The following is a 57,671-nucleotide window of genomic DNA, read 5'->3' on the forward strand; positions in this document are numbered from 1 at the left end:
CAAAGATGGATAACGCATGGCTGGCCAGTGCACGAGCAGAAACATTAAATACGCCCGGGAGCTGCTCACCTGCAATTTTGTATAAGTTCGGGATCATCAGAAGCAGACCCTGGGAAGCGGTGTACGTGGTTGTCAGCGCACCTGCTGCCAGAGATCCGTGTACTGCACCTGCTGCACCTGCCTCAGACTGCATCTCTGTAATCTGAACTGTGTGGCCGAAAATATTGGTTCTTCCGTCTGTTGCCCATTCATCGGTAGCCTCAGCCATCGGAGAAGAAGGGGTAATCGGATAGATAGCTGCCACGTCGGTGTATGCGTAAGAAGCATGCGCTGCTGCGTGGTTTCCATCCATGGTTTTCATCTTTCTTGCCATAATGAATATTCCTCCTATTGATAGTGAATGTATTCAGTAATAAATCTCCCCAAATAGATTGTCCTGGAAATTTACCTGATAATATTATAACAAATTCTCGTCAAAATGCAAATAAATTTGATTTATATCCGGTATTATTTTTCGAACAATTACAAAAAAGCTGTCTACTGTTTTTTCAGATAGTCGATAAAACCATAAAATATGAAAAAAAGCGCCGCCAGATGAAGAAAGACTCTCCATCCAGCGGTGCTTTTCATTCAAATGCCGCTTGAATGCCCTTTTATCATTCATTTTTGCAATCTATCTTACAGCACTTTCTATATTTCACCTTAGTTTTGCCTTGATTTTAATTGCTTCCAGGTCCATTTGCTTCCACAACCGGGTTCGTTTCCTCTGGCTCTGGAGTTGTCTCCTGTGGTCCTTCGTTGGATGCCGCCGCTGTCGTGGTCGGAGCTTTTGTCTCGCCGTCAGGGCTGGACGGTGCCGCTGTGGTTGTCTCATGTGCCGCTGTGCTCTCATTAGCTGCATTTGTCTCAGCTGCGGTGCTCTCTGCTGCCGCCGTTGTCTCCGTTGCGTTGGTCGCTACAGTAGCGGAACTGTTACGTTTGATTTGCGCTGCCTTTCCACGATAGCTACTATTGTGAAAAAATTCACGACTCACTTCTTTATCATTCTCATAGGTAACCAGATCCGTGGACCAGCGGCTGCCCGGAGTCGCTGCCTTTGTCTGCACTTCCTGACCCGGCTGCAGGGAACCATCCTCGGTATAAACCGCAGACGGCGGATCAATCTCGCCTGTCTTCTCAGAAGACATACGAATCTTGACACCCTCTTTCAGAATCGGAACTCCATACAGTGCGATCGTCAGTTTTCGATCAGATGCGCTGAAGCTTGCCTTGATAGCCAGCGGATATTCCGAGTTGTTGACGAACTTGAAGTCCGGTCCGCCGTAGCTGACTGCCGCATCCTCGCCCGGTGTAACGTAGGACGGCTCGTAGCTGTGTGCGTGGCGCTCCGTACTCTTAAGCCCCGCAAATACAACCGCGTTGTATAAGGTCGAAGATACCTGGCAGACGCCGCCGCCTGGCTCCTGGACAACCTCGCCATTTAAGTATGCGGTTGCCGGCTTGTAGCCTTTTTCTTCGGTTCTCGCACCGGTCGTATTGTTAAAGGAAAATTCCTGTCCTGGTTTGACAATCGTTCCGTTTAACGCTGCGACCGCCAGACGGATATTCTCGTTTCGGTTGCTGTTGGAGGTCGTCGTGGTTGTGTAGGTGGACATTGTCTTGTACTTATCCTGTACCGACGAATCCGCTGCGACTTCCTTCGTCTCTGCGGTCAGGACGGCATCAAACTCTTTCTTGTCAATCGCATCGACCATCGCCTGTGCCAGCTTATCCTGATCGATGACAAGTCCCTTGGTGCCCTCGCTGAACTCAAACTTGCCCGTTTCCTTATTGTAACCGGAGATACCGCCGCTCTTGGCTGCCATGTTCCAGTTTCCGGCAATCAGTGCTGCCTCTGCCTTGGCATCCTCGATCATATTTTCCGTGTTGACTTCATATGTCTCACCCGGTTTCAGATCACTTGCATAGATCTCCTCGAGAAGCTGATCAACTTTATCCGCCATCAGATTGGTGACGTCGGTCTCTTTGTCCTCGTATTTGGCCTTCATCTTCCAGTCAAATGAATCAAGGATCGCCTTGCGCGCCTCCTCCTGCGTCATTCCGTAAATATTGACGCCGTTGACGGTCACCGCTCCATCTGCCACGGTACTCTCCTGTACGGCATCCGATTCGGTCGCCCCGCCTGCCGCGCTGCCCCCACCGCACCCGCGGGAGGCAATCGCCGCTATCAGGATAACCGCCAGGACACCGATCACGATCAAAAGGATCTGTGTAATATCCAGACGGTTTCTTCTCTTCTTTTTATAACGCCCGGAAGTATGCCCACTCCGACCGGCTGCCGCCCGGTTCATCGCAGTATCCCGGCGTCCCGTGCTTGTGTGCGCGGCTGTACTTTTTGTATGGCTGGATGTTTCGGACGACGAACGATGCCCGGTACTACTATGTCCGGCACGGCTGTACGAACTCAGCGTTCCACCCTCCAATCCTCTATGTTCAAAATTCCTTCCTCCTGAAGAATTTCTGTTGTACTCACTCATTTTCCATCACCTGTCCGTCTTTTCCATGAAATTTTATTATATGTGTTTATTTGAAAATATCCCTGCTACAGTATAGCACAATTCCAGGAAAATAAAATAACATAATTCTTAAAATAACTTATAAATTTTTTTGATCCCCACAACCGTTTCCTGGTACAAATTTCCACAGCCGCTCTGTTTTTTGTATAACGCTTCTTCTTTCAAATATATCTGATGTAAACAATCATTTTTGTTCCCATTTACACACTGGCAAACTGCAGCGGGTATCTGCCGCATACTTGACTTTTCCATCTAATGCGGGTAGTCTTACAGCAGAAGGAGGTCTGCATCTATGCAGTTAATTGATTTACACGTTCATTCTACTGCTTCGGACGGCACACTCACGCCCACCGAAGTGACAAAGCTGGCGCTCCAATGCGGTCTGACCGCCTATGCGCTGACGGATCATGATACAGTTGACGGCGTTGCGGAAGCCATGCAGGCAGCCGAGAACACCTCCCTGACTGTCATTCCCGGTGCCGAATTTTCCAGTCCTTATGAAGGAAAAGAAATCCATATTCTGGGGCTCTATCTGAACCCGCACTGCCCGGAACTTTTATCTGCACTGCGGCAGGTCCGCGAGATCCGCAACCGGCGCAATGAAGAGCTTCTCGCTTTATTTCAGGCAGATGGATTTCCCATTAAATATGAAGATTTAATTCACGGAAATGAACACACTGTCATCACCCGTGCCCATTTTGCACGCGCACTGCTTGAAAAAGGCTGTGTCACTTCGGTCAGCCAGGCATTTGATAAATACCTCGGGGACGGCAAAAAATATTACCGCCCGAAGCAGATGATTGAGCCGGAGGAAGCGATCCGCCTGATCCGTGTAGCTGGCGGTTTACCAGCGCTCGCACATCCTCTCCAGTATAAACTTGGCTGGAAAAAGACCGAGCAGCTTCTCTCCTATTTAAAAGAAGCCGGAATGATGGGCATCGAGGTTTATTATTCCTCACACTCTCAATCCGACAGTCTTCATTTACGTGAAATAGCTTCCCGTCTCGGTCTGGTCTCCACCGGCGGTTCCGATTTTCACGGTGCCAACAAACCAGATATCCATCTCGGAAGCGGCTACGGCGGTCTGCGGGTTTCTGCACTGCTGCTGGACAACATAAAAGCCCGGTTACAGCAGAAAAACAGCTAAAATGCTGATTTACCCGCTCACGCTTCTATCGGTTCCGTATGTTCAGGCATTTACAATCTATATAAAAACTTCTTCATGAACCTGCTGAACAGATGTCTGTTTATATGTTTACATATGATAGAGCGCCTGCTCAATCCCTTCTTCCGAGACGGACTCCGCCAGTACAGCTTTCATTCCCGCCGCGCTGGCGGTTTTTTCTGTCTTTTCTCCGATACAGACGGCTGTAAATCCGTTCAATGTCTCCTTATCCGGCTGTAAAATATCCAGGAATCCCTGTACCGTCGATCCGCTCGTAAACGTGGCCGCATCGATCGCGCCCTCTTTTAGGAGTTCACGGATGCGCTCTGCAAGCGGCGATTCCTCCGGCGTGATCGTATCGTAAAGTGTCACATCCATATAGGATATTCCGACAGCTTCAAATGCCTGCGTCAGTTCCGGCGAACCATGTCTGGCACGCAGGATGCATACGCGTTCGTTCTGCTTCACCTGTTTTGCCAGCCCTTTTCCGAGATCTGCCGCATAAAAACGCTCCGGAATATAATCTGGGTAAATGCCGTGTTCCCGGCAGACGGACGCGGTACCCTCACCGATCACAGCAAAACGCAGATGGGAGAGGCTCCTGAAATCTTTCTGCATCCGGTTCAAAAGCTCAAAGAAATATTGCGCCCCTGCCGGACTCGTGAGCACCAGCCAGTGATACGATTCCAGATTCCGAACCAGTTCATACAGTTTTTCTTTATCCGCTGTGCCAGCATCCGCTTTTTCTGATTTTTTCCAGACCGGTTTTAACTCAATCGTTGGAAATTCCAGCACCTCCGCTCCGGCATCGCGCAGATGTTCCGCCAGCTTCTGGCTGCGCTCCTTCGGGCGGGTAATCACGATCCGTTTTCCTGCCAACGGCTTTTCTTCTCTCCATGCACACGTATCAGCAAGCGCACAGACCTCCCCGATCACAAGGATGGCAGGCGCCTTGACGCCCTGACGCACACCCTCTTCCGGAAGTGTCTGCAGGGTTGCGCGGATCATTCTCTGGAACGCAAGGGTTCCGTTCATCAGAAATGCCGCCGGCGTCTCCGGTTTCATTCCCGCATTCAGAAGCCCCTCACAGATCCTCGGCGCATTCGCAACACTCATCAGAAAAATTAAGGTGCCGCCGACCCGAGCAAGTGCCTCAAAATCCAGAGCCGGCATGCCCTCCATACGATGTCCGGTAATCACATGAAACGATCCCGCCAATCCTCGGTGCGTCACCGGGATGCCAAAATATGCTGGAACTGCCAGGCTGGAGCTGATACCCGGAACCACCTCAAACGGGATCTGATGTTTCTTTAAAAATTCAGCTTCTTCGCCGCCGCGTCCAAAGACGAACGGATCCCCGCCCTTGAGGCGCACGATCGTTCCGCCCTTTTTCGCTTCCTCTAATAAAATTTCTAAGATTTCTTCCTGCTTCTTCGAATGGCGTCCACTCCGTTTACCAACGTCAATTTTCCGCGTGTGCTCCGGAATCCAGCCCAGTACCGCGTCGCCTGCCAAAGCGTCGTAGACGACGGCATCCGCCTGCTCCAGAAGTTCTCTGCCGCGCAGGGTAAAAAGCCCTGCATCGCCAGGGCCCGAGCCGATAAGGTAGACTTTCCCCAGCGGAGACAGTGCAGGCTTTCCCGATAACTGTTCCGCCAATTTTCTTCCAAGCTCCGCTGCTTTCTCTGCCTCCCCCTCAATGGAGCCAATACGGACTTCTCCCGTTTCTTCCTTATAATAAAGACCTCTCAGCTTGATTTTTCCATTTTCAAGCACCGCCGAAGCTGCCGTCGGCGACGAACATCCGCCTCCAAGCGTGGCGACAAAGCCCTGTTCTGCCCTGGTTAAAACCGCAGACTCCTCAGAGTGAACCATTTTCACAAAAGGGATCTCCCGGTCACGCCGTCCCTGGATTGCCAGAATACCCTGTCCTGCTGACGGGATCATTTCCTCCACAGAAAAATAACGGCTGATGCGATCTGCAAATCCCAGACGAATCAGCCCAGCCGCTGCCAGAATCAGCGCATCATATTCGCCAGAATCGAGCTTTCGCAAACGCGTGTTCAGGTTGCCTCGGATCCCCTTAAATTCTGCATCCGGGAATAATCTCTGCCCCTGTAGGACGCGGCGGCGGCTGGAAGTTCCGATTACCGGGTGTGCCGGAAGCTCGGATAAGCCTTCACGCAGAACCAGCACATCGCGGCAATCTTCGCGCTCTAAAAGCGCCAGCACCGGCAGCTCCTCCGGCGGACAGAGCGGCATATCTTTTAAGGAATGAACTGTCAGCTCGCACCGCCCTTCATAAAGCGCCTGATCCAGCTCTTTTACAAACAATCCCCTGCCGCCAACCGCATCAAGTGGACGGTCAAGCACCTTGTCTCCCGTCGTTTTCATCGTGATCAATTCAAATCCTGTCTCCGGACAGACATTCTGCATCGCTGCGATCGCCATCTTTGACTGAACAACTGCCAGCGCACTGTCGCGGCTGCCTACGCGGATCCTATTTTTATCTGTCAATTTTTAATCTCCTCTATAAAATATATTAAGTATCTTCTACCTCTGCTTCCGCCAGCACGCGGCGTACTTCTTTTGCCACACGATGCGTTAATCCCGGATCCGCTCCGCCAGAAATCAATCCGGCTGTCAGTTCTCTGCCCTGGGCGATCGCCGGGAAATAAAACTCTGACTGACTTTTATCGGAAGCCATATTAAACCAGACGGAATGGCTCGACGCATCCTCCTTGATCCGTGCATCCGTCCCCGTCTGCCCGGTCGCTGCCAGCGCCATAAAAAAGTTTTTTTCCTGCCAGATCGTATCTCGAACTTCCTCATAGGTTTGTTCAATCAGACGGATTTTCCGTGAATCCGCCAGCTTCCGTATCTCTTCCGAAGTATTCGGTGCAATCACCGTGATCGCTGCGCCAAATTTTTCCAGCACACCGACCCGCCTCGATGCCACACTTCCAGCTCCCACAACCAGCACCTGCCGATCTGTCATATCTATAAAAATCGGAAAATAGGACATTTCTCTTCTCCCACTATTTTCGTTTGGTAACTGTTCAGTGCCTTCACAGTCACGCGCAATAAATCCGCAGACCTACTGAACAGTTACTTCGTTTGTTTCTATACCGCCGGAATTGAGTTCATCTCTTCAAAACCGTATTTCCGTATTATTATAAGGTTTCACGTTTTATAAATCAAGCATGAGGCAGACCTATTTTTCATTTTAGAACCTCTTTTGTTTCTGTTCACGAGTAGGCACTTTTGGAACCGAAAGTGCCGTAAGAAAACGTGGTGGCAGCAGGAATTTGCCGTATTTAAATGCGAAGCCACGGCAAATTCCGTTACTTTTTACGTATGCGTGTACAGTAACCCTCTTTTATTAATACCCGCATACGTAAAAAGTAATCCTTGTTTTGTCTTGCCAGAACGGTGCAGATTTTGTATACTTATAACACATTTAAATTCAATACAATGAGTATAAAAAGATTGACTAATACCAATAAAGGAGTTACAACGATGGAAGAATTTTACAAAGCAATCGAAGACAAGATCAAAGCTTCCGGCTATCCGGGCGAGGTAAACGGCGAGGATATCTACAACGACATCTGCGATCAGATGGAGGAAAAAGAAAATGGAACCTATCTGTTTCTCTCCAAAAAAGACAATGGCGTCGTATTTGAATACAAGGTAGACATTCTGGATGAGTCTTTCAATCTCTCCTATGTTCATATTACCGCAAATAACGACACGTTTCATATTGATTTTGACAATTAATAGACAATCTTTTCTTGGACATCCCTGTATTTTTGACATACAGGGATATTTTTTTAAGGATTTTTTTGGAAAATGTGAGCATTGCGCCCTTTATAGAGGTCTGTTATAATTATCATTGTTAAAAGATTGACGAAATTATAAACTGCACACAGGGTTGTGTGCCAATCCATGAAGGAGGGCTAAATATGAAAATCCAGAATATTTCCGATGTAAACACATTTTTTAAAGTAATTGATTCCTGCAAAGGAACCGTCGAGCTGGTTTCCCCGGAGGGCGACCGCATTAACCTGAAATCCAAGCTGTCCCAGTATCTGTCGATGGCAAATATTTTTTCCAATGGCTATATCAAAGAGCTGGAGCTGGTTGCTTATGAGAAAGAGGACTTAGACCGACTGATTAAATTTATGTATCAGGGGGAGTAAGCTCTCTTCTAAGGTGTACACGGTATGTACCTTGCCGTTGTATAAAAAAATGTTTGAATGATACGATAGAAACTGTATAAAAAAGCTTCCTGGCTGCATGGCAGATTGGCTCTGCTGCACAGGAAGCTTTTTTCCGTTTTATGAATCTAAGTCAAACCGTTTCTCATACTTCACGCAGTAAACACGCAAACCTTCTAAACAGCTACGCTTCTATCCGCGCCAGCTCTTGAAAGACTTTTTCAATTTCTTCCCGCGACGCCCGGAATGTTCCCTGCACCATCTGGGTGCTCCCGCCGCCGCGTCCCTGCAGACGGGCGTTTAATTCTTTTCCGAATGCACGCATATCACGGCCGAGGCTTCCGGCTGTGTAGTTATAACCTGACGCATCATCGCCAGAGCACACCAGCACGGTCTCTCCTTTTTCCTGTTCCAATAGCAGATTTGCAAACTGACGCACCAGAACTGGCGTCATGCCCTGCTCAAATACAGTCAGCGCTTTCTGCCCCTGCGGATAGACGTCTGCCTGCATGGTGAGAATGCGCTGCCAGAGGCGGTTGATCTCACCGTCCTTGCGCCCGCTCTCCTCTTTCAGATGGCTGACCGCCTCCGCCGCCTTCTCCGGTTTTGCAGAAAGCAGGTTAGAGATCGTCTGCATCTGCTCCGTCTTCGCCTCAAAATTCTCCAGCGCACGGTCACCACAGAGCATGGAGAAACGCACGCCGCCCTTGTAATTCATCAGGGAAAGCACCTTGATCACGCCGATCTCTCCCGTGTAATCCACGTGTGTGCCGCAGCAGGCACAGATATCCGCCCCCGGAATCTCTACGATGCGGACCTGACCGGCCAGCTCTTTCTTGCTGCGGTAATCGATCGTTTTCAATTCCTCCTCACCCGGATATGTCACCTGTACCGGAAGATTTGCCCAGACAACCGCATTTGCCTTCTTCTCGATTTCCTTTAACTGTTCCCAGTTAAGCGGACCATTCAGATCGACCGTCACTTCATCGTGTCCCATATGAAATCCGACATTATCATATCCGTATGCGGCATGAATCAGCCCCGATATGATATGTTCTCCCGTATGTTGCTGCATGTTGGAAAAACGCTGTTCCCAGTCGATGGCCGCGTGAACGGTGCTTCCCACCTCCAGCGGCGCGTCCGTCTCATGAACAACCACGCCATGTTTCTCCTCCACATGTGTCACGTGCACTTCCCCGATCCGTCCGGTGTCCGACGGCTGTCCGCCGCCCTCCGGGTAAAATCCGGTCTGGGAAAGTTCCACCTCAAATCCGTGCTTTGCCGGACGGCAGGCGGTGACGATGGCATCAAATTCTTTTACATACGGTGTCTGATAATATAACGGTTCCATTTTCATTCCTCTTTTCATTTCGTTGTACAATGTTCTGTGACAAATCGTTATGGATAAACATCCATGTCGATCCGCCCGGTCATCTCGGTTATCTCGATTATTTCAACAAAAAATTTATAGTAAAATATTTCCGTCCTAATTTTCCTGATTTATGGAAACTGTGGCAAGCTGCCCCTCATATGATGAAGTGTATAGAAAATCTCGGAGGACATAACCATGAGTGATTTAGCGGCTACCAACTGCGGTTGCGGATGTGATAACAACGGAGGAAGCTGCGGCTGTAATTGTGGCTGTGGATGCGGCGGTTTCGGCAACAACAACTGTCTCTTCCTGATTCTGATTCTGCTGTGCTGCGGCGGATGTGGCGGCGGATGCTTTGACCACGGATGCGGCGGCAACAACTGCGACTGCCTGATCTGGATCCTGCTTCTGTGCTGCTGCTGTGGCGGCGGTGGCTTTGGCTGCTGATAAACATCCGACCATATCCAGCATATCTTTTGAGAATGCATCCATGTACATTTTAATACCGCAGATTTAACACCATCACATCTTATTTGCGCGTCAACTGATAAATCAATGCATTGCAGATCGCGGCGGCTACATTGCTGCCGCCTTTTCTGCCTCTTGCCACAATATAAGGAGTGTCCGGCAGGGATATAATCAATTCCTTGGACGGCACGACATTGACAAAGCCGACCGGCACGCCGATGATGAGCTTCGGGTGGATTTTTCCCTCCTGAATCAACTCGTACAGACGCACCAGCGCGGTCGGTGCATTCCCAACTGCAAAAATACAGTCTTTTCCCATTTCTGCCGCCTTGTCCATGCTGGCAACCGCACGGGTGGTCCCGGACGCTGCCGCTTTCTTCGCGACATCCTCGTCCGCCATAAAACAGTAGACCTCGCCGCCCAGCGACGCAAGCGCGCGCTTGTTGATACCGGATTTTCCCATATTCGTATCAGTCACGATGCAGGCCCCATTTTTCAGGGCTTCCAACGCCTTATCGACTGCGCCCGGTGAAAATACAAGCGAATCTGCGTACTCAAAGTCGGCTGTCGTGTGAATCACGCGTTTCACAATTGGTGCTTCTTTCTCCGGAAATGTCCGTTCCCCCAGCTCCTCGGTGATAATCTCAAAACTTCTCGCCTCGATCTCCGACGGCAATACCTGACTGAGTTCTTTCATTTTTTCATCCATCTATCTACACTCCCTCTTCCAGAATCCGGTAAATTGCTTCCATATCCAAGTACTTCCGCATCGTGTCTGCCAGCCGGTTGTACTGCTCTTCCCGGTATTTCTCATAATCAAACGATAATCCGCCGACTTCCGGCTCCATTCCTTTCTCTTTCATCAGCGCACAGACAATCGTCTCCGCCACCTCTGCCTTGTCAAAAATGCCGTGGACGTAAGTGCCGTAGAGGTTGTCCCGGCAGCAGCCATCCTGTTTTTCAGCGTGGTTTCCCGCCTGTTCTTCCCTGAGTTTCAATAAACTATGATTTACGGCTTTTTCCTGCTCCTTGATCACGTTCTTAACAATATCACCGCCGACAGATGATGTCTCTCCCATATGTATTTCATATCCTTCCGCCTCCATCCCCGAAAGCCCGGAAAAGATACCGCTGACCGTCCCGAAACATCCCTTGACCTGCGTCCTGGTCTTTTCTTCCTGAAACTGTGTTTGTAACGGCAGAAGTCCCATACCGGAGATCGTACGCCCAGGCACACCCGCCTCGGTTCCTTCCTGATCTGACAGCGTCTGTCCCATCATCTGATAGCCGCCGCAGATGCCCCAGATCGGCGTTCCTCCGGCTGCTTTCTTTAAAACTGCCGCTTCCAGACCATTCTGACGCATCCAGAGCAGATCCTCGATCGTATTCTTCGTTCCCGGAAGAACAATCAGATCCGGTCGTCTCAGCTCAGACAGGCGGCTCACATAACGCACCGAAACGCCGGGGATCGGGTCAAAGACGTTCAGGTCAGTGAAATTGGATAAACGCGGAAAGCGGATGGCTGCAATGTCGATCCATGCCTCTACATGTTTTTCAGATGACTCGTTTTCCTGTTTAAGGGTATTATTCCGCCCTGTGGATGAAAGGCGGCTGCTTAAGCTATCCTCGTCCTCGATATCCACGTCCATGTACGGAACGACGCCGACCACCGGAATCTTGCATAATTTCTCGATCATCTCAACACCTGGATCCAGGATCGTCTTATCGCCGCGGAATTTGTTGATGATAAGCCCCTTTACCATCGCCTGTTCATCCGGTTCCAGAAGCGCTACCGTTCCATAGAGCTGTGCAAACACGCCGCCCCGGTCGATGTCCCCGGCAAGCAGCACCGGCGCACCCGCCATGCGCGCCATTCCCATGTTCACGATATCATCCGATTTTAAGTTGATCTCCGCCGGGCTGCCGGCGCCCTCGATCACGATGATATCATACTGTTCGGACAAGTGCTGAAACGCTTTCTTGATTTCCGGGATTAGCTGCTTTTTATACTTGAAATATTCCTTCGCGGGCATTGTGCCGATCGGGACACCGCGCACGATCACCTGAGAACCGACATCGCTGGATGGCTTTAAGAGAATCGGATTCATGTCCACCGATGGCTCACAGCCCGCCGCCTGCGCCTGCACTACCTGTGCGCGTCCCATTTCCAATCCCTCGCTGGTAATATAGGAGTTCAGCGCCATATTCTGCGATTTAAACGGCGCCACGCGGTAGCCGTCCTGCTTGAAAATCCGGCAGAGTCCCGCCGCCAGCAGGCTTTTTCCCGCATTGGACATCGTTCCCTGTATCATGATTGCTTTTGCCACGGTGAAATCCTCCTTATTTTTGAGTGTCTTACTAAATAATGGTTGCTCAGAGCTACTTAATTCGAAGCTATTTTGTGCTTAACCGAAACTATTTTTCTGCCATTTGTCCTTTCAAATGACAGAGGCTATTTTATGGGTTCGTGTAACTGTTCAGTACCTTCACAGTCACGCGCAAAAATCCATTAAAAATTGCCTACGGCAATGGGATTTTTGCCTGCTGGCCCATGTTTTCGTACGGTCAGCGCAGTAAATGCGCAGACCTACTGAACAGTTACGGGTTCGTTTTATATTACAAATTCACATTGTGTTTTTCTTCAGATTGTACCTCTTTCAAAATATTTATCAACCTTTCATTTTCTCCCCGGTTCCGCACCGCCACCCGGTAATAATGACGGTTCAGCCCCTCAAAATTCTCACAGGCGCGAATCAAAATGCCATGCTCTAAACATCCCTGTTTGTAATCGCGCGAATCTTCATCCGGCGAACGGAACAACAGATAATTTGTCTGGGACGGATAAACGATAAATCCCAGTTCTTCCAGTTTTTCCGCCAGCCGCGGACGTTCCGTCTGCAAAGATTTAACCGTCCATTCCAGCAGATTTCCTTCTGAATGATCCGCCAGTACCGCAAATGCCGCCACCCCGCCCGCCTGTGCCGGAGCCGAGACACTCCACGGCTGGCGGAACTTCTCGAGGCGTTCCCGGAGTCCGGCATTGGGGATGATGCCATAGCCCAGGCGAAGGCCTGCCATTGAGCAGATTTTGGTCAAGGCATTTAAGAGGATAACGTGATCTCCAACACCATTTAACAAATTTCCAACAAACGAACATTCTCTCCGTGTATCCAAAAACCACTGAAAACACTCGTCCAGCATAAGCCAGGTATGTGTTTCCCGGCAGACCTCCGCCAACCTTTCCAGCTCGGTGGCTGAAATGGCGCGCCCTGTCGGGTTATTGGGATTTCCGAGAATCAATATTTTTTCCCAGACGTTTTCATGTTTAGAGGATAAAGTTGGGACCGAATCTATCTTCGATGCATCCCCAGAGCCATCGCAAAGCATGGCATACAATTCTTCCCTCGTACTCTCCAGGGAAAATCCATTTTCTTCCCTTAAATGAAGCCACCGGATCTTGCAGCCGCACATCCGAAGCGCCTGCTCATACTCCGAAAATCCCGGTGCCAGCAAAATCGCCTGTTTGGGCCGAATCGCTGAGACAACTGCATATAAAATATCCGAAGCACCGTTTCCAAACACGAGCCAGTCCTTCGGAATCGGCGTGCCGTCTGCCTCATAAAAAGCAGCCGCTGCACGCCGCAGCTTCCGGCATAAAGCATCCGGATATTGTTCCCAAGCAGCCGACGATGCTATCACAGCATCACGGACAGCCTGCGGCATTCCAAGACGATTTGTATTGACTGAAAAATCTAACTCTACGGCTGCATCACCGTAAATATCGCCGCCGTGCGTGTATGGCATAGATGCTTCCTCCCTGTTGTTCCCTCTTTTTATATATTCTTTATCTGTTTACTGTTCTCTTATTTCGTTCTGTTTTGTAATTGTTCAGTAGGTCTGCGCATTTACTGCGCTGACCGTACGAAAACATGGGCCAGCAGGCAAAAATCTCATTGCCGCAGGCAATTTTTAATGGATTTTTGCGCGTGACTGTGAAGGTACTGAACAGTTACTCTGTTTTTAATATTTTTATCATTCCGGAATTCTTCCAATTCTATAAAAACAGAATCACACCGCGCACCACCAACGCAATAATCCCCATGATTCCCGCCGCTCCATACATCAGGCGGTTGACCCGGCGGATGTCCTGCGGTTCAATCGGGTGTATCTCATCACCGATATATGGCTTCGGAACTAACTTGCCGAAATACCAGGCATCGCCCGCCAGTCGCAAGCCCAGCGCGCCGGCGCATGCCGACTCGGTCTGCGCGGAATTGGGGCTTTTGTGGTTCCGGCGATCACGCCGCCAGATACGGTAAGCATTCTTTCCGTCATATCGTAAAAGGTATGCAGAGACTATCAATAAAAGCGCTGCCAGACGCGACGGAATCAGGTTTACCAGATCGTCCAGTTTTGCTGCCGCGCGTCCAAAATGCAGATATCTGTCATTTTTATATCCGACCATCGAATCCATCGTGTTGACTGCCTTGTACAGCCAGCCAAGAAGCGGACCTCCGATCGCCAGATAAAACAAAGGCGCAATCACTCCATCCGACGCATTTTCCGCTACCGTCTCAACTGCCGCCCGTGCGATCCCCGCCTCTGAAAGAGGTTTCGTATCGCGCCCGACAATCATCGACACTGCATAGCGGGCTCCCTCGGTCTCTCCCGCCTCCAGCTTCCGGCAGACCGCCATGCTCTCATCCCGCAGGGAGCGCGCCGCCAGCAGATAGTAAGTCATGACCGCCTCGACTACTGTCTGAATCCAGCTGCCGCCCAGATGGGAAATCCAGAGGATTCCGCCTGCCACACTGCCTGTCACAAGCAGCACCAAACACACAAAAAGAACGCCCGCGCGGCGTTCCCCCCGTTCCGTTGCATGCTTTTTTCCAGCTGGACGCAAATATTTTTCCAGCCACACAATCAGATTTCCGATCGCTCGAACCGGATGCGGCATCGAATGCGGATCACCCAGGCACAGATCCAGAAGATAACCTGCCAGAATCGCAGCTAAGTGATATCCGACCATTCTACCTTCTATCATTCCTGTCAATACTTTACTGATTGCTGTCATTTTGTCTACTCCCAACTATTCTTTTATTTGATCCGCATTCCCAGACCGCAGATAACCCGGTGCACTTCCTCCGAATACGCGGCGATCCGCTGGCAAATGCGCCCGTCTGTCTCCCGGTAATCGCGCTCAAATGCTTCCATCGGCACAATGCCGCAGCCGATTTCATCCGCCGTCACGAATGCATCCGGATTTTCCTGCATCAGGCGTTCTGCAAACACGTATGGATCGCGCCCGGCTTCCATCTCACGCCTCACAAACAGTTCAAAATGCGTGATCAGATCCGCCTGCATGATCGTCTGTTCGTCCGTTTCTAATCTCCCATCCGCGATGCGTGCCGTAACTCTACACGCTTCTGGATTTTTCGATCGATTCAGAACGGTGGATAAGTCTTTTGTTTTCTTCCGTTCCAAAGTACGTTTTTCCCACAATTTCATCGCATACGCTGTCTTTCCTTGTTCCCTGCCGCCAATTATAAAAATCATTCTGCTTTTCCTCGCTTAAAAATTCAAAAACCGCAGGCACGTACCTGCCAGCCGCATCGCCGCCAGCACCAGCACCACATTCCGCTCGCAGCTCTGCAGAAAATGCCCTGCCAGATCGCCGTTGATGCCGCCAAATTCCCGCATGGAAAAACGATAATAGCAAACGAAAGTCGCAAGTGCTGTTAAGGCTGCCAGAGCGCCGCGCAGATGTCCCCAGTAAATCATCCAGCTGATCGCCAACACTGTTAAAACTGCCATACTCACGCGAACAACCTTTGTCTTTGCACTTCTGGAAAATTCAGCGGCAAGCCCGTCCTTTTTCGCCTTTGGAAATGCCACCACCGAATAGCCGCTGCAGGCGCGTTCCAGCATAAGCGCCCCCGGCAGCAGCCACACATCTGCTCCCACAAGCTCAGAAACTGCCCCCGCATAGAGAAGCAGGTACAGCCCCAGACCGATGATCGCAAACGCCCCTGTATGGGGATCTTTTAAAATCGCCAGCTTTTTTTCCCGCTCGCCGTAGGAATGGCGCGCATCCGTCACATCGAGATACCCGTCCATATGGATTCCACCGGTAATCAATAGTGGAACCGCCGTCAACAGGCAGGTCCGGAACAGAACTCCAGCACCCAAAATTTCACAGAGCGCAAACGTGGCTATCTCTACCGCCCCGATCACCGCCCCGATCAGCGGGAAAAAACAGAGCGCATAGCGCATCCGCTCTTCCGTCCAGTCCATGCGCGGCATCGGAATGCGTGAATACATGGAAAATGCAATGACAAAACTTCCTATCAGATTCAATCTTCGATCCCCCTGACTCTATTCTGGCAACCATAACTTTAGCAGGCATTCCGCTCTGTTCCACTCACTGACTACCCTACATCTTTTGTCCTTTCATCGGCTGAAAAAACAGGTATTGACACCGCAAGCGGAATTCCATACACCACTTCCGTCACTGAATCCGCCATCTGTCCCAGTTCCCGGTTGATCCGTCCCAGAAGCTCTATGTACCGCTCCGATTCCGGATCATACGTCACACCGTCCGAAAAGATCTCATTCGTTACAATGATAAGGTCATGACACTGTTTTTGCAAGCGTTTTATTCCTTGAAGAATCCGCTCTTGCGCACCATTTTCCTGAGCATAAAATTCATTGAGGACAAGGTTGGACATACATTCAAGGAGAAGCACTGGTTTTTGTGCCACTCGGCAGGACTCCCAGCGCTTCAAACTATCGTTTTCCTGTTCATCGTCCAAACCAGCCGAATTGGACTCTTCGAATCTCTCCTCTAATTCTAATGTTTCTAACCCCGTATACCGCTCAATCGTCTCAAACCCTTTTGCCGCGCGCATCCGCCGATGGCGCTCCACCCGTTTTCTGCCTTCATCATCCCAAATCCGCATCGTCGCCAGATACCAGAGTGTCCCACCGTTCCCGTTCCGGCACTGCACGGCAATCTGTTCGGCATATTCGGACTTACCGCTGCCACTGCCGCCTGTAACTATATATAACATCGTTCATTTATCCTCTTTTTCACCGAATTGCAGCAGTTTCCATGCTTTAAAAACATACGCAAAAAATGTTTTAATCCGTATATCTCATCACACCAGCGGCTTATATTCCTCTATTTCCATCTCCGCAAACGTATCCATATCCCGGTAAATGGACAGCGCCATATCCAGCAGTGGAAACAGCGCCAGCGCCCCTGTACCTTCTCCGAGTCGAAGTCCCGCCTGGATAGCCGGAGTTACTCCTATCAAATCAAGCAGCCAGATAGACGCCGGTTCCGCCGATACATGGGCTGCCAGCATATAGTCCGTCGCTGCCGGTGCAATTCTTCCAGCAGCTGCCGCCGCAGCAGCCGCGATAACCCCGTCAATCACAACCGGAACATGATAGATGGCACCGCCCAAAAAAGCACCTGCCATCGCCGCCAGATCGAATCCACCTACCTTTTGCAATACCTCCATGCCATCCATGGGATCCGGGTGATGCAGTCCGATTCCACGCCGGATTACCTCCGTTTTCCGTTTCAATCCAGCCGAATCTAAACCCGCCCCAGCTCCAGTGACAAGTTCTGGATCCTTTTGCAGCAGAACCGATGCGACCGCACTGCTGGTCGTCGTATTGCCGATCCCCATTTCACCCACTGCAGACAAGCGGTACCCCTGCTCCTTCAGCACACGCACTGCATCGATTCCCGTCAAAATGGCTGTCAACACCTCCTGGCGCGTCATCGCTGCTGCTTTTGTAAAATTGGAAGTCCCGCGCCGGATTTTCCGTTCTGTCAGGGGATGAAGTTTCCCCTGATGTTCCACCTCACAGGCGATTCCTATATCGATCGGAAACACGTCCGTTTCTGCCTTTTCTGCCATCAGGCAGGAGCAGCTCCTCCCGCGTGTCATATTCGAAACAACTGCCGCTGTAACCTCCTGCCCGGTCTGTGATACCCCTTCTTCAACCACCCCATTATCCGCGCAAAAAATCAAAAGCGCACGCTTGGAGAAGTCTGGCACTTTCTCCCCCTGCGCTGCCGCCGCCCGCACAATATCTTCCTCCAGGACTCCCAGACTGCCAAGCGGTTTTGCCACATGCCCCCAATGCTTTTCTGCCTGCTCCCGGATTGTCTTGTCCGCTGGTACAATCTGTTTCTTAAGCTGGTCAAACCGTATTTCCAGCTCTTTTTCCGAAAAATGCCGAAAATCTTCCAGGGATTCCAATGTCTTCATATTCTCCTGCTGCATCTATATGTTCCTCCCGTTTTCGTTTCCGCCCTTTTCCATGGGGCCGTGAACGGGCGTACCCTTTCAGTCTATCGTTTACCGGTTCAAAATTCCGCCTATGATTGTACCATTGACCGGAACAATACGCAAATACAAATTTGTTCTCACACCGAAAACGACACCACCCACCCGGGCAGTGCCGTCTTTTTTAAACCCATCTTATAAAATTCTATTTCACATATCCATACAAAACATATAATCTCAGGAAGCGCAATCACTTGATCCTCACGCAACTCCTTTCAACATCCACTCATACGCATCATACGCCGTCCGCAGGGAAATCTCGGCAGTCTCTAGTTCTGCTTTTTTCTGCAGATAAGACGCCTCACCCTGTAAATACGTTGCTTTATTAATCGCACCGGACTGATACTTAATCTGGGTGGCGCCGTATGTTTTTTCGGCAGACTGGTAGGCTGCCTGCGCCGCGTCACGTTCTAGGCTTAATGCCGCTATCTCAGCGTACTGCTCATCCGCTGAGGCGCTTGCGGCGCTCTCGGCTTCCTCGATCTGCTGGTGGCGCAGCTTGCGCGCCGCATCTCCGGTTGCGGAGGATCGTCTGGCTGATTTGACACTGGAACTTGCAACGACAGCTGCCGCGCGGTCCGCATCCAGATTCATAGAAGCCAGTTCCGTTGCCGATACGGCTGGAATTTCCCCCAGCGTAATAGAAGTTCCGCTCTTTCCAAGTAAAATGGCAAGCTGGCGCAGCGCCTTATTTGCCTGATCGGTCGTGGATTGTAATGCTGTCTGGGCGCTTAGCAGGTTTTTCTGCGCCTGCAATAAGTCTGTCTCCGTGCAAAGCCCCGCTGCCAGCTCCCGCTCTTTGCGATCTGCCTGCGCCTGATAGTTCTCTGCCGTCTTGGCAGCCGCCTCCACCTCGTCCTGAAGCTGCCGGCAGGTGCCCCACTGGATCTGTGCGGTCTTTACGACCTGCCAGACCGTCCGGTTTCTGGACGCACGGCTTGACGCCGAATTTAAGGAAGTGAGCGACTTTTTATACTGCTTCGCTGCCATCGACAGCGTTTGTGCATTTCGCTCATAGGTGCCGATCAGTGCCTCATCTCCGCCCGCATCTTCGAGCTCATCTGCTTTATAGTTCATATCCCGGGCACCGGAAATCATCGCATCGTAGGCTTCCTGGTAGACGGCAAGGCTGTCCTGATAACTGTAATCGGCGCTGACAGCCGTTCCATTGCCGCGCCGCACCAGCGCCTCCAGTTCCCCGTACTCTATCACAGAATCCGCTAGCTGTTCCTCCGTATAGGAGCCGGACTGGCTGGCGATCGTGTTGTCTGCGCTGTTTTCGGTTATGGTGCCATCTTCCAGCGCCGGACCATCTGCCTCGCTGTCTGAATCACTTTCTGTGCCGGAAATCAAAGGCGTTTTCGCCGCCTGCGCCGGGCTCGATACAAGAATACAAGCCGCCAGGGCAATTCCGATCGAACGACTCAATCTGCTTTTTCCGATTCGTTTCACATTATGACCGTCCAGATGCACATCCAAAGCACTTGCACCGCTTCGGTCTCTTTCTTGCCCCTTGCGCATCTTTTGCTCTGTCCCAGCTTCCGCGTTCATCCATTTTCCTTTCAGATTTCGCCTCATCCGCCCACCCCTTTCTACTGCGTGGATGCCAGGCCGCCCACCGCCCACTGGTAGGCGAGCTGCGCCTGAAGAAGCGACATGGCTGCTGTCTCTCTTGCCACGGATGCCGATTCATAGGAATAGGTCGCGCTCTGGTATGCATTCTGGCTGATAAGTCCGGCTGCCAGCTTGCGGTCGTTGGTCTGTTTCGTCTTTTCTTCTAATTCAAGGCTGCGTTTTGCCTGTTCATACTGTGCCTCAGACAGCTTCAGATTCTGATAAGCCGACTGGACATTCGACTTGACTGCCTCCTTTCCGCTGGTCAGAGTTGTCTGGTACTGCTCTTTAAGGGTGCTTGTCATCGCATTGTTGACCTGACGTGCCAGAATCTTTAACTGATAATTATTTTCCTGTGCTTTCGCAATGTCCTCTTCGAGGTTGACCGATGCACTCATCTGTTCCTGCGGGTCCGGTAATGCACCGATTTCTACTGATGCGCCATATTTCCATCCAAGCATCTGGCACAGGGATTCCTTCGTCGATGCAATATTGCTCTCCGCCGTCGTGATGGACGCCTGCGCCTTTAAAAGAGTCTCCTTGGCATCCAGCACATCCGTCTGGGTCGCGCTTCCGGATGAAAGCTTTAAATTTGCCGTCTCATAGTCTTTTTCTGCCTTGGACACCTGGTTCTGCACACTCTTTAAGTTTTCCTGGGCATTCCAGTACTGGATCATCAGGTTCTGCGCCTGCTGTACCAACGATTTCTCGGTCTGCGTATACCCCCACGCCTTAACATTCGCATCATCGACGTTATTATCGCCCTGCTCGCGCATCTGGGTCGCGGAAGCCTCGCTTCTCTGTGCTGCTGCCAGTGCGGAACCATAGTTCGCATCGTCTGAATCCGGGTACTCGATGCTGCTCTCGATCTCATCTGCCGCGTCATAATATTCCTGCGCGATCTCATTGCTGTCTTTGCCCTGATAATCCTTGTACTCGATCCGGTTCTTCTCCACCGTGCTGTTGTACTCATGGATCCGATCAGCAATCTCGTCAAATTCGAGCTTATCATCCTGCAGCGAAGCCCATTTTTCTGTGGAATATGCAAATTGCGGGCTGGCTGCCAATACCTGGACCGGCGCACCTGCCGCCAGAAAAAGCCCCAGTGAGCAGGCTACTGCACCGGCCGCCATCCGATGCTTCAGACATATTTTTTTATTTCGATTCATGTATGTCACTCCATTCCGATATATCTGATTTTAACAATTATCCTATTCTGTTTCCAATTAATCTATGTCCGGTATCTCTTCCTTCGGTTTCCGGCTCAGCAGTGCGTAATATACTGGAACCATGAAGAGCGCGACAATCACACCTGCGCTCAGACCGCCGATATCTACGATCGCCAGACCCTGTGTCGTGGAACCGCTGCTTCCGATTGCCAGTGCCATCGGAAGCATCGAGAGGATGGTTGTCATACTTGTCATCAGAATCGGTCGGATACGGGTCGCGCCTGCCTCGATGAGCGCTGTCCGCAGATCCATCGTGGAGCGATACTGGTTGACCGTATCCACGTAGAGAATACCGTTATTTACAACAGTTCCGACCAGAATCAGGAAGCCAAGCAGGGACGTCATACTGATGCTGACGCCGGTCAGCTTCAGTAATCCGAAGGAACCAACCAAACTGAACGGGATGGTCGTCATAACCATGATGGAAAACTTCACAGACTCAAACTGTGCCGCCATGACAACGAACACCAGGAATACTGCAATCGCAATCGCGCGGTACAGGGAGCTGAACTCACTCTTCATCATACGGTCACGGCTGTTCTGCCCAATGCTGATTGTACCGCTTAAGTTCGGAGTAATTACCTCACTGTTGATTTGCTGCTGTACATTATCACCGGTGTAATCGGCAGAGATTGTGATCTCATATGCACCGTCGGTTCTGGAAATCGAAGCCGGACTGTCCTCAAATACGACATTTGCCACATCGGTCAGTGCCACCTTCTGTCCGTTTGTTCCCGTCAAAATAATATCTTTTATGTTATCAACTGTCTCGTACTCGCCCTCCGGATACTCAACCGTTACCGTAATGTCCTCGCCGTCAATTTTAAGTGTCGTCGCGTCGATACCACTCAACATCTGGTTAATCGTCGTTCCGATACTGGAAGCCGTGAGTCCATACGCCTTTGCCATGACTGGATCAATCTTCAGGGTAATGATCGGTGCATTATTCTCAATACTGGAATGGATGTTGATGACATCCGTTCTTGCTGTCATTTCCTTGACAATCTTATCACTAACTTCTTTTAATTCATCATACTGCGTGCCGTGAAGAATCACTTCATAGCCGCGCTGTCTTCCCATGAAGCTCATGGAAGTCGATGCCGATACGTCGATCGTACAGTTTGCAATGTTATCCATCTCTTTCTGCCACTGATCGGCTACATCGTCTGTTTTCATGGTACGGTCATCTTTCAGATAGGCACTGATCTCGCCGCTGTCTCCGTTGTAACGCAGCATGTACGAATCAACCTGGTTGCTCGCGGAAACAATCGCCTCCGCTTCTGCCAGCGCCTCCTCGATCTTTTCCTGTTTCAGACCCGGACGCGTCTCAATGCTGACACTGACCGTACCGGTATCATCCGATGTCATCAGCTCCGTCTGCATTCCGCTCGCCAGAATTACCGTCAGTACAAGTACCAGAACCGAAAATCCCATAACCATCGCTTTGTGGTTTAACAGACGGTCCATGATGCCGCGGTACCATTTCTGTAAACGTTCAATCGGACGTCCCATCAGGGCGCGCTTCGCCTCGCTCGGTTTATAGAACAGATAGCACAATGGAACCACCGTCATCGCAGAAAGCAGGGACGCCGACATACAGAACACGATCGTGAATCCCAGCGGCTTGAACATCTGTCCGGTCATACCGTTTAAGAATGCCAGCGGCAGGAATACGACACAGGTCGTGATCGTCGAACCGATGATCGAGTTGATGACAATGCCGGTTCCGTGAAGCGCTGCTGAAAAATAGCCAAGCGCCCCCTTGTCTTCCTGCTCCGCCGTTGCACGGAAACAGCTCTCCAGTACAACGATCGAGTTATCGACCATCATGCCGACGCCGAGTACCAGCGCACTCATCGTGATAACGTTCAACGAAAATCCTGCCATCGTGATCGCAATCAAGGACATCAAAATCGAAGTCGGAATCGAGCTTCCGACGATCAGGGACGCCTTATAATCGCCAAAGAACAGAAAAATGATGAACATGGAGATGATAACCGCCAGAACCATTGTCTTTGCTACGTCTTTTAAGGAATCAAGAATCGTGTCAGATGTATCATTTGCAACCGTGATCGTCAGTTCCGAATCATCTGCCATCAATTCTTCAACTTTCTCTTTTACAGCCGAGGACACTTCCATATCTGTGCTGTCCTGCTGCTTCTGAATCGAAACGGAGATCGTCTCCTGACCGTTGTAACGGGAAATGCCGCCCCGGTCTTTCGTTGCCTCATACACATTTGCCACATCCGACAGAGAAATAATCTGTCCTGCCGGCGTCTTGATTGGAATATCCTGCAGCTCATTTACCTGTTCTGTTTTTAAGGAGGTAGTAACGGAAAGCTCCAGATTTCCGGCATCTGCCTCACCAGACGGGGATGCCACGTTCGCATCGTTAATCGCACTCGCAACATCCTGCATGGTCAGATTGTACTGATCCATTTTTTCAGACTGTAATTCAATGCTGACGTACTTAGAAGAACCGCCTCGCGTCTCAATTTTTGCAATTGAAGAAATTCGCTCTAATTCAGGTACTATCTTCTGATCCACATAATCGTAGAGGTTTGTCTGCGTCTTATGTGAAATCGAAAGCATCATGCTGTCTCCCTGATTGGAGTTCATCGACATAACGCTCGGTTCCACATCATCTGGAAGCGCCCGCTGGATATTGTCCAGTTTCTGCTTTAAGTTGTCATACGCCTCATCCATATCGGTGCCGTAATCGTACTGAAGCATGATCATCGAACGTCCATCGCTCGATGTGGAGGAAATCGTGTCCACGCCTTCCATCGTGCCGATCGCCTCCTCGATCGGTTCGGTTACCAGCTCGCTGATATCCTCCGGTCCTGCGCCTGAATAATTTGCCATAATAATCAGCATCGGCGTCTCCATATCCGGCATCTGCTCCAGCTTTGCCGAAAAGACCGATGAAATACCGAATACAACCAGACACAAAAGAGCCATGACAGTAGTAACCGGATGTTTCAGGATATATTTCGTTACTCCCATGTCTTACATTCCTCCTGTCCTACTGTTTCTGTCCATTTTTTGCATCGTTCGGAGCACCTGCACCACCCGCAGGCTGATCGTTTCCGCCATCTGCCGGAGCGCCCGCTTTCTGTCCATTTTCAGAGCCTGCCGGGGCATCGGCTTTCTGGTTTCCAGCTTCATCCGCTGCTGCCGCATCTGTTTCTTCACCCTTTAAGTTAACAGTTGAACCCTCATAAAGCTGGGAACTCCATGTACTGATGACGAGATCATCTGCCGTCAGCCCCGACTTGATCTCCGCCAGCTCTGTATTATAAAGCCCCACTTCGACTTCCACTTTATGTACCGTTCCGTCCTGGTAAACATAGACATTTCCAACGCCGTTATCATAGTAGATCGCATCTACCGGCACGGTCATGACATTCTCTGCACGCTCAGAAGTTACTGTTACCTTGACAGTACTTCCCGTTGAAAGGCTGTTCGCCTCCGGCAGCTCTGCCTTTATCTTAAACAGACCGTTGCTCTCGTCCGCCATGCTGCTGACATCGGTAATCACACCATCATAAGTCGTTCCATCTTTTACAATCGTCATCGCGTCGCCCTGGTTTAAGTTGCTCATAACACGCTCGGATACGAAGAACGATACCCTTTTATCTCCCTCACCGGAGATAACGCAGAGCTGCGCCTGCTGGTTGACATGATCATATACATCAATATCCATCGTCTCAATCTTGCCGGAGATCGGTGCGGTCACGGAACTGTATTCCACCTGACGATCGTAGTTTAATTTTGCCGATTCATAATTTAACTGTGCCGTCTTCGCCTGGTTCTGATACTGCTCCCATTCCTGATCAGAAATATCTCCTCCCTGATAAAGAAGCTGCATACGGCTTAAATTGCTCTGTGCCTCGGTCAGGTTAACAGAGGCGGAGTCCATCGCATTTTTCGCCGTCTCAACCTGTTCGGTATTGATCGTACAGAGAAGCTGACCCGCTGTCACCATATCACCGACGCTGACGTTGACGCCCGTCACATCGCCGGATGCCTTCGCATAGACATAGACAACGTCCGATGCCTCGACAGTACCGGATGTGCTGGTTGTCCGCTCGATTGTTCCGCTCTTTGGATTCTCAGCCGCAACCGTCGCCACATTGTCCATCTGCGTGTCCTGCATACCGCCCGGACCGCCCGGACCGCCGCCTGAACTTCCTTTGCTGCCACCCTTGAAACGTATAAAAAGCGCCGCAAGTACGAGCACCACCACCACCGCGATGATGGCTGTTTTCTTTTTATTCTGCTTTGCCGCTTCCATCAGAGAAGATAGTTTACTCATTTCGCATATTCCTTTCTGTTTTTTCCTAATTGTCCCTAGTATAACATCCCATTTTTAAACGAGTTTCAACTACATATAAACTGAATGTAAACGAACCGTGAAAAAAATGTGTTGCACCGTTCACAATCAGTTTAAACTTATGTGGTATACTATGAGTACTTATGATATTACATCTTTTTAATTGAATTATAGGGAGGTTTTACGGATATGTTTCACATTCTTGTGGTAGAAGATGATGCGAAACTGCGTTCCCTGTTCTGCACGGTACTCACCAACAATGGTTATCTGGCGCTTCCGGCAGAAAGCGGCGAAAAAGCATTATCTCTTTTAGATTCTGAATATGTAGATCTCATTATTTCGGATATTATGATGTCCGGAATGGACGGATATGAACTGATTGATCACCTGCGGACGAGTGGATTTACGATGCCGATCCTGATTATCACCGCCAAAGAGCGCTTCGAAGACAAGCAGCGCGGCTTTCAGGCAGGCACGGATGACTACATGGTGAAGCCGATCGATGTCAATGAGATGGTTCTGCGGGTTGGCGCCCTGCTCAAACGCGCCAAGATCGCGACGGAGCATCGGATTGTCTGCCAAAATACGATTCTCGACTACGATGCACTGACGGTCACGGTCAACGGGCAGGAGACGCTTCTGCCGCAGAAAGAATTTTATCTTCTATATAAATTACTTTCTTATCCAAATAAGATTTTCACGAGGCAGCAGCTCATGGACGAAATCTGGGGGCTTGACTCGACAACCGACGAACGGACGGTCGATGTGCATGTCAACCGGCTGCGCGAACGGTTTAAAAACTGCGATGATTTTATCATCATGACCGTGCGGGGTCTCGGCTATAAGGCGGTGAAAACAGAAGCATGATCAGCAAGAACTTTACCAAATATTTCCAGATTCCACTCTACTGGCTGACCCTCCTGGTCTTTTTCTTCCTGGTGTCCTCGTTGATACCGATGCTGACCGGATATTTTGTCTCGCTGCTCACAAGCGGAACAGATAAACACGAAGTTTTTCGGATTTTCGGTCCGAATTTTCCGCGCCTGATGTCATTTTTGAGCAGCCTTGCGTTCAGTATCGCGCTGTCGCTGTTCCTCTGGTCGAAAATCCTCTGCCCGATCGGTTCCATAAGCCTTGCCGCTAAGCAGGTAGCAGACGGAGACTTTTCTGTTCATGTGCCAAATTCGAAGTCTTTGCAGGCGATCTGTGAACTAACCGACAATTTTAACCGTATGGTGCAGGAGTTAAACAGCATCGAATCGCTGCGAAATGATTTCGTGACCACGGTTTCCCATGAGTTCAAGACACCGCTCGCCGCCATCGAGGGCTATGCGACATTGCTGCAGGATCCATCTCTCTCAGAGGCGGACCGGAATGAATACACGCGCATCATCATCGACAGCACGCGCCAGCTCACCACGATGACCGGCAACATTCTTCTGCTTTCCCGCCTGGAAAAGCAGGAGATCGTGACTGGCCGCACGACGTTCAGCCTCGACGAACAAATCCGGCAGGCGATTCTTCTGCTGGAACCGCTCTGGGAGAAAAAGCATCTGAATCTCGACATTGATCTGACGGCGTGCAAATTTTACGGCAACTGTGAGATGCTGCAGCAGGTCTGGATCAATCTCCTGCAAAATGCCATCAAATTCACTCCGGCTGGCGGTATGCTTTCTGCCAAACTCGTCATCACAGGAGATAAGGTGCGTGTCTCCATCCGCGATACCGGCGTCGGCATGGATGACGCCACGATGAAACGGATCTTTGAAAAATTTTACAGCAGGAACTCTGATCCCAATGAAAAGGGCAACGGGCTGGGACTTTCCATCACGAAACGGATCATCGACCTGATGCACGGTACCATCGAGGTATCCAGCCAGGTGGACGAGGGTAGCTGCTTTACAGTGATTCTGCCGCTTGAAAAAGCATAGAATCTCATCGGCAAAACATATTGTACCCGACAATCATCAGAGAAATGGCGATGCTGACCCATAGAAAATTCTTTGGGAAAATGAGCACCAGGGTCATGCCAAATCCCATTGAAAAAAGGACTAAACCAAATAAACGCTTCATAGAATGATACCTCTCTGAAATGTCTGTTTTCAAAAGAAGTTAAATAGCAGGCGATTATTGCCAGAGACATCTGACATTCGGTCGTGTGCTATGATCATTCTATGAAGCGTTTTGATTTTAATTTCTTTATTTCTTCTCTTCCATCTCGCCCGCCATCTTCTCAGCTGTCTGCATCGTCTCCGCATCGATCGGTCCGGTGCTTCCGCCGACAAATTTATTGACGAGATCCGGTGCCATGTCGAGAACCTTGGTCAATGCATCCTGATGCTTGATATTGACCACTTTCGTCATGCCATTCTGAATGACCAGCACCGCGCTCGGCGTCATCTTGGCGCTCATGCCGCCCGCATTCTTCTCTTTCGCCGACTGACCAAACGCGCCCGCCGCCATGCCGCAGGTTACATCCACGAGTGGAAGTATAATCGCATCGCCAACTGTCACCGGCTCTCCCACGACTGTCTTCGTCGTGACGAACTCATCCATACCCTGAAATAATGCACCGATTGTCGATGCAAACTGATTGTCTGCCATATTATCTTCCTCCTCGGTTTCTATATTTATAAACCTGTGTCCGTACATTCTTATCCATCCAGATCCGAAGCGCCATCAATGCCAGCACGCCAATCTGGACTCTGCCCCGGAACGAAAGCTCCCCGTCCAGCGCATTTGCATCCATGACCGGAGTCAAATCAATCTTCTTTCCGTAAACTGGATACAAAAAAGCCGCCACACTCAAAATTTGTCCCATCAAATAAGGATCCTCCACGCCAAACGTAACCTGCCCGGACAGCTTTCTGGGAAATATATGCCGCAGAACTCGCATGAGCTGGCGTTTGATCAGGCGAAATGACTTCTGATTTTCTTCATTTTCTATAAATGCAAGGACGGATTGGCGTTTGTGCTCTAGGTTGTTGATTCGGGTAAGCAGCTTTGAGAGGGATTGCCGCAGGGCGCTCCATTTTTGTTTGAACCAGCTAATGATTCTATGAAGGAACGATTCACGCTTTTCCTGGCTGGGATTTGATTTTAATTCATTCTTTGCCCGATGCGTTTTTCCTTCTGCCTCGGACACTCCCGCCTCCTTCACATCTGGAAATGCATCTGCATTCTTCACAGCTTGAGACATTTCCGCCTCCCTCTGCGCACTCCGTCTCTTCACCGCCTCCTCCAGCAGCCTGGCAGTTTCCTCCGCTTTCTCGATCGCGGCGTCTGTCTTCTCCGATGCTGCTTCCGCCCGCAAAATCAGTTCACCGGTGTCTAAATCAGCATCCTCTGTTTTCTCCTGCGCATTTACAAATTCCAGCTCATCCGAATCCGCTGCCTGCGTGCCTTCCCACACACGCCCAGATTCCGTATCTTTCTCTTCACTCTCACTCCCGAAAATCCGGAATCCAAACAACTTAACCGCATATCGAAGCCCATTTTCATAAGCAATCCGCAGCGACACCGCATGAAGCAGCCAATGGATATGCAGATGCACGCCAAAATCCTTGATACTGTGGTAGCTTCCGTTCCCCCGGTATCGAATCGGGACAAATAAAACCGCCAGCAGGCACAGAAACAACAGTCCCAGAATGACAAGAAGCAGGATTCCGAGTATTTTCAAGATTATGAACAAAATATGCAGCAATCCATCCCCTCCCACTTCTTATTCTTTCATTGACAAATTCATGTATCAGCTCTGTATCATATGATGTTGGGGTCAAAAGACATTTTCAGTCCAAAAAAACTTCATCAAAGGCTGCAAAATACTTACCTCTTTTTCCTCAGCCTGTCTTCCTTCTCTCTCAGATACGTCTTCACATCAAATCCACCCGTCTCGCGGTACGTCTCATCCACAATCCGCCCCACCGTCTCCACGGCATCCTGGTAGCTCGCGCCGACCCCTACGATCAGCAGATCCGCCTGCTCCCGGTAATAATTCTGCCGGAGCACATAGGCAGGCAGGATGTCAAGCAGGTTGTGTCCGCCTGAGGCAGGCGTGATCACGTGAACGCCCGGCTGTACCTTTCCGAGGCGGAGTTTCTGTAGAATCGAAAAACGATGCTTTTTAGCAGTTTCTCCCAGATACAGATATTTATACCAAATCATCGTCCCCGCCTCCTAAAAAAGGAGAGCCTGATCCATGGCGCTCTAAAAACAGCTCGTTTCCGGCTATTTTTCCCCGCCTGTCAGCTCTCCCTCCTTTACATGATCAATCTTTTTTATAATTCTTAATAATCGACCGTCTCAGCAGATCCAGTGCCTGAATCACCGTCTGCTCACGCACCTTCTCGCGGTTTCCGCGGAAATGGTATTCCTCTACTTTGACTTTATCCTTCATATAACATGCGATATAGACGAGTCCCACCGGCTTCTCCTCGGTTCCGCCGTCCGGTCCGGCGATGCCGGTCACAGCGATACAGGCATCCGCATCCGTCGTAAATACACCGCCTGCAGCCATCTCACGCGCCGTCTGTTCGCTGACCGCGCCGTATTTTTTCAGGGTCGCCTTGCTGACGCCCAGGATCTTTTTCTTTGCCTTGTTGGAATACGTCACGTATCCCTCGTTAAAGACCTCTGAAGCCCCCGGCACGTTGACGATGCGTCCGGCGATCAGACCGCCTGTGCAGGACTCTGCGGTTGTCACAGTCAGGTCGTATTTCTTTAAGAGGCGGACAACGACATCCTCCAGATTCTCATGCTCATCCGTCGTGTAAACCGCATTACCGAACCGTTTCTTGATCTCTTTGATAACCGGTTTTAACAGCTGTTTTGCTGCGTCTTCGCTCTCGGCTCTCGCGGTCACGCGCAGATGTACTTCTTTCGTCTTTGCATAGGTCGCAATCGTCGGGTTCGTCTGCTGGTCGATGAGGTCGAGAAGCATCTCCTCCACCTTGCTCTCCCCGTATCCGCAGATTTTGAGCATCTGGGAATAGATCACACAGTCAGATCGTTTCTGAATATAAGCACAAACCTGATCTTCCACCATCGGATACAGTTCGTTCGGCGGTCCCGGAAGAAGAATCGCGGTCTTACCGTTTTTCTCCAGAGCAAGTCCCGGAGCAGTGCCGTTTGTGTTGGAAAATACCACCGCGCCTTCCGGCACCAGCGCCTGACGCCAGTTGCTATCCGGAATATCGGTGCGCTTGCGCTGCCGGTACCACTCCTCCAGATGTGCCCGCACCTCCGGATCCTCGACTAACGGCATTCCCATCAGTTCCGCGCAGACATCCTTCGTGATATCATCCTCCGTCGGTCCCAGGCCGCCGCCGATGATAACGAGATCGGCTCTCGAAAGCGCCGTCCGGAAGACTTCTGTCATGCGCTCCCGATTGTCCCCTACCGTCGTCTGGTAATAGACGTTAAGCCCCAGCTTTGCACACGTTTCCGATAAATACTGCGCGTTGGTATTGACAATATTGCCAAGCAGCAGCTCTGTTCCTACCGAGATCAGTTCGACTATCATATCAGATACTCCCTTCTGTCAGTATTTTATGATTCTTGTAAATATAATCAACAAGTGACACAATCGTCAGCACCAGCGCGATCCAGACACAGATCGTCGTGACAAACGCAAGCGCCGGAATATCCAGAATCAACAACACCACCGATACCATCTGAAACGTCGTCTTAAATTTGCCCCAATAGCTGGCGGCGATGACAACTCCGTTGTCCGAGGCGATCAGACGGAATCCGCTGATGATAAACTCCCGGCTGATGATGATGATAACCATCCAGGCTGGAAGCGCGTTCAGCTCAATCAGGCAGATGAGCGCCGAGCACACTAGAAGCTTGTCCGCGAGCGGATCCATAAATTTTCCAAAGTTCGTAACCAGATTGTACTTTCTGGCAATCTTTCCATCCAGAAGATCGGTCAGGCTGGCTATGATAAACAGTGCCAGTGCAATCATACGGAAGGTATAGTTTTCACCATTCTGCCAGAGAAGGAAAAACACAAAAAACGGAATCATGATGACGCGAAGCGTCGTAAGCTTATTCGGTAAATTCATCAGCCAACTCTCCTATCAAATCATATTCGAGTGCTCCCGTTACGCGGACACGGCAGAAATCGCCGGACATCAGCGGAACATCCGCATTGACAAAAATCAAACCATCTACGTTCGGCGCGTCCTTATAGGTACGTCCCACGAAAGCATTCTCGTCTGCCACTTTTCCCTCGATCATAACCTCAAGCACACGGTCTTTCATATCCTCGGCTTTCTCAAAGGCAATCTCCTGCTGCAGCTCCATGATCTCGTCGCGGCGGTCTTCCTTGACCTCCTGCGGTACCTGATCCGGATATCCGGCTGCCGGTGTGTCCTCTTCTGCAGAGTATGCAAACACGCCCAAGCGGTCAAATTCCATCTCATCGACGAACCGCATCAGTTCCTCATGATCCTCCTGTGTCTCACCCGGGAAACCGGAAATTAAGGTCGTGCGGAGTGCAATATCTGGGATCTCTTCCCGCAGATGCGCGATCCGCTCCCGAAGCTCCGCCTGATTCGTGCGGCGTCCCATCCGCTTGAGAACGGCATCGCTCGCGTGCTGGATCGGAATATCCAGGTAATGACAGACTTTTTCTTCCGTCTTGATCGCCTGAATCAACTCCTCGGTGATCTCCTCCGGATAACAGTACTGGATACGGATCCATTCGATTCCATCGATCTGTGCCAGTTCATGTAAAAGTTTCGGCAGGGTCTTCTCTCCATACAAATCCACGCCGTAAAGCGTCGTCTCCTGTGCGACAAGAATCAGTTCCTTCACACCCTGATCCGCGAGCTCCTTTGCCTCTGCGAGAAGCTGCTCCATCGGCACACTGCGGTACGGTCCACGCAGGGACGGGATAATACAATAGGTACACCGTTTGTTACAGCCTTCGGAAATCTTTAAAAAAGCATAATGTCCGCCGGTCGTCACCAGACGTTTGCTCCGCATCTTCGTCTCCGGAAGTTCGGACAAATCGTGGAAATCAGATACCCTCTCGCCCTTCAGCGCCTCCGCCAGCACCTTGCTGACCTCATCATAGCTGGTCGTACCGAGAATACCGTCCACCTCCGGCACCTCCTGCAGGATCTCTTCCTTGTAACGCTGTGCCATACAGCCGCTGACTAAGAGCGCCTTGCAGGTTCCGCTCTTTTTGTACTCTGCCATCTCTAAGATGGTGTTGACACTCTCCTCCTTGGCATCGTTGATAAAGCAGCAGGTATTGACCAGAATGACATCTGCCTCCTGCTCGTCATCGGTAAACGTGTACCCGTCCTGGCTCAGCGAACCCAGCATACGCTCTGCATCGACCAGGTTTTTATCGCAGCCAAGGGATATACAAAGTAATTTCATTCAATTCTCTCCTAATACCATATTTAAAAAATTTCTGTAACCATAATCGATTTGAACCGTCACAAAAATTCTATATCGTAACTGTTCAGTACCTTCACAGTCACGCGCAAAAATCCATTAAAAATTGCCTACGGCAATGGGATTTTTACCTGCTGGCCCATGTTTTCGTACGGTCAGCGCAGTAAATGCGCAGACCTACTGAACAGTTACTCTATATCTAAGAAAAGACCATCTCCATGTACATAATGAACACGGGACGGTCTTCTGTCACCTTTTAGACCTCTTCCTCCGGGGAATCGTTCTCTGCTACAATTTTAACCTTAGAATGGTACAGCTCGTCGATCGCGATCGAAAGCGGTTTTCTTCCATTCTCAATGACCAGTGCCTCATCACCGGCGATCAGCTGTCTTGCACGCTTTGCAGTCGCAATTACGATGGAGTAACGGCTCTGAATCAGCGGTTCTTTCCCCGGCTCAGCCTCTTTGTTTACAACATTAATTAAGTCAAGATATGACGGACGCAGCATCATAATACATCTTTCTCCTTTCAGAATTGCTTCATCTCTTCTTTTATTTTTTCAATCAAAGTCTTGTGATTTTCTGTTCTGGCATGCATCGCCTGAATCAGTGCGTGCATTTCTTCTACACAGCGGTCTACCTCATCATTCACCAGAATGAAATCGTAGTCATCCATCTGCTTGGACTCCTCCGCTGCTCTCGAAAGCCGTGCGGCAATCTTCTCAGGTGTCTCGGTTCCACGACCTGCCAGCCGGTTTCTAAGCTCCCCGGCACTAGGCGGCGTGACAAAAATGAGAACTGCCTCCGGGAATTTCTTCTTGATTTTCAGGGCACCCTGAATCTCAATCTCCAAAAGGACATCCTTGCCCGCTTTCAGGTTGGAAAACACATACTCCTTCGGTGTGCCGTAATAGTTTCCGACATACTGGGCGTATTCGACCAGCTCATCGTGTTCGATCATCTGTTCGAACTCTTCCCGGGTCTTAAAGAAATACTCTCTTCCATCAACCTCGCCCTCGCGCGGTGCACGGGTGGTCGCGGAGATGGAAAGGGCATAATTGTCATACCGCTCCAGCAATGCACGCATCAATGTTCCCTTGCCTGCCCCTGAAAATCCGGATATAACTGCCAGTACTCCCTGATTATCCATATATTTCGCCTGCTTTCTAAATTCTATCTATTATTACAATATTTCATATTCTCCGTATTTTCACCGCCAACGGCAGCTTTCCGTGAATACCTCTTCCAGCATGATCGGCTATTCAATATTCTGAATCTGCTCTCTGACTTTCTCGATCTCTGTCTTGAGTGCAATCGCACAATCGGAAACCTCCAGATCGTTTGCCTTGGAAAGGATCGTATTCGCCTCGCGGTTCATCTCCTGTGCAATGAAATCCAGCTTACGTCCGACGCTTCCGCCCGCCGTCAGCTCCTTGCGGGTCGCCTCGATATGGCTTCTCAGGCGGACCGTCTCCTCATCGGTGCAGATCTTATCTGCAAAAATCACAACCTCTGCCGCAATCCGGCCTTCATCGACGCTGCTTCCTTCCAGAAGCTCTTTCACCTTATCTTCCAGTTTCGCCCGGTATTCTTCCACGATCTTCGGGGAACGTTCTTCAATCTGATCGACCAGCGTTACCATATAGTCCAGCTTGCCAAGCAGATCCTGCTTCAGATTCTCACCCTCGCGTGTGCGTGTCTCGACAAATTTCTCTGCCGCCTCACCAATCGCTTTTTCAAGAATCTGCCACATATGCTCCTCGTCCTCCGGCACCTGTTCCATCGTAAAGACCTCCGGACACCGTGCAAGACGCATCACCGTCGCGTCATTCGGAATCCCAAGCTCGTCCGCCATCTGACGGAAATAATCCATATACTCGCCGGCCAGGGAACGATTGTACTTTAAGGACATCTTCTCATCCGTATAATCTTCATAGGAAATAAAGACATCTACCTTTCCCCGCTGAATGTATTTCTTAAGCTGCGCGCGAATCGCCGCCTCAAAGTAATTAAATTTCTTCGGCATCTTAATGCTGAGATCCAGATAACGGTGGTTTACCGCCTTCATCTCCACAGAAATCTTATATTCATCCGTTGCCATCTCGCATCGGCCAAATCCAGTCATACTTTTAAGCATAGTGACGCCTCTCTCTTTCATCCATAGATAATGGTATTATAATGCAAATCGCCGCAAGCGTCAACCGAATTTAAAAGTGATTGTTTTTCGTGTCTTCTTTCATTATAATAGTAGATACTACACAAATAAAGGAGCACCAAAACCATGGCATTTGACGGAATTGTAATCGCAAACCTGGTTAAGGAGTTTAGTGACGCGCTTACCGGCGGCAAGATCGCAAAGATCACGCAGACCGAGCGCGATGAACTTCTTTTTACCATAAAGAACTTCCGGGAGACGAAACGGCTTCTTCTCTCGGTCAACGCAAGTCTTCCGCTGGCATATCTGACGGATACCAACAAGCAGGGACCCATGACTGCCCCGAATTTCTGCATGCTGCTTCGCAAGCACATCGGAAGCGGACGCATCGTGTCGGTCAGCCAGCCGGGTCTGGAACGCTGTATTCATTTTGAGATCGAACATCTGGACGAGATGGGTGACCTCTGCCGCAAGCTGCTTATCGTCGAACTGATGGGAAAATACAGCAATATCATTTTCTGCAGCCCTGACGGCACGATCCTCGACAGTATCAAACATATCTCCGTGCAGGTCAGCTCCGTGCGCGAGGTTCTGCCGGGACGGCAATATTTCCTCCCGCAGACGGTCGCGAAGCAGGATCCGCTGACTGCATCTGCCGATGATTTCGCCGCCATTCTGGCACAGTCACCGGCACCGGCAGGAAAAGCCATTTACACGAATTTCACCGGTATCAGCCCGGTCATGGCAGAAGAATTCTGCTATGAGGCATCGATCGATGCCGACCGCCCCGCATCGGAACTGAATGAGCTGGAGCGCACGCACCTCGGTCACACGCTGGAACTGGCAATGGAATCCATCAAAAATGGACAGTTCTCGCCTTGCATCGTATACCGTGAAGATGAGCCAATGGAATTTGCCGCTCTCCCATTGACCTCGTTCCCGCCGGAATATCAGGTCGAACACTTTGATTCGATCAGTAAAGTGCTGGAGACCTACTATGCGTCCAAGAACGTCATCACACGAATCCGCCAGAAATCCTCGGATCTGCGCCGGATCGTCCAGACTGCCCTGGAGCGCAATTATAAAAAATACGATTTGCAGCAGAAACAGTTAAAGGACACCGAAAAACGAGATAAATACAAGCTCTACGGCGAGCTGTTAAACACCTACGGTTATGAGCTGACCGGCGGCGAAAAAGAACTTGTCTGCACGAACTACTACACAGGAAAAGAGGTCAAGATCCCACTTGACCCGCAGCTGACCGCCCGCGAAAATTCGCAGAAGTATTTTGACAAATATGGAAAGCTCAAACGTACTTTCGAGGCTCAGAGCCAGCTCATTGAGGAGACGAAGCAGGAGATCGAGCACCTCGAATCCATCAGTACCTCCCTCGATATTGCCTTAAAGGAGGAAGATCTGACCCAGATCAAGCAGGAGCTGACGGAATATGGCTTCATCAAAAAGCACGGTCCGGCTGGAAAGAAAGTGAAAATCACAAGCCGCCCATTCCACTACCTTTCCTCCGACGGATTCCATATCTACGTCGGCAAAAACAACTACCAGAATGAGGAGCTGACCTTCAAGATCGCGACTGGAAATGACTGGTGGTTCCACGCAAAAGGAATTCCGGGTTCCCATGTCATTGTGAAATCCGAAGGAAAAGAGCTTCCGGACCGCACCTTCGAGGAAGCCGCCGGGCTGGCTGCCTACTATTCCAAGGGACGGGAAAATGAAAAAGTTGAGATCGATTATGTACAGAAAAAGCAGGTCAAAAAAGTAGCGGGCGCTGCTCCGGGATTTGTGATTTATCATACGAATTATTCGATGATGGCGACGCCGTCGAATCAGCTGGAAGAACTGCCATCATAATGCCGCCTGAAAAAAGACAATGTCTATATTTCTGCAATTCACAATGAGTCCAGTAAAAAACGCCACAGGCACACAACCCATGGCGTTTTTTTACTGGACTCAAATGAACTTAGCGAATCTCGCTCTTACCACCCATATACGGACGCAGAACCTCCGGAATGCGGACAGAACCGTCTGCCTGCAGGTTGTTCTCTAAGAATGCGATCAGCATACGCGGCGGAGCTACTACAGTGTTGTTCAGGGTGTGTGCAAAGTATTTGCCGTCTTTGCCGTTGACACGGATCTTCAGACGTCTTGCCTGTGCATCACCTAAGTTGGAGCAGCTTCCAACCTCGAAATATTTCTTCTGACGCGGGGACCATGCCTCTACATCAACGGATTTTACTTTCAGATCAGCCAGGTCTCCGGAGCAGCACTCCAGAGTACGAACCGGAATATCCATGGAACGGAACAGGTCCACGGTGTTCTTCCACAGTTTGTCATACCACATCTTGCTGTCTTCCGGTTTGCAGACTACGATCATTTCCTGTTTCTCAAACTGGTGGATGCGGTATACGCCTCTCTCCTCGATGCCGTGAGCGCCCTTCTCTTTACGGAAACACGGAGAATAGCTGGTCAGTGTCTTCGGAAGCTCTTCCTCCGGAACTACGGTATCAATGAATTTACCGATCATAGAGTGCTCGCTGGTACCGATCAGGTAAAGATCCTCGCCCTCGATCTTGTACATCATCGCATCCATCTCATCGAAACTCATAACGCCGGTTACAACATTGCTGCGGATCATGAACGGCGGGATACAGTAGGTAAATCCACGGTCAATCATGAAATCTCTTGCATATGCGATAACAGCAGAATGAAGTCTTGCGATATCGCCCATCAGGTAATAGAAACCATTTCCAGCTACCTTTCTGGCACTGTCCAGATCGATGCCGTTAAATTTCTCCATAATCTCGGTGTGGTACGGGATCTCGAAATCCGGTACAACCGGCTCGCCGAAGCGCTCGATCTCTACGTTCTCGCTGTCGTCTTTACCGATCGGAACACTCGGATCAATGATGTTCGGGATGGTCATCATAATCTTTAAGATGCGCTCGCCAAGATCCTTCTCCTGCTCTTCCAGCTCAGACAGGCGGGCAGACTGCTCTGCTACCTGTTTCTTCAGCTCTTCTGCTTCCTCTTTCTTTCCCTGACCCATCAGAGCGCCGATCTGTTTTGCAATCTTGTTCTTGTTCGCACGCAGATCATCTGCTTCCTTCTTCGCTGCACGGTTCTTGGCATCCAGCTCAATTACCTCATCTACCAGCGGAATTTTCTTGTCCTGGAACTTATTTTTAATATTCTGCTTTACAATGTCAGGATTTTCTCTGACGAATTTAAGATCTAACATATCTTCCTCCTACTGTTATGCAATTAACTGCACGAAAACTAGTTATAATTATACTACAACTTTGTACGAATGAAAAGCCCTGTTTCAAGAGTTCCTCTGTTCGTTACTGTTCACGCATACGTGAACAGTAGCGGAATTTGCCGTGGCTTCGCATTTAAATACGGCAAATTCCTGCTGCCACCACGTTTTCTTACGGCACTTTCGGTTCCAAAAGTGCCTACCCGTGAACTGTAACCTCTGTTCTTCTTGATACAAAACAGGATAGACTGCCCCATTATATTTAACTCAACTTCGTCAAATAGGACAGACACGCCTCCAGGCACAGTCCGTCCTGCTCCGGGGCACCAAGTTCTTCTGTCTTTTCCACACATTTTTTTGTAAAAGCTGCCGCCCGTCTGACGGCTTCCTCCATCGGCACACCTCGCACCATGCTGGCACCGATGACTGCTGCAAAGACATCCCCGGTTCCGTGGTAATTGCCCGCCACAAATTTAGTTGCATGAAAGACCGGCTCCTTGCCGCGCTCATGGATCACGTTGAGGATCTGTTTGCCCTTGACCACGCCCGTCAAAATGACTGACCGCGCGCCCAAAAGGTGAAGCTTCCAGGTCAGATCTGAGAGCTTGCGCTTACTCCATCCATTTTCCTGATACAGCGTGTCCGTCAGGGCACAGGCTTCAGTCAGATTTGGCGTGACAACGTCCGCATACTGCATCAGCTCCCGCATCGCCTCGATCAGATCCTCGTCACAGACGCTGTAGAGATGTCCGTGGTCGCCCATCGTCGGATCTACCAAAACCTGCGTATTTTCCCGTTTGAAATCCCGGATAAAATCTGCCACGATCGACGCCTGTCTGGCAGAACCTAAGAATCCAGTCATGATTCCGTCCATCTCAAATCCCATCTTCCGCCACGGCTCCAGGTATGCCTCCATCCGATCGGTATAATCATCCATATAGCATTCCGGATATCCCGCGTGATTGGACAGCACCGCCGTCACCACCGGACAGCACTGTACCTTGAGGGCGCTGATAACCGGCATCGCCGCCGTCAGCGAACAGCGCCCGTAGCCTGACAGGTCATTTAAAACCGCTATTTTCTTCTGAATTCCTTCCATGTATAATTTTTCCTCATTTTCTTAATTTTAAGATACCAGGGTCAAAAGGTCAGAAGTTCGACGCAAGCTTGCTTGCAGGAGAATTTTTGACCTTGGAACCCGCCAAAAACATGAGTAGGTAGCCATTTTTCAAAGAAAAATGAGCGAATTACGAATGTTTTTGAAGATTGCGGGAGCATATAGTGCGGAGCAATCTGGTATCAGAGGGGTCAAAACGTCTTTTGACCCCAACATCAATTTTAAGCAACTTTATAATCTAACATATTCTCGCGGCAGATACGACTGCCTGCGGCATGATTCTGGTTTCTACAAGCGTGTATCTATGTATTTGTGTTTTATAAGCCGCACACTCCAATGACGCAACAAGGAGACTGCGCCCGGACAGATGTTTTTCCCATTCTGCCCAACCACAGTCTCCTGTATGTATTTCATTTTAATTCTTCTCGACTGAGATAAATTGCCTTATGCTCTCGCTTCTACAGACAATGCATCCAGAAAACCTGCCTTGCGGAGTGCCGGACGAACTGCCATATATATAACAACAGACGCAATCGTAGATGTCACCGCATTGATCGAAGTCGCTGCGATATTCCATGCAAGTGTGAGCTCTGCCGCCGGTTTACCAATGATCCAGAGTTTATAATAATATCCGATCAGCGGATCTGCAATGACGTTGAATAAAAGACCTGCCACCGCTGCTGCAATCGTAAAACCAAGGATGTGGTTCTTATCGGTGCTCCGGTCAATCTTGCCCAGACGATGTGCTACGAATCCGGCGATCAGTCCGATGCAAAGTTTGCAGATAAATGTCTTCGGTGCATATACAATATAAACCGGATCGAGAAGGTCACCTATCGTCATGCCGATAGCACCTCCCAAACCGCCGTAAAAGCCGCCGACTAAGAGTGCCCCGATGACACAGACTGCATTTCCCAGATGAATGGAAGTTGCATCGCCGCCCGGAAGTGTGATCTTCACCTGTCCGTATGTAAATACGACATAGGAGAGAGCTGCCAGCAGACCGACCATCGCGATCTTGTAAGCCTGATTTGATTTGTTTGCCATGATGTTTCATCCTCCCTTGTTATTGGACTCATCATAGCACAATCTTGTCCCCTGAAAAACATACAGTTTTTATCATTTTAAGCAGGTCAGTTATAACTTGCCACTTTTTTATCCTGATTAATCATGTGCCTCCACGCACAAAAGGACGCCTCTCTCCAGCTCCAGAATGCCCTCTTCCCGTTTGAGTTCATTGCTGATGCAGAGAGTCGTCCCCAGCCCGATCGTCCGCCGCTGGAGCGGGTATTTAAATCCCCGCAGCGTCAGTCCCTCGACAGTCTCGGTCATCGGCAGGAACGAAATGTATTTTCCATACACCTTTTCCCGGTGAAATACCTTATGCCCGCCCAGAAGATACAGGCGGTTGCGGGCATCATAAATATTCACTTCCATTCCCTGGCAGAAAAACTGATACATCAGCTGGATATTGCCGATGGCGTGATCCATACGGCCGCCCAGCGCCCCCAGGATATCAACTGCCTCACAGCCCTGGCGCGCCGCCGTCAAAAGCGCCAGCTCCGTATCCGTCTCATCCTTCTCCGGTTTATGGATCTCAAATTCGATGTCCGGCTGGTTCTGATATTCTTCCAGAACCTTTTTATCCACCGTGTCCAGATCGCCGACCACCGCATTCGGAGAAATACGCAGCGGGCGCAGAACCTCCAGCCCCGCATCTGCCGCAATTACATAGTCATACGAGCGCTGTGAGAGAAAATCTTTCGCAAACGCAATATCAATCGTTCCGCCTGTCACAATCAAACAACGCTTCATCTTCATCATCCCTGTTCAAATTCCTGAAAAATATTTAAAAATGTTTTTACATTCCCAGCCGGGTTTCCCTTAAATACGGCGCTTCCCGCCACGATCACATCGGCTCCTGCCTCTAATACCGTCCGCACATTGTCCGGCGTGATTCCTCCGTCCACCTCAATGCGGGTGGAAAGTCCCCTCTCGCTGCACATTGCGCGCAGCTTCTTGATTTTTTCTACCGTATATGGAATAAATTTCTGACCGCCAAATCCCGGGTTGACCGTCATCAGAAGAACCATGTCCACCTCCGGCAAAATAACATCCAGTGTCTCGACCGGGGTCGCCGGATTTAACGCTACACCTGTTTGCAGCCCTGCCTCACGGATCTGCGCGATCGTGCGGTCCAGATGAAGACAGGCTTCCTGATGCACACAGATCAGATCCGCCCCCGCTTTTTTGATATCCTCTACGTAACGTCCCGGTTCTTCCACCATCATGTGTACGTCAAACACACGATCCGTCACCGGGCGCAGGCTCTTAATTACCGGCATTCCAAAGGAGATACTCGGCACAAACGCGCCATCCATCACATCCAGATGGATGTACTGTGCACCTGCCTTGTCCACCTCAGCGACCTGCTCTCCCAGCTTCGTAAAATCTGCCCCCAGAATCGAAGGTGATAATATAATCATGGTTCTTTCCTCCCATTTTTTGTATAATATCCTCAACGGCTGCTTCTGCCGTATTTCTTTTTCTCTTTTAATTCCTGATACATCAAACGGTAATTGTCATACCGGCTCTGCCCGATCTTATGCTCCTGCACCGCCGTCTTGACGCCGCATTCGCGCTCGCCAATGTGGACACAGCCTAAGAAACGGCATTCATCCTCATATGCCTCAAATTCCGGGAAAAAGTCCTTGAGCGCCTCCGGCTCCAAATCCTCGATATAGAGAGAACTGAATCCCGGCGTATCCATCATATAGGTGCTCTCTTCCACGAAAAACAGTTCTGAATGGCGCGTCGTATGTTTGCCCCGGCGGATCTTCTCACTGATACCGCCCGTTTCCATCTGTGCCTCCGGCTGGATAAAGTTCGTGATCGACGATTTTCCGACACCCGAAGGTCCTGCTAAGACCGTTGTTTTCCCAATGATCAACCGATGAAACTCCTCCAGCCCTGATTTTTCGTAGGTGCTGATAAAATGCACCGGATAGCCCGCCGGTTCATAGATCGCACGCAGCTTCTCCTGCTCGGCTGCATCGACCAGATCGATCTTGTTGAAACAGATGCTGACCGGAACTTCCTGCCGTTCCATCATGACGAGGAAGCGGTCGAGAAGGTTTAAATTTGGCATCGGATCGGTGATGGCAAAAACCACCACCGCCTGATCAACATTTGAAACCGCCGGGCGGATCAGACGGTTTTTACGAGGAAGGATCTCATCGAGATTGCCTGTCGCCTTCTCCTCATCGAGAACACTGATCTCCACGTCATCGCCTACCAGCGGCTTGATGCCGCGATTTCGGAAAATTCCCTTTGCACGGCATTCATATACCTTTCCAATACCGTCGTGTACATAATAGAAACCGCCGATCCCTTTAATTATCTTTCCCTGCATATCTGTACCTTACAACTACCTCTTATTAATTATCTGAAACTTCCACAAATTCAAGCTGATACGTTTTTAGAACCCGATCGTTCGTCAGATCGAGGATCTGCAGCTCACCTGTCTGCACACCGTCCGCTCCCTCGATATTATAATGAATCGGAAGCGTGATATCGCCGCCGATCTCCCTCGGTTCCATGACCGTCTTAGTCACAGTATTGCCGGCAATCGTCTGCTTCATCACAATACTGACGCGGATATGCGTATCTCCGGAACTTGGTCCAAACAGTTCACTCATCTGGAATTCATCGTTGATCGCCGCCACATAGCGGGTTCCTTTTCCCAGACTGACTGTATAGCCAATGGCACTTCCCTCCGGTGTATCTGTTTTCTCCAGGACATCCTGACTGATGATCTTGCCCTTTGCCACTTCTGAACTCTTCGCTTCCTTGCGCTCGCCAAGCCCTAATCCGACCGCTTCCAGAACAACTTTTGCATTTTCCTCTGAAAGCCCTGTAATCCTCGGCATCGGTACCGTCGGTACGTTCGGACCTGTGCTGACATACAGCGTCACCGTACCGCCTGGATCCACGCTGGACGGACTGTATCGGATCACTATACCGGAGGCAACCGTATCGCTGCTCTCTTTCTGCACTACTACGGTCAGTTTATTTTCTTCTGCCAGAAGCGTCTCTGCATCCTCGCTGGACATCTCTTCCAGTCCAAGTTTCGTCAAATCTATTGCCTCATTGCCTTCTCCGATCGTGACGATAACTTCCGTCTGTTTCGAGACAACCGTGCCGCTGGCAATACTCTGACCGATGACCTTCCCCTTTTCAGAGGTTTCCGACTTTTCATATTCATAACGGATTTTCAACGACTGCTTTTCCAATGCTGTCTTCGCCTCATCCTCCGTCATGCCGTCCAGAGGCGGAACCCTGCACTCCGTTGATTCCAGACTCTCGCTCTCAGACGCCTCCGAAGAAGCTTCAACGGTCGTCTTCGGATGCTTCTGACTACCAGATCCCAGATTAAAGATGCCTGTCAACTTCGCAGCAATGACAATCACAACCACCACAATCAATACGGCTGCACCGATTCCAATCATCGTAAGCAGGCGCTCCATCTGCGGATTGACATCCTCGCTGTCTTCTTCTATACGGCGTCCCTTCCGTCTACGGTCTGGGCGCCTTGAGGTTTCTTCCTCATAGACATCCGTCTCTTCTTCCTGCCAACCTTCTATCTCGTTCTCCGACGGTTCCGGCTCTTTCCAGACTACCTCACCACGTTCATTTTCTGTCGGAACCGGTCCGGTCTTTTCACTCACTGCCGGATGTTCCATCGTCTGTTCCAGATTTCGATTTCTCTGTGCCTCCATCTGGCGGTTCAGTTCCTCTGCCCCGCGCACGACTGTCGGGGAATTTTCATCAAATTCCGGTTCTTTTTTCAGGAAATCATCGTTTGGATCCACCAGCGCATGGCGCAGATCCGCGATCAGCTCATACGCATTCTGGTAACGGCGTTCCGGCTTTTTTTGGGTACATTTTAAAATAATGCGGTCCAGGCTTGCCGACACCTCCGGGTTGATGCGGCTCGGCGGCTGCACCGGTTCTTCCAAATGCGCCAGTGCCACTGAAACCGGGTTATCCCCGTCAAACGGAAGTTTTCCTGTTAGCATCTCATACATCGTGATTCCCAGTGAATACAGATCGCTTCGTCCGTCGCTATAATTTCCTTTTGCCTGCTCCGGCGAGATATAATGCACGGAACCGACCGCATTGACCCCGATCGTCTGGGACGATACAGCTCTGGCAATACCGAAATCCGCCACCTTCACCTTGCCGTCACGCGAGATAATCATATTCTGCGGTTTGATGTCCCGGTGCACAATATGCTGGTCATGTGCCGCTGCCAGCCCCTGCGCTACCTGGATGGCAATTCCAATCGTTTCTTTAACGCCCAGATGACCTTTCTTGAGAATGTAGCTTTTCAGCGTGATTCCCTCGATGAGTTCCATGACGATATAATGAAGACTGCCCTCATCCACAACGTCATAAACACTCACAATATTTGGATGGGAAAGCCCTGCCGCCGCCTGCGCCTCCATCTTGAATTTGCTGACGAAATTCGCATCCTGGCTGTACTCATCCTTTAAAACCTTGATCGCCACCAGACGGTTCAGAGTGTGGCATTTTGCCTGATACACCTCTGACATGCCGCCCGTACCAATCAGTGAGAGGATCTCATAGCGATCCTGCAGATAGGTTCCCGGTTTCAGCATCATGATTCTCTCACCTCCTTGATCTGCGGGTCAATCAATATGACCGCGATATTATCTTTCCCGCCGTTCTGGTTTGCGAGCGCCGTGAGCGCCCTTGCCTTGGTGTCCAGGGTTCCCGGCAGAAGCACCATCCGGTAAATTGCTGAATTATCCACCATATTGGTTAACCCGTCCGAACACAGCAGTACGTAATCGCCCGGGTTCAGTGAAACCTCAAAGAAATCCGGCTCCACATGCCCACCGATCCCGACTGCGCGGGTAATGATATTTTTCTTCGTCTCATATTCCCGGCTGCCGCGGCTCATCTGTCCCAGCGAGACCATCGCCTCCACGTAGGAATGATCCCGGGTAATCTGATGAATGCCGGAGCGCTCAATCCGGTAGAGACGGCTGTCCCCCACGTTTGCCACATAGAGTGTATTTCCCTGAATTGAAGCCGCTACCAGCGTTGTTCCCATGCCGGCAAGCTCCTCGCGCTCACAGGAAAGGGTATAAAGTTCCTGATTGACTGCCTCGATCCCCTTTCGAAGCGCCGCGACCGGCTCATTCTCACCACTCTCTTTGATATATTCCGGCATATGCTCGATCAGATAGCGCGAAGCAAAATCTCCCGCCTGATGACCGCCCATTCCGTCCGCCACAACAAACAGGTTGGAAAGTTCTCCCACCGGCTCCGTGCTGGCAAACTGAGCATCCTGATTGACCTTACGCGTTTTTCCGATATCCGTCAGTGCGTATGCTTTCATTTGACTGCCGCACCTTCTTTCTCCTGCTCTTTATCCATATAGCTCTTCCGGAGCTGTCCGCAGGCACCGTCTATGTCGCGCCCCATCTCGCGCCGGATTGTCACATTGATTCCCTTGGATTCCAGACATCCCTTAAATGCTTCGATCGCTTTCCGTCCCGACTGTACATAAGAGCGCTCCTTGATCGGATTGACCGGAATCAGATTCACATGCCCGTGCTGATCCTGAATCAGCGCCGCCAGCTCGCGCGCCTCGTCCAGATTGTCGTTGACTCCCTGCACCAGGCTGTACTCAAACGTCATGCGGCGTCCCGTTTTTTCAAAATAGTAATGACAGGCCGCCAATACATCCTTTAACGCATATGTACGCGCGATCGGCATCAGGCTCTTCCGCACCTCGTCATTCGGCGCATGCAGAGAAAGTGCCAGCGTGATGGTCAGTCCCTGATCTGCCAGCTCCCGGATCTTCGGAACCAGCCCACAGGTGGAAACCGTCACATTCCGCTGACTGATATGCAGTCCGCCTTCCTCCGTCAAAAGATGGATAAAGCGGATCAGGTTATCGTAATTGTCCAGCGGTTCACCCGATCCCATCACAACCACGTTGGAAACGCGTTCGCCTGTATCGCGCTGAATCTGATAAATCTGGTCCAGCATCTCCGACGGGCGCAGGTTCCGTTCCAGGCCGTCCAGGGTCGAAGCACAGAAACGGCAGCCCATCCGACACCCCACCTGCGAGGAAATACAAACGGAATTTCCATGCTTATAACGCATCAGGACACTCTCGATGACATTGCCGTCCGCGAGGCGGAACAGGTACTTGCGGGTTCCATCGATCTGCGAAATCTGCACCCGTACCTTTTCCAGCGATACATACTCGCACGCGTCCTGCAGCTTCTGCCGGAGTACCTTGGAAAGGTTTGTCATATCGTCAAAGGAAGATGCCAGTTTTTCATGCATCCACTGATAGATCTGGGCGGTCCGGAATGGTTTTTCACCCAGACTCACCAAAAAGGCACGCAGTTCCTCCTGCGTCATTGATTTTATATCCTGCTTTTCCATATCGGACTGCCTCCCTCTCTCCTATATGCACTCTCGGAGTCTTTCCTGTATTCATACGCTGTTCCGTCCAGTTATCCTTTTCTTTTCATCACAGAGATGAAAAATCCATCACACGGATGAACGCCCGGATAGAGCTGGATGTATCCCTCTTTCAGGCTGTCTTCCTGAAAATCAATCCCCAGACGACCACTGATATCAACCGGCTCAAATGGATATTCGTTTAAAAACCATGCCCGGTTTTCATCATTTTCCAGACGGTTGACCGTGCAGGTGCTGTAAACCAGCACTCCACCCGGCTTCACGTACTGCCAGACCACCGACAGCATCTGCCGCTGCAATGCAGCCAGGTCCCGGATTCCGTCCATTGAAGCGTTGTATTTGATATCCGGCTTGCGTCCGATAATGCCAAGTCCTGAACACGGCAGATCGGCAATGACCACATCCGCTTTCTGCTCCATCGAAGCATCGAATTCACACGCATTCCAGGCGCAGGCAGAGACGTTTGTACAGCCGCTGCAGGCAATATTCTCCTTGATCAAAGATACCTTGTAATCACTCACATCCCGGATCTCAACCTGTCCAGTTCCGTACAGCAGATCCGCCGCATGAAGCCCTTTTCCACCCGGTGCCCCACAGACATCGAGTACAAAATCACCCTCTTTAATACCCGCCGCATCACCTGCCAGCGACGAACTCAGGTCCTGAATCCGGATTAGTCCTTCGCGGAACGCATCCAGACTCTCTGGATAGTCCACTCCCGTCAGACGGTAAACGCCGCTTCCCGTCGCTGTCTCCTCTGCCGTCACGCCCTGGGCGGACAGGGAGGCAAGAATCTCTTCTTTCCCTGCACGGCTCTCGGCAAACCGCACCATAAACGGACGTTTCTCCAGACCAGCCTGTGCCATCCTGTGCGTCGTCTCTGCCCCATAGTTTTCCTCCCAGAGAGATAAAATCCAGTCCGGCATTGAATACCGCACTGAATCATCCGGGAAGGTCAGTTTGCCTTTTCCACGCACCACAGAACGCAACACACCATTTACAAAGCCGGAAAGTCCGGAAAATCCGCGTTTTTTCGCAAGGCGCACCGCCTCATTGCACGCCGCCGAATCCGGTACACGGTCCATATAATAAATCTGGTACACGCTCATCCGCAGAAGTGTGCGGATAAACGGTTTCATCTTATGAACTTTTGTTTTGGAATATGCGTTGATAATATAATCAATCTGGATTTTATACTCCACCGTCCCGTCCACAATCCGTTTTAAAAACGAGCGGTCTGATTTCTCCAGATACTGATATTTAGAAAGAGCCTGAAAAAGGGCCAGATGTGTATACTGTCCCTTTTCCAGAATCTCAGTCAAAATTTCTGCCGCTATTTCACGCAGCGCAGTTCCATCAGTCATCGCGTCGTCCTCCAAATAATATAATCAGACGCAGAAGCTGTAAAATCGAACCAGCCGCCGCTGCCACATACGTCAGTGCCGCCGCACCAAGCACCTGTTTGGTATATCCAACTTCTTCCCCGCGAAGAATCCCTGTTGAATCAAGCAGACGTACCGCACGCGCGGATGCATTGAACTCAACCGGAAGCGTCACCAGCTGGAACAGCACCGACAAGGAAAATAAAAGAATTCCAAGTGAAACGATCGGAGATCCCATGCCGCCGATCAGGACACCAATCAGGATCATAGGCCAGGAAAGCTGTGCGCCGATGTTGACCACCGGCACCATTGAACCGCGCAGGCGCAGCGGAACATACTCAGATGCATCCTGCATCGCATGTCCGCACTCATGCGCCGCAACACCGATCGCCGCGACCGAAGTAGAACCATATACACTCTCAGATAAATTCACAGTCTTGGTCCGCGGATCATAGTGGTCGGTCAGACTGCCTGCCACCTGGCGGATCTGGACATCATAGATGCCCTGTGAATTTAAAAGCTGTCTCGCCGCCTCGGCTCCCGTCATGCCAGTCATGCTCCGGACTCTTGAAAACCGCGCGTAGGTGCTTTTCACCTTCGCAGATGCCCCTAATGACAGAAATACACCAATTAATACCAGAATCATCGTCGGATCAAACATACTGTAATATCCATATCCGTATCCGTACATATCACTCCAACTCCTTTCAAACGCCTGGCTGCCTGTAGCAGTTCAGTTCCTGCTGAAGCATTCATTTTATCCGAGCTTTACTCCCGTTTCCACCGGATATCCGCGTAAAAATGCCGCCGTATCCATCCGCTTCTTGCCTTCCAGCTGAAGTTCCCGAATTGTGAGAAGCCCTTTGCCGGTCTGGACAGAGAATGCATCTTTACCGACACATACCACCTGTCCGAATGTCTCCGGTGACGGCCTTCCCGCCGCATCTTCCTCGACATCCGCCGACCAGATTTTCAGGGTTTTTCCTTCAAATTTTGTATAAGCGCTCGGCCATGGATTTAAGCCGCGAATCAGGCGCTCAATCACTGCCGCATCCATCGACCAGTCGATCTGCCCCATCGACTTATCGAGCATTGTCACATGGGTTGCCTCTGCCTCATCTTGTTTAACCGGATGCAGGATTCCCGCCTCCGCTTTTTCAAGCGTGGAGAGAATCAGATTTCCTCCCGCAAGGCTCAAGCGGTCAAACAGGCTGCCGCCTGTCTCTTTCGGATCCAGGCGTACTTCCACGGTATCCAGGATATCTCCGGTGTCCAGACCGACATCCATCTGCATCGTCGTCACACCGCTGACCTCATCGCCATTGATGACCGCCCACTGGATCGGGGCTGCCCCACGGTATTTTGGCAGAAGCGACGCATGGATGTTGATACAGCCGTATTTCGGCAGGTTCAGAATCCGCTCCGGCAGAATCTGACCAAATGCAATCACGACGATCACATCCGGCTGAATCTTCGTCAATTCCTCAAAAAATGCCTCATCCTTGCGGACGCGCACCGGCTGATACACCGGGATTCCATATTCCAGCGCTTTTTCCTTGACAGGCGGCATTGCCATCGCCTTGCCGCGTCCCTTCGGCTTATCTGGCTGTGTCACCACCGCCGCTACTTCATGCCGGCTCTGATAGAGCGCTTCCAGTGTCGGAACCGCAAAATCCGGTGTTCCCATAAATACGATCTTCATATCTGCCTGTCACCCCACTCTTGTTTTTCTCTCATTCTGCCAATGTGCTTTATTCTTCCTCTGCCGTTACATCCTCTAACGGACCTTCTACCAACTCCACATACAGATGTCCGTGCAGATGATCGCACTCATGGCAGATCGCACGTGCCAGGAAATCATCTGCTTCCAGGACAAACTCTTCCATTTTTTCGTTCAGCGCGCGTACCTTTACGTGGCTCGGACGGGTTACCATACCAGCCTTGCCCGGAACGCTTAAACAGCCTTCCTGACCAGTCTGGCTGCCGGACATTTCCTCGATGACCGGATTGATCAGGACATACTGGTTGCCGTCCTCCACGTCGATTACTACGATCTGTTTGCGGATACCGACCTGCGGTGCTGCCAGACCTACGCCGCCGGCTGAATACATCGTGTCAAACATATCCTCTATCAGTTCAAGTGTGTGATCGGTTACCTCCGTCACTGCCTTACACTCTTTTTTCAGTACCTCATCGCCAATAGTTCTAATTGACCGGATTGCCATTTTATACACTCTTCCTCTCTATGATATATCGTATTGAATCTGGACCGCCTGCCATTTTGTATCTGCGGCAGCCAGGGTTTCAATCTGACCCCTGATTTGATCCAGTATAGCACATTTTTCACACTTTATATATAAAATTTTTCTGTAGATGTCATTAACTTTGTATACTGGTGCCGGAACCGGACCGATACACTCGGCACTTTCGCGCAGCCGCCGCGCCGCCATTTCCGCACATTTATCCAGCACCACCTCATCGCCGCAGGCAAAATAAACCGCAGCCATCTGGCAGACTGGTGGATAACGAAGCAGCCTCCGGTAATTGATCTCATGGCTGTAAAACAGCTCATAATTCTGCGCCGCTGCCGCCTGCACGGCATAGTGTTCCGGCCGGTACGTCTGGATGACCACATCGCCGGGCTTCCCGGCGCGTCCCGCTCTGCCAGCCGCCTGCGTCAGAAGCTGGAACGTCCGCTCCGCGCTGCGGTAATCCGGCGTATTTAAGGAAAGATCCGCCGCCAGAATTCCGACCAGCGTCACTCCTGGAAAATCATGCCCTTTTACAATCATCTGCGTGCCGATCAGAATATCTGCCTCACGATTTGCAAATGCCTCCAGAATCGCTTCATGTCCGCCTTTTTTTGCCGTTGTATCCGCATCCATCCGCAGGATCCTCGCATCCGGAAACCGAATTTTCGTAAATTCTTCCATCTTCTGCGTTCCGGCCCCAAACCCGGCAATATACGGTGATCCGCAGGACGGACACTGCTTCATCAGCGGAATCGTATAGCCGCAGTAATGACAGACCAGACGGTTCTTCCCGTGTAGTGTCAGGGAAACATCACAATGCGGACAGGTCACCGCCTTTCCGCAGGAACGACAGGAAACAAAATTGGAATAGCCGCGCCGGTTCATAAAAAGCATCGCCTGCTCGCCACGTGCGAGTCTCTCTGTCAACATTGCATCCAATGACCGGCTGAACACCGATTTATTGCCTGCCTGCATCTCCGCACGCATATCAGCGATCTGTACCTTCGGCAGGATACTTCCCGCCACTGCCCGGTGATGCAGGGGCAGAAGCACATATTCGCCATTCTGAGCCCGCAGATACGATTCCAGAGAAGGAGTCGCTGAGCCCAAGACCAGCGAAGCCCCGGAAAGCCGGGCGCGCTCCGCCGCTACTTCCCTTGCATGATAGCGCGGCATCGTCTCGCTCTTATAGGCGCCCTCATGTTCCTCGTCGATCAGAATCAGTCCCAGATTGGAAAATGGGGCAAACAGCGCCGACCGCGGTCCGATCATCACGGAAACCTCGCCCCGCGCCGCCCGTTCCCACTGATCATAGCGTTCTCCCGCAGAGAGACGGGAATTCAGAATCGCGATCTGATCGCCAAATCGCCGGTAAAACCGCATCACCGTCTGATATGTCAGCGAAATTTCCGGGATCAGCAGAATCACCTGCTTTCCATCCCGCAGGACACGCGCCATCAGCTCCATGTAGACTTCGGTCTTTCCACTTCCCGTAACGCCGTGAATCAGATACGTTTCACGTTTCCCCATCTCATAATCCTCACAGAAACGGTCAACCGCCGCCTGCTGCTCTTCATTGAGATGCACGGTCTGTCCGGCTGGACGCGGCAGTTTTGCATGGTTTAACCCGCGTTCCTCACGGGAAACTTTCACTGAAAGCTGTCCCTGTTCCTCCATCGGGCGGATCGTCGCCAGGGTCAGGTCAAGCTCCCGTCGGGCAAATTCCATCGGAATATCCAGATTGTCCCGGAATGCCTCAAGGAGCCGCACCCGCGCCTTATAATGCCGCTTCTGTGCCGCCAGGATTGCCGCTTCCAGCTCTTCCTGTTTTAAAAGACAATGCAGCGTCTTTTTCTCGCGCGGTTTTATCTTTTCCTTGACGGGAAGTACGGTTTTGAGCGTCTGGTTCATCGTCGCGCCATAACGTTCCCGCATCCACCACGCCAGACGGATAAGCTGAGATTGCACCGACATACTGCCCGGTGCGATCCCAGCTATCTCCTTGATGCGGGATGGGTCATACTCCGCCGTATTTCCCATTCCCACCACATATCCAGTCCGAAGTGAATTACCCTTTCCAAACGGTACCGTCACGCACGTTCCCGCCGTAATCTCCTCCGCCAGCTGCGCCGGAATCCGGTACTGAAACGGGCGATCCACCTTCTCATGGGATATATCTATAATAATATCCGCGTATTGATACGCCATGATTCCTTCTCTTTCTATTTCTAATTCAAGTCGAACGTCCGTGAGATTTGGCGCGTGATTCTGGTCAGCGAAGCTGACATATTCTCTACAGAATCACTGCGCATCCTCGCGGAGCGTTTATCTCAGTCGGAGAATGGACTCCTACTGAGACAAACTTGCTATTACTTACCACCTGAAGAGGTGGGAGTCTTCTCGACTGAGATAAACCTCGCTGCCGTCTCCCCCAGCTTCATACTGTTGGAACCCTTGAACAGGACTGCATCTCCCTCACCGATCTGTGCATCCAGCCAGTCAAGCATATCTTCTTTTTCGTCCTCTTCAAACGAAACGACATGCAGATCCGGTTTGACTTTCTTTGCTCCCTCGGCGATCGCCTGCGCCAGTTCGCCATATACAACCAGGATATCGACCGGTTTTTCCGCCAGAAACGCACCAACTTCACGGTGGAACTGAATCGTATTCTCTCCCAGTTCCTTCATATCCGCCAGAACCGCAATTCTGCGTCCTGCCGGCAGGGAAGAAAGCACACCTATCGCCGCTTTCATCGAATCCGGGCTTGCATTGTAGGTATCGTCCACGATCGTATAACCATTTTTATGATAAATCTGCTGACGGTTCTTGAACCCGCCAAATTCAAGCAGCTTTTCCGCTGCATCGGCAAGCGGCACATCGTAGGCATCCGCAACCGCCAGGGCAGCCAGCGCATTCATGACATTGTGCTCGCCCATAACAGTCAGCTTCACCGGGACGCGCACCTCGCCGTGTACCATCGTAAAGGACGGAAATCCATCCAGATATGAAAGATCCTCGGCGCGGTAGTCGTTATCTGCTCCAAGTCCATAACGGACGGTATGGCAGCCTGCTTTTGCATGCACGGTAGAAAGCATATCATTATCTCCATTTACAAACAGGATTCCGCCTGCCTTCATACCGTCCTGGATATGCAGCTTTTCTTTTAAGATATTCTCGCGGGAGCCCAGATTCTCAATATGCGTCACACCGATATTCGTCATGACTGCCGAATCCACCGCCGCAATCTCCGCGATCACCGCCATCTCGCCCGGCTCACTCATTCCCAGTTCCAGCACGCCGATCTCATCATTCTCAGAAATCTCCGAGATCGTGAGTGGCACACCGATCTGGCTGTTGTGGTTTGCCGGTGTCTTGAATGTCTTATATTTCGCTGAAAGCGCCGCCGCCACCATTTCGCGCGTCGTCGTCTTTCCCACGCTGCCGGTGATACCAACTAACGGGATAGAAAGGCGTGCCCGCAGGCAGCGTCCGATCGTCTGCAATGCCAGTTTCGTATCTTTCACCTGGATCAGGGCGCCGTGAAAGCCCTCCGGTGCCGCCTCATGCTCCGAAGTCAGTGCGGCTGCCGCCCCATTGTCCATCGCCTGAACCAGGAAACGATGCGCGTCTGATTTCTCCCCGATCAGCGGAACAAACAGATCCGCCCCGCGCATACTCCGGGAATCAATGCTGATGTGTTTTAACTCCGTATCTGCATCTCCGCAGAGCAGTGTTCCCGACACTGCTTCCACGATATGTCTGACTGTAATATGGTCCATATTTTGCCTCCAAATTGATTACATATGCAGCTTCTTCACCGTCTCCTGCACTACTTCCCGGTCAAGGAAATGATAGCGCACGCCCTCGATCTCCTGATAATCCTCATGCCCTTTTCCGATGATCGCGATGATATCGCCATCTTCCGCATGCGACAAGCTGTACTCAATCGCTTCGCGGCGATCCGGGATTTCAACGTATTTGCCGTCGGTTTTTGCAAGTCCGACCTTGATATCTGCCAGAATATCTCCCACTTTCTCAAAGCGGGAATTATCCGCCGTGATGATCGACAGATCTGCCAGCTTTCCGCCAATCTCTCCCATCGAGTACCGGCGATCGCGCGCCCGGTTGCCGCCGCATCCGAAGACACAGACGAGACGCTTCGGCTTGTAGTCGCGCAGCGTCAGAAGAAGACTTTCCATGCTGACCGCATTGTGGGCGTAGTCAACGATCACGGTGCACTTTGCTGATTTATATACAATCTCCATCCGTCCATCGACCTGGATATGTTCCAGCGCATGGCAGACTTTCTCCTTCGGCAGGTCAAAGAAGCTGCACACGCCCGCTGCCGCCAGCGCATTGTCCACGTTAAATTTGCCCGGAATGCCGACACGCAGATCGCTCTCATATCGTCCATGCGTCTGAAATTCGACGCCCACGAAATCATGTTCGCGTACATAGTGAATGTCATCCGCTGTAAAATCAGCCGCCCGTTCCAATGAAAAGGTCAGGATCTCTGCTGTCGCCCCTTCTACGATCGCATCAAAGTGCGGATCATCGCGGTTGACGAGCGCTGTCCGGCAGTTTTTCAAAAGCTGCTTTTTGTAGTAAAGATATTCTTCAAAACTTGCATGTTCATTCGGGCCAATATGATCATTGGAAATATTCAGGAAAATTCCATAATCAAAGAAAAGTCCGTCTACCCGGTGCATCAGGTAGCTTTGGGAAGAAACCTCCATCACGACGTAACGGCAGCCCTCTTCCACCATTTTTGCAAAATATTCTTGCAAAATATAAGATTCCGGCGTCGTATTTTTGGTCGGATAATGATTCTCACCGATCACAGCGCCGTTCGTTCCGATGAGACCCGTCTTCTGTCCGGCCGCCTCCAGAATCGCCTTGATCATATAAGTGGTAGTCGTCTTTCCCTTCGTGCCGGTCACACCGATCGCCGTCATCTTCCGCGCCGGATAATCAAAACGTGCCGCCGAAAGAAGCGATAGCGCGTTCCGTCCATTCTCCACTTGAATGACCGTCACGTTCTCAGGCGCCTCAACCGGATGCTCGACCACCAGAACCGGCGCGCCCTTTTCAACCACATCCGGGATAAAGGTATGCGAATCGACGTTTGCCCCGCGCATACACACAAACACCGTCCCCGGCGCCGCCTTTCTCGAATCGTAGACCACCTCGTCAACCTCCGTCTCCAGGCTGCCCTGCAATAATGTATACGGCAATTCTTTCAGCCAGCTTTTAAGCTTCATAGGATACCTCCTGATTTTGATATTTTATAATGATTCCGCTTTTTAATATCCTTCTTCCATCATGTTTTCAAACTGCTCCATGCTCATCAGCACCTTACGCGGCTTCGTGCCTTCTTCCTCACCGACCACGCCTGCATCTGCAAGCTGATCCATGATACGCGCGGCACGGTTGAAGCCAATCTTAAACATACGCTGCAGCATGCCGATGGATGCTTTGTCTTTCTCAATGATAAATTTACCTGCCTGTGCAAAATAGGCATCGCGCTCACCGCCGCCAAAGCCCGCATCCATCGCCGTCGAACGGATCTTGGACTCAACCTCGGCGCTGTACTCTGCGGTCAGCCCCTCCTGTTTCAAAAATCCGACCACATCCGAAACCTCATTGTCGGACACAAACGCGCCCTGTACACGCTGCGGTTTCTGATAGCCCGACGGATAGAACAGCATATCGCCCTTTCCGAGCAGTTTCTCCGCGCCGTTCATATCAATAATGGTGCGGGAATCCACTCCGGAAGAGACGGAAAAAGCAATTCTCGACGGAATATTTGCCTTGATCACACCGGTGATGACATTGACCGATGGTCGCTGCGTCGCAATCACCAGATGAATGCCCGCTGCACGCGCCAGCTGGGCCAGACGACAGATCGAATCTTCTACTTCGCCCGGCGCTACCATCATCAGATCGGCAAGCTCATCCACGATAATGATGATCTGCGGCAGTTTCTCCGGTTTCTTCGGATCGTCGATATCCGCGATCGACTCAACCTTGGCATTGAAACCCTTAAGATCGCGCACGCCGTATTTTGCAAACTTCTGGTAACGGTCGGTCATCTCTGCCACCGCCCAGTTGAGGGCGCCGGACGCCTTTTTCGGGTCGGTCACAACCGGAATCAGAAGATGCGGAATACCGTTGTATACACTTAACTCAACCACCTTGGGGTCGATCATGATGAGCTTGACCTCGCTCGGCTTTGCTTTATAAATCACACTCATGATCAGCGTATTGATGCAGACTGATTTACCCGATCCGGTCGCACCCGCGATCAGAAGATGCGGCATCTTCGCAATGTCGCTGACAACCGTCTGACCTGCGATATCTTTTCCGACCGCGAATGCCAGCCGGGACGGATATTTCTTAAATGCCTCTGACTCCAGCAGATCGCGCAGCAGAACCACATGGTTCTCCTTGTTCGGAACCTCGATACCGACCGCCGCCTTGCCAGGAATCGGTGCCTCGATACGGATGTCCGCCGCTGCCAGATTTAACTTGATATCATCCGCCAGCGCTACAATCTTGCTGACCTTGACCCCCTGCTCCGGGTGAAGCTCATAGCGGGTAACCGTCGGTCCACAGCTGATGTTTGTAACCGTCACGCCCACGCCGAAGTTCTGGAGCGTCTGCTGCAGCTTGATCGCTGTCTCCCGGTACTCCTGATCCGAGAAATCGGTCTGTCCCGTACCGCGTTTTAAAAGTGTCAATGGCGGGAATATGTATTCTTTCTGGATCTTCTTTTCTTCCTCTTCCTTGCGCTCGATCTGCTCTGGAACCGTCAGTTCCTCAACTGGAAGTGCTTTTCGTTCTTCCCGTTTCTGCTCCAGTTTTTTCTGTATCGCCTCTGTATCTGTCTCGATCACCTTTCCGGATGCGGTCACGACCGTTTTGGAATCCTCCGGGACAAAGAAACTGCCCTTTGTCTCGCCCCGCTCTGATTCCAGCGTCTTATAATAGCCATCGATTGGTTCGGAATCCGTTTCCCCAGATATAGGTTCGTTCCATTCATCCTCATTTCCCATCGAAACGGTTTCCCACTCGTTTTCCGATGGCTCAAAGACATCCTGATGCCCTAAATCTGTATGAACCTCCTCTGCGGTCAAACCGGACGCCGCCTCCGCAGCCGGTTTCTCCCGTGTCTCTACCGGATAATAGCCTGGACCTTTCCGGCTCTCGCTGCCA

General features: G+C 50.8%; 50 protein-coding genes (2 of these 50 cut by a window edge). 7 read left to right on the plus strand and 43 right to left on the minus strand.

Features of this window, described 5'->3' with window-relative positions:
- Together nifJ and DW739_RS02390 are read right to left on the minus strand one after the other, a co-directional pair.
- Nucleotides 1-373: the 5' end (the start) of a pyruvate:ferredoxin (flavodoxin) oxidoreductase gene (gene nifJ, locus DW739_RS02385; RefSeq protein ID WP_106999935.1), read on the minus strand. The gene continues 3,164 nt to the left of window position 1, outside the view; 373 of the gene's 3,537 nt are visible here — the first part of the coding sequence; its start codon is at nt 371-373; the stop codon falls past the left edge of the window.
- Between the two features lie 346 nt (nt 374-719).
- Nucleotides 720-2,537 carry a VanW family protein gene (locus DW739_RS02390; protein ID WP_243023714.1) on the minus strand — a complete coding sequence of 606 codons (1,818 nt, stop codon included), beginning with the start codon at nt 2,535-2,537 and terminating at the stop codon, nt 720-722.
- 331 nt (nt 2,538-2,868) lie between these two features.
- On the opposite strand from DW739_RS02390, the gene DW739_RS02395 reads away from it, so the two are divergent.
- A complete protein-coding gene (locus DW739_RS02395; RefSeq protein WP_117795479.1) occupies nt 2,869-3,723 on the plus strand; it encodes a PHP domain-containing protein in 855 nt (284 codons plus the stop codon).
- 108 nt (nt 3,724-3,831) lie between these two features.
- Here DW739_RS02395 and hemC read toward each other — a convergent pair whose 3' ends face one another.
- Together hemC and DW739_RS02405 are read right to left on the minus strand one after the other, a co-directional pair.
- Nucleotides 3,832-6,258, minus strand: coding sequence for a hydroxymethylbilane synthase (gene hemC / locus DW739_RS02400; RefSeq protein ID WP_243023715.1), 2,427 nt, complete (start codon nt 6,256-6,258; stop codon nt 3,832-3,834).
- Nucleotides 6,259-6,283: 25 nt separating this feature from the next.
- Entirely contained in the window at nt 6,284-6,766 is a 483-nt protein-coding gene (locus DW739_RS02405; RefSeq protein WP_117795481.1) for a bifunctional precorrin-2 dehydrogenase/sirohydrochlorin ferrochelatase, read from the minus strand.
- A gap of 494 nt (nt 6,767-7,260) precedes the next feature.
- On the opposite strand from DW739_RS02405, the gene DW739_RS02410 reads away from it, so the two are divergent.
- Together DW739_RS02410 and DW739_RS02415 are read left to right on the plus strand one after the other, a co-directional pair.
- Nucleotides 7,261-7,518: a hypothetical protein gene (locus tag DW739_RS02410; protein WP_022359554.1), complete on the plus strand. Its 258-nt coding sequence runs from the start codon at nt 7,261-7,263 to the stop codon at nt 7,516-7,518.
- Nucleotides 7,519-7,703: 185 nt separating this feature from the next.
- Nucleotides 7,704-7,940, plus strand: a complete 237-nt coding sequence (locus DW739_RS02415; protein WP_022359553.1) for a hypothetical protein — start codon at nt 7,704-7,706, stop codon at nt 7,938-7,940.
- A 202-nt stretch (nt 7,941-8,142) separates the two neighbouring features.
- Here DW739_RS02415 and DW739_RS02420 read toward each other — a convergent pair whose 3' ends face one another.
- Entirely contained in the window at nt 8,143-9,309 is a 1,167-nt protein-coding gene (locus DW739_RS02420; RefSeq protein ID WP_118742562.1) for an alanyl-tRNA editing protein, read from the minus strand.
- Between the two features lie 216 nt (nt 9,310-9,525).
- Here DW739_RS02420 and DW739_RS02425 point away from each other — a divergent pair, with 216 nt between their 5' ends.
- Complete coding sequence (locus tag DW739_RS02425; RefSeq protein WP_022359551.1) at nt 9,526-9,777, plus strand: hypothetical protein; 252 nt, start codon at nt 9,526-9,528, stop codon at nt 9,775-9,777.
- Between the two features lie 82 nt (nt 9,778-9,859).
- On the opposite strand, the gene DW739_RS02430 is transcribed toward DW739_RS02425, so the two are convergent.
- From DW739_RS02430 to DW739_RS02485, 12 genes are all read right to left on the minus strand, one after another.
- The gene (locus DW739_RS02430; RefSeq protein WP_107000405.1) at nt 9,860-10,495 is read right to left on the minus strand and encodes a precorrin-8X methylmutase; all 636 of its coding nucleotides are present in this window, start codon (nt 10,493-10,495) and stop codon (nt 9,860-9,862) included.
- Between the two features lie 16 nt (nt 10,496-10,511).
- Nucleotides 10,512-12,125: a cobyric acid synthase gene (locus tag DW739_RS02435; RefSeq protein WP_118742563.1), complete on the minus strand. Its 1,614-nt coding sequence runs from the start codon at nt 12,123-12,125 to the stop codon at nt 10,512-10,514.
- A gap of 289 nt (nt 12,126-12,414) precedes the next feature.
- Nucleotides 12,415-13,602 carry an aminotransferase class I/II-fold pyridoxal phosphate-dependent enzyme gene (locus tag DW739_RS02440; protein WP_118742564.1) on the minus strand — a complete coding sequence of 396 codons (1,188 nt, stop codon included), beginning with the start codon at nt 13,600-13,602 and terminating at the stop codon, nt 12,415-12,417.
- Between the two features lie 250 nt (nt 13,603-13,852).
- Nucleotides 13,853-14,872, minus strand: coding sequence for an adenosylcobinamide-phosphate synthase CbiB (cbiB, locus tag DW739_RS02445; protein ID WP_243023716.1), 1,020 nt, complete (start codon nt 14,870-14,872; stop codon nt 13,853-13,855).
- A 23-nt stretch (nt 14,873-14,895) separates the two neighbouring features.
- Nucleotides 14,896-15,354: a bifunctional adenosylcobinamide kinase/adenosylcobinamide-phosphate guanylyltransferase gene (locus DW739_RS02450; protein WP_118742566.1), complete on the minus strand. Its 459-nt coding sequence runs from the start codon at nt 15,352-15,354 to the stop codon at nt 14,896-14,898.
- Nucleotides 15,355-15,369: 15 nt separating this feature from the next.
- Complete coding sequence (locus tag DW739_RS02455) at nt 15,370-16,155, minus strand: adenosylcobinamide-GDP ribazoletransferase (protein WP_118742567.1); 786 nt, start codon at nt 16,153-16,155, stop codon at nt 15,370-15,372.
- 71 nt (nt 16,156-16,226) lie between these two features.
- The gene (locus tag DW739_RS02460; protein ID WP_118742568.1) at nt 16,227-16,868 is read right to left on the minus strand and encodes a bifunctional adenosylcobinamide kinase/adenosylcobinamide-phosphate guanylyltransferase; all 642 of its coding nucleotides are present in this window, start codon (nt 16,866-16,868) and stop codon (nt 16,227-16,229) included.
- 87 nt (nt 16,869-16,955) lie between these two features.
- On the minus strand, nt 16,956-18,098 hold the full coding sequence (cobT, locus tag DW739_RS02465) for a nicotinate-nucleotide--dimethylbenzimidazole phosphoribosyltransferase (protein WP_117795496.1): 1,143 nt from the start codon (nt 18,096-18,098) through the stop codon (nt 16,956-16,958).
- Between the two features lie 264 nt (nt 18,099-18,362).
- Nucleotides 18,363-19,739, minus strand: coding sequence for a TolC family protein (locus tag DW739_RS02470; protein WP_118742569.1), 1,377 nt, complete (start codon nt 19,737-19,739; stop codon nt 18,363-18,365).
- A gap of 14 nt (nt 19,740-19,753) precedes the next feature.
- Nucleotides 19,754-20,944 carry a TolC family protein gene (locus DW739_RS02475; RefSeq protein ID WP_118742570.1) on the minus strand — a complete coding sequence of 397 codons (1,191 nt, stop codon included), beginning with the start codon at nt 20,942-20,944 and terminating at the stop codon, nt 19,754-19,756.
- A 57-nt stretch (nt 20,945-21,001) separates the two neighbouring features.
- Nucleotides 21,002-24,010 (minus strand): efflux RND transporter permease subunit, encoded by a 3,009-nt coding sequence (locus DW739_RS02480; protein ID WP_118742571.1) that lies wholly within the window; start codon nt 24,008-24,010, stop codon nt 21,002-21,004.
- Nucleotides 24,011-24,029: 19 nt separating this feature from the next.
- Entirely contained in the window at nt 24,030-25,322 is a 1,293-nt protein-coding gene (locus tag DW739_RS02485; RefSeq protein WP_243023717.1) for an efflux RND transporter periplasmic adaptor subunit, read from the minus strand.
- A gap of 207 nt (nt 25,323-25,529) precedes the next feature.
- On the opposite strand from DW739_RS02485, the gene DW739_RS02490 reads away from it, so the two are divergent.
- Entirely contained in the window at nt 25,530-26,207 is a 678-nt protein-coding gene (locus tag DW739_RS02490; RefSeq protein ID WP_022360261.1) for a response regulator transcription factor, read from the plus strand.
- Nucleotides 26,204-27,271: a HAMP domain-containing sensor histidine kinase gene (locus DW739_RS02495; RefSeq protein ID WP_022360262.1), complete on the plus strand. Its 1,068-nt coding sequence runs from the start codon at nt 26,204-26,206 to the stop codon at nt 27,269-27,271. Before DW739_RS02490 ends, DW739_RS02495 begins: the two co-directional genes overlap by 4 nt.
- Before the next feature lie 268 nt (nt 27,272-27,539).
- On the opposite strand, the gene DW739_RS02500 is transcribed toward DW739_RS02495, so the two are convergent.
- From DW739_RS02500 to DW739_RS02540, 9 genes are all read right to left on the minus strand, one after another.
- The gene (locus DW739_RS02500; RefSeq protein ID WP_022360264.1) at nt 27,540-27,944 is read right to left on the minus strand and encodes a GerW family sporulation protein; all 405 of its coding nucleotides are present in this window, start codon (nt 27,942-27,944) and stop codon (nt 27,540-27,542) included.
- Nucleotide 27,945: 1 nt separating this feature from the next.
- On the minus strand, nt 27,946-29,043 hold the full coding sequence (locus tag DW739_RS02505) for a hypothetical protein (RefSeq protein WP_118742572.1): 1,098 nt from the start codon (nt 29,041-29,043) through the stop codon (nt 27,946-27,948).
- Between the two features lie 122 nt (nt 29,044-29,165).
- Nucleotides 29,166-29,504 (minus strand): hypothetical protein, encoded by a 339-nt coding sequence (locus DW739_RS02510; RefSeq protein ID WP_022360266.1) that lies wholly within the window; start codon nt 29,502-29,504, stop codon nt 29,166-29,168.
- Nucleotides 29,505-29,607: 103 nt separating this feature from the next.
- Entirely contained in the window at nt 29,608-30,861 is a 1,254-nt protein-coding gene (locus tag DW739_RS02515) for a competence/damage-inducible protein A (protein ID WP_118672883.1), read from the minus strand.
- Between the two features lies 1 nt (nt 30,862).
- Nucleotides 30,863-31,405, minus strand: coding sequence for a CDP-diacylglycerol--glycerol-3-phosphate 3-phosphatidyltransferase (gene pgsA / locus DW739_RS02520; protein WP_117795511.1), 543 nt, complete (start codon nt 31,403-31,405; stop codon nt 30,863-30,865).
- Nucleotides 31,389-32,732, minus strand: a complete 1,344-nt coding sequence (rimO, locus tag DW739_RS02525) for a 30S ribosomal protein S12 methylthiotransferase RimO (protein ID WP_118293188.1) — start codon at nt 32,730-32,732, stop codon at nt 31,389-31,391. The genes pgsA and rimO overlap by 17 nt, the downstream gene beginning before the upstream one ends.
- Nucleotides 32,733-33,006: 274 nt before the next feature.
- On the minus strand, nt 33,007-33,261 hold the full coding sequence (gene rpoZ, locus DW739_RS02530) for a DNA-directed RNA polymerase subunit omega (RefSeq protein ID WP_022360270.1): 255 nt from the start codon (nt 33,259-33,261) through the stop codon (nt 33,007-33,009).
- A 17-nt stretch (nt 33,262-33,278) separates the two neighbouring features.
- A complete protein-coding gene (gene gmk / locus DW739_RS02535) occupies nt 33,279-33,899 on the minus strand; it encodes a guanylate kinase (protein WP_022360271.1) in 621 nt (206 codons plus the stop codon).
- A 108-nt stretch (nt 33,900-34,007) separates the two neighbouring features.
- Nucleotides 34,008-34,886 carry a YicC/YloC family endoribonuclease gene (locus DW739_RS02540; RefSeq protein ID WP_106999957.1) on the minus strand — a complete coding sequence of 293 codons (879 nt, stop codon included), beginning with the start codon at nt 34,884-34,886 and terminating at the stop codon, nt 34,008-34,010.
- 144 nt (nt 34,887-35,030) lie between these two features.
- On the opposite strand from DW739_RS02540, the gene DW739_RS02545 reads away from it, so the two are divergent.
- Nucleotides 35,031-36,773 carry an NFACT RNA binding domain-containing protein gene (locus DW739_RS02545; RefSeq protein WP_118293189.1) on the plus strand — a complete coding sequence of 581 codons (1,743 nt, stop codon included), beginning with the start codon at nt 35,031-35,033 and terminating at the stop codon, nt 36,771-36,773.
- 109 nt (nt 36,774-36,882) lie between these two features.
- On the opposite strand, the gene serS is transcribed toward DW739_RS02545, so the two are convergent.
- The 17 genes from serS to DW739_RS02630 all read right to left on the minus strand — a co-directional run.
- Nucleotides 36,883-38,160 carry a serine--tRNA ligase gene (gene serS, locus DW739_RS02550; protein ID WP_022360274.1) on the minus strand — a complete coding sequence of 426 codons (1,278 nt, stop codon included), beginning with the start codon at nt 38,158-38,160 and terminating at the stop codon, nt 36,883-36,885.
- A 280-nt stretch (nt 38,161-38,440) separates the two neighbouring features.
- Nucleotides 38,441-39,277: a pyridoxamine kinase gene (locus DW739_RS02555; protein ID WP_118472671.1), complete on the minus strand. Its 837-nt coding sequence runs from the start codon at nt 39,275-39,277 to the stop codon at nt 38,441-38,443.
- 462 nt (nt 39,278-39,739) lie between these two features.
- Nucleotides 39,740-40,342, minus strand: coding sequence for an ECF transporter S component (locus DW739_RS02560; protein ID WP_022360276.1), 603 nt, complete (start codon nt 40,340-40,342; stop codon nt 39,740-39,742).
- 117 nt (nt 40,343-40,459) lie between these two features.
- Entirely contained in the window at nt 40,460-41,110 is a 651-nt protein-coding gene (locus DW739_RS02565; RefSeq protein WP_118742707.1) for a thiamine diphosphokinase, read from the minus strand.
- Between the two features lie 5 nt (nt 41,111-41,115).
- Complete coding sequence (gene rpe, locus DW739_RS02570) at nt 41,116-41,781, minus strand: ribulose-phosphate 3-epimerase (protein WP_022360278.1); 666 nt, start codon at nt 41,779-41,781, stop codon at nt 41,116-41,118.
- Nucleotides 41,782-41,813: 32 nt separating this feature from the next.
- Nucleotides 41,814-42,707, minus strand: a complete 894-nt coding sequence (rsgA, locus tag DW739_RS02575) for a ribosome small subunit-dependent GTPase A (protein ID WP_106999960.1) — start codon at nt 42,705-42,707, stop codon at nt 41,814-41,816.
- A gap of 25 nt (nt 42,708-42,732) precedes the next feature.
- Nucleotides 42,733-44,979, minus strand: a complete 2,247-nt coding sequence (gene pknB, locus DW739_RS02580) for a Stk1 family PASTA domain-containing Ser/Thr kinase (protein ID WP_118626851.1) — start codon at nt 44,977-44,979, stop codon at nt 42,733-42,735.
- Nucleotides 44,976-45,722, minus strand: a complete 747-nt coding sequence (locus DW739_RS02585; protein WP_118482172.1) for a Stp1/IreP family PP2C-type Ser/Thr phosphatase — start codon at nt 45,720-45,722, stop codon at nt 44,976-44,978. The genes pknB and DW739_RS02585 overlap by 4 nt, the downstream gene beginning before the upstream one ends.
- On the minus strand, nt 45,719-46,783 hold the full coding sequence (rlmN, locus tag DW739_RS02590) for a 23S rRNA (adenine(2503)-C(2))-methyltransferase RlmN (RefSeq protein ID WP_022358690.1): 1,065 nt from the start codon (nt 46,781-46,783) through the stop codon (nt 45,719-45,721). Before rlmN ends, DW739_RS02585 begins: the two co-directional genes overlap by 4 nt.
- Nucleotides 46,784-46,854: 71 nt before the next feature.
- Nucleotides 46,855-48,186, minus strand: a complete 1,332-nt coding sequence (gene rsmB, locus DW739_RS02595) for a 16S rRNA (cytosine(967)-C(5))-methyltransferase RsmB (protein ID WP_118482173.1) — start codon at nt 48,184-48,186, stop codon at nt 46,855-46,857.
- The gene (locus DW739_RS02600; protein WP_118482174.1) at nt 48,179-48,895 is read right to left on the minus strand and encodes a zinc metallopeptidase; all 717 of its coding nucleotides are present in this window, start codon (nt 48,893-48,895) and stop codon (nt 48,179-48,181) included. Before DW739_RS02600 ends, rsmB begins: the two co-directional genes overlap by 8 nt.
- 66 nt (nt 48,896-48,961) lie before the next feature.
- Nucleotides 48,962-49,906 carry a methionyl-tRNA formyltransferase gene (fmt, locus tag DW739_RS02605; RefSeq protein ID WP_118742573.1) on the minus strand — a complete coding sequence of 315 codons (945 nt, stop codon included), beginning with the start codon at nt 49,904-49,906 and terminating at the stop codon, nt 48,962-48,964.
- A 49-nt stretch (nt 49,907-49,955) separates the two neighbouring features.
- Nucleotides 49,956-50,429, minus strand: a complete 474-nt coding sequence (gene def / locus DW739_RS02610) for a peptide deformylase (protein WP_118293195.1) — start codon at nt 50,427-50,429, stop codon at nt 49,956-49,958.
- A gap of 18 nt (nt 50,430-50,447) precedes the next feature.
- Nucleotides 50,448-52,664 carry a primosomal protein N' gene (gene priA, locus DW739_RS02615; protein ID WP_182427323.1) on the minus strand — a complete coding sequence of 739 codons (2,217 nt, stop codon included), beginning with the start codon at nt 52,662-52,664 and terminating at the stop codon, nt 50,448-50,450.
- A 161-nt stretch (nt 52,665-52,825) separates the two neighbouring features.
- A complete protein-coding gene (murF, locus tag DW739_RS02620) occupies nt 52,826-54,235 on the minus strand; it encodes a UDP-N-acetylmuramoyl-tripeptide--D-alanyl-D-alanine ligase (protein ID WP_118482177.1) in 1,410 nt (469 codons plus the stop codon).
- An 18-nt stretch (nt 54,236-54,253) separates the two neighbouring features.
- Nucleotides 54,254-55,717 carry a UDP-N-acetylmuramoyl-L-alanyl-D-glutamate--2,6-diaminopimelate ligase gene (locus DW739_RS02625; RefSeq protein ID WP_118482178.1) on the minus strand — a complete coding sequence of 488 codons (1,464 nt, stop codon included), beginning with the start codon at nt 55,715-55,717 and terminating at the stop codon, nt 54,254-54,256.
- 42 nt (nt 55,718-55,759) lie between these two features.
- Nucleotides 55,760-57,671, minus strand: partial view of a DNA translocase FtsK 4TM domain-containing protein gene (locus DW739_RS02630; RefSeq protein WP_347560703.1) — the 3' portion only. It continues 1,091 nt past the right edge of the window; the window shows 1,912 of its 3,003 coding nt (coding positions 1,092-3,003); the start codon falls outside the window, past its right edge; it ends in the stop codon at nt 55,760-55,762.

Source organism: Clostridium sp. AM28-20LB, from assembly GCF_003480665.1.
Classification (GTDB): Bacteria; Bacillota; Clostridia; order Lachnospirales; family Lachnospiraceae; genus Otoolea; species Otoolea fessa.

Excerpts from the sequence above, each read along its gene's own strand:
- DW739_RS02405 (WP_117795481.1), bottom strand. The coding sequence starts at position 6,766 with ATGTCCTATTTTCCGATTTTTATAGATATGACAGATCGGCAGGTGCTG.
- DW739_RS02480 (WP_118742571.1), bottom strand. The coding sequence starts at position 24,010 with ATGGGAGTAACGAAATATATCCTGAAACATCCGGTTACTACTGTCATG.
- DW739_RS02585 (WP_118482172.1), bottom strand. The coding sequence starts at position 45,722 with ATGAAAGCATACGCACTGACGGATATCGGAAAAACGCGTAAGGTCAAT.
- DW739_RS02510 (WP_022360266.1), bottom strand. The coding sequence starts at position 29,504 with ATGATTTGGTATAAATATCTGTATCTGGGAGAAACTGCTAAAAAGCAT.
- DW739_RS02600 (WP_118482174.1), bottom strand. The coding sequence starts at position 48,895 with ATGTACGGATACGGATATGGATATTACAGTATGTTTGATCCGACGATG.
- rimO (WP_118293188.1), bottom strand. The coding sequence starts at position 32,732 with ATGAAATTACTTTGTATATCCCTTGGCTGCGATAAAAACCTGGTCGAT.
- DW739_RS02430 (WP_107000405.1), bottom strand. The coding sequence starts at position 10,495 with ATGAAAGAACTCAGTCAGGTATTGCCGTCGGAGATCGAGGCGAGAAGT.
- DW739_RS02440 (WP_118742564.1), bottom strand. The coding sequence starts at position 13,602 with ATGCCATACACGCACGGCGGCGATATTTACGGTGATGCAGCCGTAGAG.
- DW739_RS02390 (WP_243023714.1), bottom strand. The coding sequence starts at position 2,537 with ATGAGTGAGTACAACAGAAATTCTTCAGGAGGAAGGAATTTTGAACAT.
- priA (WP_182427323.1), bottom strand. The coding sequence starts at position 52,664 with ATGGCGTATCAATACGCGGATATTATTATAGATATATCCCATGAGAAG.
- pgsA (WP_117795511.1), bottom strand. The coding sequence starts at position 31,405 with ATGAATTTACCGAATAAGCTTACGACGCTTCGCGTCATCATGATTCCG.
- DW739_RS02460 (WP_118742568.1), bottom strand. The coding sequence starts at position 16,868 with ATGTTATATATAGTTACAGGCGGCAGTGGCAGCGGTAAGTCCGAATAT.
- rpoZ (WP_022360270.1), bottom strand. The coding sequence starts at position 33,261 with ATGATGCTGCGTCCGTCATATCTTGACTTAATTAATGTTGTAAACAAA.
- DW739_RS02565 (WP_118742707.1), bottom strand. The coding sequence starts at position 41,110 with ATGAAGCGTTGTTTGATTGTGACAGGCGGAACGATTGATATTGCGTTT.
- DW739_RS02450 (WP_118742566.1), bottom strand. The coding sequence starts at position 15,354 with ATGATTTTTATAATTGGCGGCAGGGAACAAGGAAAGACAGCGTATGCG.
- cbiB (WP_243023716.1), bottom strand. The coding sequence starts at position 14,872 with ATGACAGCAATCAGTAAAGTATTGACAGGAATGATAGAAGGTAGAATG.
- rsgA (WP_106999960.1), bottom strand. The coding sequence starts at position 42,707 with ATGCAGGGAAAGATAATTAAAGGGATCGGCGGTTTCTATTATGTACAC.
- DW739_RS02495 (WP_022360262.1), top strand. The coding sequence starts at position 26,204 with ATGATCAGCAAGAACTTTACCAAATATTTCCAGATTCCACTCTACTGG.
- DW739_RS02485 (WP_243023717.1), bottom strand. The coding sequence starts at position 25,322 with ATGAGTAAACTATCTTCTCTGATGGAAGCGGCAAAGCAGAATAAAAAG.
- pknB (WP_118626851.1), bottom strand. The coding sequence starts at position 44,979 with ATGATGCTGAAACCGGGAACCTATCTGCAGGATCGCTATGAGATCCTC.
- DW739_RS02415 (WP_022359553.1), top strand. The coding sequence starts at position 7,704 with ATGAAAATCCAGAATATTTCCGATGTAAACACATTTTTTAAAGTAATT.
- DW739_RS02420 (WP_118742562.1), bottom strand. The coding sequence starts at position 9,309 with ATGGAACCGTTATATTATCAGACACCGTATGTAAAAGAATTTGATGCC.
- DW739_RS02560 (WP_022360276.1), bottom strand. The coding sequence starts at position 40,342 with ATGGCAAACAAATCAAATCAGGCTTACAAGATCGCGATGGTCGGTCTG.
- DW739_RS02515 (WP_118672883.1), bottom strand. The coding sequence starts at position 30,861 with ATGATAGTCGAACTGATCTCGGTAGGAACAGAGCTGCTGCTTGGCAAT.
- DW739_RS02555 (WP_118472671.1), bottom strand. The coding sequence starts at position 39,277 with ATGGAAGGAATTCAGAAGAAAATAGCGGTTTTAAATGACCTGTCAGGC.
- DW739_RS02470 (WP_118742569.1), bottom strand. The coding sequence starts at position 19,739 with ATGAGGCGAAATCTGAAAGGAAAATGGATGAACGCGGAAGCTGGGACA.
- rsmB (WP_118482173.1), bottom strand. The coding sequence starts at position 48,186 with ATGACTGATGGAACTGCGCTGCGTGAAATAGCGGCAGAAATTTTGACT.
- murF (WP_118482177.1), bottom strand. The coding sequence starts at position 54,235 with ATGGACCATATTACAGTCAGACATATCGTGGAAGCAGTGTCGGGAACA.
- cobT (WP_117795496.1), bottom strand. The coding sequence starts at position 18,098 with ATGCAGCAGGAGAATATGAAGACATTGGAATCCCTGGAAGATTTTCGG.
- DW739_RS02490 (WP_022360261.1), top strand. The coding sequence starts at position 25,530 with ATGTTTCACATTCTTGTGGTAGAAGATGATGCGAAACTGCGTTCCCTG.
- DW739_RS02500 (WP_022360264.1), bottom strand. The coding sequence starts at position 27,944 with ATGGCAGACAATCAGTTTGCATCGACAATCGGTGCATTATTTCAGGGT.
- DW739_RS02425 (WP_022359551.1), top strand. The coding sequence starts at position 9,526 with ATGAGTGATTTAGCGGCTACCAACTGCGGTTGCGGATGTGATAACAAC.
- def (WP_118293195.1), bottom strand. The coding sequence starts at position 50,429 with ATGGCAATCCGGTCAATTAGAACTATTGGCGATGAGGTACTGAAAAAA.
- DW739_RS02545 (WP_118293189.1), top strand. The coding sequence starts at position 35,031 with ATGGCATTTGACGGAATTGTAATCGCAAACCTGGTTAAGGAGTTTAGT.
- rpe (WP_022360278.1), bottom strand. The coding sequence starts at position 41,781 with ATGATTATATTATCACCTTCGATTCTGGGGGCAGATTTTACGAAGCTG.
- rlmN (WP_022358690.1), bottom strand. The coding sequence starts at position 46,783 with ATGGAAAAGCAGGATATAAAATCAATGACGCAGGAGGAACTGCGTGCC.
- DW739_RS02395 (WP_117795479.1), top strand. The coding sequence starts at position 2,869 with ATGCAGTTAATTGATTTACACGTTCATTCTACTGCTTCGGACGGCACA.
- DW739_RS02410 (WP_022359554.1), top strand. The coding sequence starts at position 7,261 with ATGGAAGAATTTTACAAAGCAATCGAAGACAAGATCAAAGCTTCCGGC.
- fmt (WP_118742573.1), bottom strand. The coding sequence starts at position 49,906 with ATGAAGATCGTATTTATGGGAACACCGGATTTTGCGGTTCCGACACTG.
- serS (WP_022360274.1), bottom strand. The coding sequence starts at position 38,160 with ATGTTAGATCTTAAATTCGTCAGAGAAAATCCTGACATTGTAAAGCAG.
- DW739_RS02475 (WP_118742570.1), bottom strand. The coding sequence starts at position 20,944 with ATGAATCGAAATAAAAAAATATGTCTGAAGCATCGGATGGCGGCCGGT.
- gmk (WP_022360271.1), bottom strand. The coding sequence starts at position 33,899 with ATGGATAATCAGGGAGTACTGGCAGTTATATCCGGATTTTCAGGGGCA.
- DW739_RS02540 (WP_106999957.1), bottom strand. The coding sequence starts at position 34,886 with ATGCTTAAAAGTATGACTGGATTTGGCCGATGCGAGATGGCAACGGAT.
- DW739_RS02625 (WP_118482178.1), bottom strand. The coding sequence starts at position 55,717 with ATGAAGCTTAAAAGCTGGCTGAAAGAATTGCCGTATACATTATTGCAG.